This window comes from Amycolatopsis sp. NPDC031561, from assembly GCF_055580625.1.
Map to the genome: position 1 here is coordinate 57672 of NZ_JBVILA010000009.1, position 56819 is coordinate 114490.

The 56819-nt window shown below is 68.5% G+C and carries 51 protein-coding genes, 1 other RNA gene and 1 pseudogene (2 of these 53 cut by a window edge); 18 read left to right on the forward strand and 35 right to left on the reverse strand.

The window, feature by feature from the left end:
- The 10 genes from ACZ5IK_RS20025 to ACZ5IK_RS20070 all read right to left on the reverse strand — a co-directional run.
- Nucleotides 1–1483 carry the 5' portion of a magnesium transporter gene (locus tag ACZ5IK_RS20025; protein ID WP_465489022.1) on the reverse strand. It extends 683 nt beyond the left edge of the window, so only the first 1483 of its 2166 coding nucleotides appear in the window; the start codon lies at nucleotides 1481–1483; its stop codon lies off the left edge, out of view.
- Nucleotides 1480–4437 (reverse strand): ATP-binding protein, encoded by a 2958-nt coding sequence (locus tag ACZ5IK_RS20030; RefSeq protein WP_101612584.1) that lies wholly within the window; start codon nucleotides 4435–4437, stop codon nucleotides 1480–1482. The genes ACZ5IK_RS20025 and ACZ5IK_RS20030 overlap by 4 nt, the downstream gene beginning before the upstream one ends.
- Nucleotides 4438–4440: 3 nt before the next feature.
- On the reverse strand, nucleotides 4441–4917 hold the full coding sequence (locus ACZ5IK_RS20035) for a hypothetical protein (protein WP_101612583.1): 477 nt from the start codon (nucleotides 4915–4917) through the stop codon (nucleotides 4441–4443).
- 13 nt (nucleotides 4918–4930) lie between these two features.
- Nucleotides 4931–5197 (reverse strand): hypothetical protein, encoded by a 267-nt coding sequence (locus tag ACZ5IK_RS20040; protein WP_005166545.1) that lies wholly within the window; start codon nucleotides 5195–5197, stop codon nucleotides 4931–4933.
- Between the two features lie 442 nt (nucleotides 5198–5639).
- Nucleotides 5640–6503, reverse strand: a complete 864-nt coding sequence (locus ACZ5IK_RS20045; RefSeq protein ID WP_465489023.1) for an SCO6745 family protein — start codon at nucleotides 6501–6503, stop codon at nucleotides 5640–5642.
- A gap of 358 nt (nucleotides 6504–6861) precedes the next feature.
- Nucleotides 6862–7251: RNase P RNA component class A (rnpB, locus tag ACZ5IK_RS20050), an RNA gene on the reverse strand.
- Between the two features lie 14 nt (nucleotides 7252–7265).
- Nucleotides 7266–7835, reverse strand: a complete 570-nt coding sequence (locus tag ACZ5IK_RS20055) for a COG4315 family predicted lipoprotein (RefSeq protein WP_465489024.1) — start codon at nucleotides 7833–7835, stop codon at nucleotides 7266–7268.
- Nucleotides 7756–9039, reverse strand: coding sequence for an NAD(P)/FAD-dependent oxidoreductase (locus tag ACZ5IK_RS20060; RefSeq protein WP_465489025.1), 1284 nt, complete (start codon nucleotides 9037–9039; stop codon nucleotides 7756–7758). The genes ACZ5IK_RS20055 and ACZ5IK_RS20060 overlap by 80 nt, the downstream gene beginning before the upstream one ends.
- A complete protein-coding gene (locus ACZ5IK_RS20065) occupies nucleotides 9036–9845 on the reverse strand; it encodes a ferredoxin (protein ID WP_465489026.1) in 810 nt (269 codons plus the stop codon). Before ACZ5IK_RS20065 ends, ACZ5IK_RS20060 begins: the two co-directional genes overlap by 4 nt.
- Nucleotides 9842–10492, reverse strand: a complete 651-nt coding sequence (locus ACZ5IK_RS20070) for a DUF4142 domain-containing protein (RefSeq protein ID WP_465489027.1) — start codon at nucleotides 10490–10492, stop codon at nucleotides 9842–9844. The genes ACZ5IK_RS20065 and ACZ5IK_RS20070 overlap by 4 nt, the downstream gene beginning before the upstream one ends.
- Before the next feature lie 246 nt (nucleotides 10493–10738).
- Here ACZ5IK_RS20070 and ACZ5IK_RS20075 point away from each other — a divergent pair, with 246 nt between their 5' ends.
- From ACZ5IK_RS20075 to sfnG, 4 genes are read left to right on the forward strand one after another with little or no spacing between them, the layout of a single operon-like run.
- The gene (locus ACZ5IK_RS20075) at nucleotides 10739–11305 is read left to right on the forward strand and encodes a sigma-70 family RNA polymerase sigma factor (protein ID WP_465489188.1); all 567 of its coding nucleotides are present in this window, start codon (nucleotides 10739–10741) and stop codon (nucleotides 11303–11305) included.
- Nucleotides 11306–11307: 2 nt separating this feature from the next.
- On the forward strand, nucleotides 11308–11682 hold the full coding sequence (locus ACZ5IK_RS20080; RefSeq protein WP_465489189.1) for a zf-HC2 domain-containing protein: 375 nt from the start codon (nucleotides 11308–11310) through the stop codon (nucleotides 11680–11682).
- Between the two features lie 31 nt (nucleotides 11683–11713).
- Entirely contained in the window at nucleotides 11714–14542 is a 2829-nt protein-coding gene (locus tag ACZ5IK_RS20085) for an AAA family ATPase (protein WP_465489028.1), read from the forward strand.
- Between the two features lie 32 nt (nucleotides 14543–14574).
- Nucleotides 14575–15702, forward strand: coding sequence for a dimethylsulfone monooxygenase SfnG (gene sfnG / locus ACZ5IK_RS20090; protein WP_465489029.1), 1128 nt, complete (start codon nucleotides 14575–14577; stop codon nucleotides 15700–15702).
- A 261-nt stretch (nucleotides 15703–15963) separates the two neighbouring features.
- Here sfnG and ACZ5IK_RS20095 read toward each other — a convergent pair whose 3' ends face one another.
- The 4 genes from ACZ5IK_RS20095 to ACZ5IK_RS20110 form a co-directional block, all read right to left on the reverse strand.
- A complete protein-coding gene (locus tag ACZ5IK_RS20095; protein ID WP_465489030.1) occupies nucleotides 15964–17700 on the reverse strand; it encodes a hypothetical protein in 1737 nt (578 codons plus the stop codon).
- 114 nt (nucleotides 17701–17814) lie between these two features.
- Nucleotides 17815–18927 (reverse strand): bifunctional RNase H/acid phosphatase, encoded by a 1113-nt coding sequence (locus ACZ5IK_RS20100; RefSeq protein WP_465489031.1) that lies wholly within the window; start codon nucleotides 18925–18927, stop codon nucleotides 17815–17817.
- Nucleotides 18924–19661, reverse strand: a complete 738-nt coding sequence (locus ACZ5IK_RS20105; RefSeq protein ID WP_465489032.1) for a zinc ribbon domain-containing protein — start codon at nucleotides 19659–19661, stop codon at nucleotides 18924–18926. Before ACZ5IK_RS20105 ends, ACZ5IK_RS20100 begins: the two co-directional genes overlap by 4 nt.
- Nucleotides 19662–19678: 17 nt before the next feature.
- Nucleotides 19679–20500 carry a Nif3-like dinuclear metal center hexameric protein gene (locus tag ACZ5IK_RS20110; protein WP_465489033.1) on the reverse strand — a complete coding sequence of 274 codons (822 nt, stop codon included), beginning with the start codon at nucleotides 20498–20500 and terminating at the stop codon, nucleotides 19679–19681.
- 31 nt (nucleotides 20501–20531) lie between these two features.
- Between ACZ5IK_RS20110 and ACZ5IK_RS20115 the strand changes: the two genes are divergently transcribed.
- On the forward strand, nucleotides 20532–21089 hold the full coding sequence (locus ACZ5IK_RS20115) for a chorismate mutase (protein WP_465489034.1): 558 nt from the start codon (nucleotides 20532–20534) through the stop codon (nucleotides 21087–21089).
- Nucleotides 21090–21177: 88 nt separating this feature from the next.
- Here the strand turns inward: ACZ5IK_RS20115 and ACZ5IK_RS20120 are convergent, their stop codons facing one another.
- Nucleotides 21178–21498 carry a hypothetical protein gene (locus tag ACZ5IK_RS20120; protein WP_465489035.1) on the reverse strand — a complete coding sequence of 107 codons (321 nt, stop codon included), beginning with the start codon at nucleotides 21496–21498 and terminating at the stop codon, nucleotides 21178–21180.
- A gap of 130 nt (nucleotides 21499–21628) precedes the next feature.
- Here ACZ5IK_RS20120 and ACZ5IK_RS20125 point away from each other — a divergent pair, with 130 nt between their 5' ends.
- From ACZ5IK_RS20125 to ACZ5IK_RS20135, 3 genes and pseudogenes are all read left to right on the forward strand, one after another.
- Entirely contained in the window at nucleotides 21629–22090 is a 462-nt protein-coding gene (locus ACZ5IK_RS20125; protein ID WP_465489036.1) for a low molecular weight protein-tyrosine-phosphatase, read from the forward strand.
- A 23-nt stretch (nucleotides 22091–22113) separates the two neighbouring features.
- Nucleotides 22114–22935: an SURF1 family cytochrome oxidase biogenesis protein gene (locus ACZ5IK_RS20130; protein ID WP_465489037.1), complete on the forward strand. Its 822-nt coding sequence runs from the start codon at nucleotides 22114–22116 to the stop codon at nucleotides 22933–22935.
- 55 nt (nucleotides 22936–22990) lie between these two features.
- A pseudogene (locus ACZ5IK_RS20135) lies at nucleotides 22991–23290 on the forward strand (FMN-binding negative transcriptional regulator); the annotation flags it as partial.
- 128 nt (nucleotides 23291–23418) lie between these two features.
- Here ACZ5IK_RS20135 and ACZ5IK_RS20140 read toward each other — a convergent pair.
- Both ACZ5IK_RS20140 and ACZ5IK_RS20145 read right to left on the reverse strand, forming a co-directional pair.
- Entirely contained in the window at nucleotides 23419–24357 is a 939-nt protein-coding gene (locus ACZ5IK_RS20140; protein ID WP_465489038.1) for a cobalamin biosynthesis protein CobD/CbiB, read from the reverse strand.
- Between the two features lie 52 nt (nucleotides 24358–24409).
- Entirely contained in the window at nucleotides 24410–25081 is a 672-nt protein-coding gene (locus tag ACZ5IK_RS20145) for a FadR/GntR family transcriptional regulator (RefSeq protein ID WP_465489190.1), read from the reverse strand.
- A 127-nt stretch (nucleotides 25082–25208) separates the two neighbouring features.
- Between ACZ5IK_RS20145 and ACZ5IK_RS20150 the strand changes: the two genes are divergently transcribed.
- From ACZ5IK_RS20150 to ACZ5IK_RS20165, 4 genes are read left to right on the forward strand one after another with little or no spacing between them, the layout of a single operon-like run.
- Nucleotides 25209–25700, forward strand: a complete 492-nt coding sequence (locus ACZ5IK_RS20150; RefSeq protein WP_465489039.1) for a gluconokinase — start codon at nucleotides 25209–25211, stop codon at nucleotides 25698–25700.
- Nucleotides 25700–27067 carry a GntT/GntP/DsdX family permease gene (locus tag ACZ5IK_RS20155; RefSeq protein WP_101612564.1) on the forward strand — a complete coding sequence of 456 codons (1368 nt, stop codon included), beginning with the start codon at nucleotides 25700–25702 and terminating at the stop codon, nucleotides 27065–27067. Before ACZ5IK_RS20150 ends, ACZ5IK_RS20155 begins: the two co-directional genes overlap by 1 nt.
- Before the next feature lie 48 nt (nucleotides 27068–27115).
- Nucleotides 27116–27451 carry an ArsR/SmtB family transcription factor gene (locus tag ACZ5IK_RS20160; protein ID WP_410663155.1) on the forward strand — a complete coding sequence of 112 codons (336 nt, stop codon included), beginning with the start codon at nucleotides 27116–27118 and terminating at the stop codon, nucleotides 27449–27451.
- Nucleotides 27448–27957: an SRPBCC family protein gene (locus ACZ5IK_RS20165; RefSeq protein WP_465489040.1), complete on the forward strand. Its 510-nt coding sequence runs from the start codon at nucleotides 27448–27450 to the stop codon at nucleotides 27955–27957. The genes ACZ5IK_RS20160 and ACZ5IK_RS20165 overlap by 4 nt, the downstream gene beginning before the upstream one ends.
- Before the next feature lie 86 nt (nucleotides 27958–28043).
- On the opposite strand, the gene ACZ5IK_RS20170 is transcribed toward ACZ5IK_RS20165, so the two are convergent.
- The 11 genes from ACZ5IK_RS20170 to ACZ5IK_RS20220 all read right to left on the reverse strand — a co-directional run bounded on the left by ACZ5IK_RS20170 (nucleotide 28044) and on the right by ACZ5IK_RS20220 (nucleotide 42453).
- A complete protein-coding gene (locus tag ACZ5IK_RS20170) occupies nucleotides 28044–29048 on the reverse strand; it encodes an N-acetylglucosamine kinase (protein ID WP_465489041.1) in 1005 nt (334 codons plus the stop codon).
- Entirely contained in the window at nucleotides 29033–30298 is a 1266-nt protein-coding gene (locus tag ACZ5IK_RS20175; protein WP_101612562.1) for a 6-phospho-beta-glucosidase, read from the reverse strand. The genes ACZ5IK_RS20170 and ACZ5IK_RS20175 overlap by 16 nt, the downstream gene beginning before the upstream one ends.
- Nucleotides 30295–31188, reverse strand: a complete 894-nt coding sequence (locus ACZ5IK_RS20180) for a carbohydrate ABC transporter permease (RefSeq protein WP_101612561.1) — start codon at nucleotides 31186–31188, stop codon at nucleotides 30295–30297. The genes ACZ5IK_RS20175 and ACZ5IK_RS20180 overlap by 4 nt, the downstream gene beginning before the upstream one ends.
- Nucleotides 31185–32174 (reverse strand): carbohydrate ABC transporter permease, encoded by a 990-nt coding sequence (locus ACZ5IK_RS20185; RefSeq protein WP_410605375.1) that lies wholly within the window; start codon nucleotides 32172–32174, stop codon nucleotides 31185–31187. Before ACZ5IK_RS20185 ends, ACZ5IK_RS20180 begins: the two co-directional genes overlap by 4 nt.
- 4 nt (nucleotides 32175–32178) lie before the next feature.
- Entirely contained in the window at nucleotides 32179–33561 is a 1383-nt protein-coding gene (locus ACZ5IK_RS20190; RefSeq protein ID WP_465489042.1) for an extracellular solute-binding protein, read from the reverse strand.
- Nucleotides 33562–33571: 10 nt separating this feature from the next.
- Nucleotides 33572–34822: an ROK family transcriptional regulator gene (locus tag ACZ5IK_RS20195; protein ID WP_465489043.1), complete on the reverse strand. Its 1251-nt coding sequence runs from the start codon at nucleotides 34820–34822 to the stop codon at nucleotides 33572–33574.
- A gap of 471 nt (nucleotides 34823–35293) precedes the next feature.
- Nucleotides 35294–36307, reverse strand: a complete 1014-nt coding sequence (nudC, locus tag ACZ5IK_RS20200; RefSeq protein ID WP_465489044.1) for an NAD(+) diphosphatase — start codon at nucleotides 36305–36307, stop codon at nucleotides 35294–35296.
- Complete coding sequence (locus ACZ5IK_RS20205; RefSeq protein WP_465489045.1) at nucleotides 36307–37683, reverse strand: M16 family metallopeptidase; 1377 nt, start codon at nucleotides 37681–37683, stop codon at nucleotides 36307–36309. The genes nudC and ACZ5IK_RS20205 overlap by 1 nt, the downstream gene beginning before the upstream one ends.
- Nucleotides 37680–38984 carry a M16 family metallopeptidase gene (locus ACZ5IK_RS20210; protein WP_465489046.1) on the reverse strand — a complete coding sequence of 435 codons (1305 nt, stop codon included), beginning with the start codon at nucleotides 38982–38984 and terminating at the stop codon, nucleotides 37680–37682. The genes ACZ5IK_RS20205 and ACZ5IK_RS20210 overlap by 4 nt, the downstream gene beginning before the upstream one ends.
- 21 nt (nucleotides 38985–39005) lie before the next feature.
- Nucleotides 39006–40598: a DUF2207 family protein gene (locus ACZ5IK_RS20215; RefSeq protein ID WP_465489047.1), complete on the reverse strand. Its 1593-nt coding sequence runs from the start codon at nucleotides 40596–40598 to the stop codon at nucleotides 39006–39008.
- An 85-nt stretch (nucleotides 40599–40683) separates the two neighbouring features.
- A complete protein-coding gene (locus tag ACZ5IK_RS20220) occupies nucleotides 40684–42453 on the reverse strand; it encodes a DUF2207 family protein (RefSeq protein WP_465489191.1) in 1770 nt (589 codons plus the stop codon).
- Nucleotides 42454–42552: 99 nt separating this feature from the next.
- On the opposite strand from ACZ5IK_RS20220, the gene ACZ5IK_RS20225 reads away from it, so the two are divergent.
- The 3 genes from ACZ5IK_RS20225 (at nucleotide 42553) to ACZ5IK_RS20235 (ending at nucleotide 46364) form a co-directional block, all read left to right on the forward strand.
- Complete coding sequence (locus tag ACZ5IK_RS20225; protein ID WP_465489048.1) at nucleotides 42553–43989, forward strand: neutral zinc metallopeptidase; 1437 nt, start codon at nucleotides 42553–42555, stop codon at nucleotides 43987–43989.
- Between the two features lie 674 nt (nucleotides 43990–44663).
- Nucleotides 44664–45857 (forward strand): RNA-directed DNA polymerase, encoded by a 1194-nt coding sequence (locus tag ACZ5IK_RS20230; protein WP_465489049.1) that lies wholly within the window; start codon nucleotides 44664–44666, stop codon nucleotides 45855–45857.
- The gene (locus ACZ5IK_RS20235; protein ID WP_465489050.1) at nucleotides 45858–46364 is read left to right on the forward strand and encodes an SLATT domain-containing protein; all 507 of its coding nucleotides are present in this window, start codon (nucleotides 45858–45860) and stop codon (nucleotides 46362–46364) included. It begins immediately after the preceding gene.
- Between the two features lie 96 nt (nucleotides 46365–46460).
- Here ACZ5IK_RS20235 and ACZ5IK_RS20240 read toward each other — a convergent pair whose 3' ends face one another.
- A complete protein-coding gene (locus tag ACZ5IK_RS20240; RefSeq protein WP_465489051.1) occupies nucleotides 46461–47387 on the reverse strand; it encodes an RDD family protein in 927 nt (308 codons plus the stop codon).
- A gap of 61 nt (nucleotides 47388–47448) precedes the next feature.
- Here ACZ5IK_RS20240 and ACZ5IK_RS20245 point away from each other — a divergent pair, with 61 nt between their 5' ends.
- Both ACZ5IK_RS20245 and ACZ5IK_RS20250 read left to right on the forward strand, forming a co-directional pair.
- Complete coding sequence (locus tag ACZ5IK_RS20245) at nucleotides 47449–48456, forward strand: stage II sporulation protein M (RefSeq protein ID WP_465489052.1); 1008 nt, start codon at nucleotides 47449–47451, stop codon at nucleotides 48454–48456.
- Nucleotides 48457–48473: 17 nt separating this feature from the next.
- Nucleotides 48474–49547: a hypothetical protein gene (locus ACZ5IK_RS20250; protein ID WP_465489053.1), complete on the forward strand. Its 1074-nt coding sequence runs from the start codon at nucleotides 48474–48476 to the stop codon at nucleotides 49545–49547.
- Between the two features lie 81 nt (nucleotides 49548–49628).
- Here ACZ5IK_RS20250 and ACZ5IK_RS20255 read toward each other — a convergent pair whose 3' ends face one another.
- From ACZ5IK_RS20255 to ACZ5IK_RS20275, 5 genes are read right to left on the reverse strand one after another with little or no spacing between them, the layout of a single operon-like run.
- Nucleotides 49629–50915, reverse strand: a complete 1287-nt coding sequence (locus ACZ5IK_RS20255; RefSeq protein ID WP_465489054.1) for a DUF58 domain-containing protein — start codon at nucleotides 50913–50915, stop codon at nucleotides 49629–49631.
- Entirely contained in the window at nucleotides 50915–51904 is a 990-nt protein-coding gene (locus tag ACZ5IK_RS20260; protein WP_233223103.1) for an AAA family ATPase, read from the reverse strand. The genes ACZ5IK_RS20255 and ACZ5IK_RS20260 overlap by 1 nt, the downstream gene beginning before the upstream one ends.
- Nucleotides 51901–53025: a DUF4350 domain-containing protein gene (locus ACZ5IK_RS20265; RefSeq protein WP_465489055.1), complete on the reverse strand. Its 1125-nt coding sequence runs from the start codon at nucleotides 53023–53025 to the stop codon at nucleotides 51901–51903. The genes ACZ5IK_RS20260 and ACZ5IK_RS20265 overlap by 4 nt, the downstream gene beginning before the upstream one ends.
- On the reverse strand, nucleotides 53022–53663 hold the full coding sequence (locus ACZ5IK_RS20270) for a DUF4129 domain-containing protein (RefSeq protein WP_465489056.1): 642 nt from the start codon (nucleotides 53661–53663) through the stop codon (nucleotides 53022–53024). Before ACZ5IK_RS20270 ends, ACZ5IK_RS20265 begins: the two co-directional genes overlap by 4 nt.
- Nucleotides 53657–54757, reverse strand: coding sequence for a DUF7847 domain-containing protein (locus tag ACZ5IK_RS20275; protein ID WP_465489057.1), 1101 nt, complete (start codon nucleotides 54755–54757; stop codon nucleotides 53657–53659). Before ACZ5IK_RS20275 ends, ACZ5IK_RS20270 begins: the two co-directional genes overlap by 7 nt.
- 217 nt (nucleotides 54758–54974) lie before the next feature.
- On the opposite strand from ACZ5IK_RS20275, the gene ACZ5IK_RS20280 reads away from it, so the two are divergent.
- The gene (locus ACZ5IK_RS20280) at nucleotides 54975–56060 is read left to right on the forward strand and encodes a neutral zinc metallopeptidase (protein WP_465489058.1); all 1086 of its coding nucleotides are present in this window, start codon (nucleotides 54975–54977) and stop codon (nucleotides 56058–56060) included.
- A gap of 458 nt (nucleotides 56061–56518) precedes the next feature.
- Here ACZ5IK_RS20280 and ACZ5IK_RS20285 read toward each other — a convergent pair whose 3' ends face one another.
- On the reverse strand, nucleotides 56519–56819 hold the 3' portion of the coding sequence (locus tag ACZ5IK_RS20285; protein ID WP_101612542.1) for a hypothetical protein. The gene runs 107 nt beyond the window's last position; only the last 301 of its 408 coding nucleotides appear in the window; its start codon lies beyond the right edge, outside the window — the gene reads right to left on this strand; the stop codon is at nucleotides 56519–56521.

The window sequence follows — 56819 nt, forward strand, 5'->3', positions numbered from 1 at the left end:
CGCCGCCGACCATGCCGACGGACATCTCGACCATCTGCCACAGTCGTCGTACGGGACGGCCGATCATGAACAGCAATACGGTGATGATGGCCGCGAGCGCCATCTTCGTCAGCAGGGAAAGCGAGTTCCCGGCGGTGAAGATCGCTTCCAGCAGGAGCGTGTGCACCCCGGCCAGCACGGAAAGCACCATGAGGTTGAAGGCGACCGCGCCGACGACCTTGAGGATGCGCTGCATGATCTGCGGCTGGAGCAGCGCGATCAGCCCGATCAGCGGAGCCGTCAGGACGAAGATCCTGATCAGTACCTGCGCTAGCAGGACCGTCGCCTTCGCGAGCAACTGGAACAGCGAGTAGAAGATTCCCTGGCCGAGGGAAAGGAAACCGGCGCCGACGCGGCTGCCGTCCTCACCCGTGAAATAGCCCGTCGCCGGGCCGAGTTTGGTCGAGATGTCCTTGAACGCCGCCTTCTTGGAGTCCACCAGCGCGGTGTCGGCGTCGCCGCCCTGCTGGATCTGGCCCCAGGTGAAGGCACGCGCGTCCAGCAGGAGCGGGCCGTACTGGAGCGCCTGCGGCGAGTCCGGGCTGCCGAACTCCCCGCGCAGCCAGTTGTCGTAGACGACCCGGCAATGCAGTTCGGTCGGGACCCGGTCCCACGGCTGGCGCGCCGCGACCGCCTCCGGGGTCGCCTGGCACGGTTGTGCCGAGGGCGGCGGCGGCTGGGTCGGCGGGGGCGTCTTGGGCTCGTCGATGAACCCGGCCTGGATGTTGGTCGTGGTCTGCACGATCGCGTTGTCGATCGGATCGAGGAATCTCAAGAGCGCCAAGGAGGACGCGGCCAGCCAGACCGCGGCCAGCCCGTACAGCGCCCGTTTGCTGACCGCCGCGAGATCGCCACGCCAGATGTTGCGGAACAACATGATGGACATGATCAGCGCGGCGAGGCCGAACAACTGTGCGTAGATGTTGTTGTAGACCTTCTCGGCCCCGGCCTTGACCGCGTTGTACAACGGGCTGAGCAGGCTCCCCTGCAGCACGGTGTAGTGCAGCGAGTTCGTGGCGCCGACGAGGTTCTTGCCGATGTTGAAGAGCTGGTTACCAGCCCAGGTGTCGATCGTCGAGTTGGGCGAGGTGATGCCGGCCAGCGGGCCGCAGTCGGTTTCGTAGGTGTCCCAGACGTGTCCCGCGTAGCCGTACACGTTGTACGGGCTGCCGCCCTCACCGCGAGCTGTCGCGGGCGGGTCGAGCGCGCCGACCATGCCCGCGCCGGGCCGTTCCGGGTTCGGCGCTTCACCGCAGGCGGCGGCCGACGCCGCCGGAGCGGTCGCCACGGCCTGCAGCCCCAGGATCAGCATGACGACGAACATCGTCGCGCGGCGGCTGGGCCTGCTCTTGCCCGGCCGCGGCCCCTCTTTGAGGCGGCGGCGCAGCGCGTGCCAGCCGGCGGCGAACGCGAGGACGCACGCCAGCGTGATCACCGTGTTCATGCGGCATCCCTGCCGGTGCCACCCTTGCCGGCGCGCGCGTGCTCGCCCTTTTCCCCATTCGTGATGTGTCCATTTTGGACAGCGCCTTGTACTTCGCCCGTCTCGGCCGCCAGCGGATCCGGGGCGCCGAGCATCTGCTCGTCGGTGAGGCCGACCTCGAGTTCGGCCGCGAGCTCGAGATCCTCTTCGAGCTCGAAGTCGTCTTCCTCCGGAGGCGACGCCACGAACTGCTTCTCCTGCGGGACCGCGAGTTCGTTGCCCGGCCTGGACGGCTTGGCGTCGGGCGAGCCCGGCGTGGTGTCCATGACCCGGCGCAGATGCTCCAGATGCGGTCCGGAGAAGTCGACGCGGATCCGCTCCACGCCGCCGGCGCCGTCGCCGAAGATGAACTGGCGGGGCTCGACGTCCCGTTGCAGATCGCGGGACGAGCCGGGACGGCGGCCGAGCGCGGCCACCACCTGCTCGTAGCCGACGCCGACCGGGACCTTGAGCAGGCGCAGCGCGTCGGCCTGGGCGTCGTCGTCGTCGAGACGGCCGACGAACACCGAGTCCAGCAGCGCCACGAAACCCTGGATCTTCAGGAAGTCCGCGGGGATCTGCGAGGACAGCAGCACGCGGACGTTCCACTTTCGCGAGTCACGGGCGAAGCGGTTCATCAGCACGCGACCGGTCGGGACCTCGGAGAGGAAGAACGCCTCGTCGATCCAGACGCCCTTGCGCAGTTCCTTCGGCTTCTCGTACACCGACCGCTGCGTCAGCCACGCGGCGAGGTTCAGCATCTCGACGCCGAGGGATTCCGCGTCCGTCCAGTACTCGCGCGGGACGCCGTCCTTGGGCAGGGTCAGCCCCGCCATGGTCAGCACGGTCATCCGGTCGTCACGGGTCTCGGCGTACGGGTCCGCGTCGGTCTCCGGGATGAGCAGCGCCATCCGCTCGCGCATCTCGTCGAGGAAGTCCGCGACGACGACGGCGTGCTCGTGGTGCTCGCTGGAGTCGCGGCGCAGCGCGTCGATCACCTGGCCGGGGTCGGCCTCGAACCGCCCGCCGACCGCGCGGACGGCGCGCAGCAACACGATCCGGGTCTGCGCCATCCGCGAGACCTCGTACGGCAGGACGCCGGTGAGGACGTCGAGCACGAGACGACGGCGCGTCGCGCCCGCGAGGGCCTTCTCCCGCCGCCACGAGCGCTCGGGGTCTTCCTCGTCCATGAAGTGCTCGATCTGCGGCTCGGCGACCACCCGATACGGGTTGAGGATGCCGGGCTGCGCGTTGAGCAGGTTGATGTTCCGCGCGTACGGCCGCATCTCGGGCAGGTCGCACAGCCGCGAAAGCGGGCCGGACGGGTCCAGGATCGTCCAGTGCGCGCCCGCGCGGAGCGTCTTGTAGACGATGCCGCCGCCGAGGAACGACTTACCGCCACCGAGCCCGGCGACCATCGCGGTCAGACCCGAACCGTCGCGGATCTCCTGCGCCATCCACGGGTCCCACGCCACCGGGCGGCGGGTCGCCGTCACGGTCTCGCCGAGCAGGATGCCGCGGCGGTCGCCCACCTCGGCCGTCGCCGTCGGCACCGACGAGGACGCCCACACGACCGAACCGCGGCGCATGTACGCCGCCGAGGCCAGCGGCTCGCCGGGGATGAACTCCCGGGCCAGCGCGTACTGGGCTTCGGGATGCTCGACGGCGATCTTCGGCTTGTAGAGGTCGAGAAGCTGCTGGGCCAGGCGCAACGCGTCACGCTCCGTCGGCCCGGACACCGCCAGCCGCCACCAGGAGCGGACGCGGGTGGCCAGCGCGGTGAAGCCCGACGTCATCTCGTCGTCGATCTCCAGCACCCGGCCCGCCTGGCGCGCCAGCGACTGCGGCGGTTCCAGTTCGTGCTCGTCGGTGTAGTGCTTGACCTGCGAACGCACCTTGTTCATCTGGCGCTGCAGCTCACCGGCGACCTCTTCGGGCCGCCGGACGTAGATCCGCGCGGACACCTCGACCGCGGCGGGCAGCCGGTCGGCGTGCTGGATCCACGGGTCGTCGACCTCCGGGATCTGCAGGCCGTGCATCTGGCCGACGGTGAGCACGGCGAGATGCCGTGAGACCCCGGCGTTCGAGCCGGTGCGGCCGCGCACGGTGACCGTCGGCGCGTACGGCTCTGCGTGGAAGTCCGCCGCGTCGGTGAAGCTGGCGAGGTCCTCGGGCTCCCAGGCGGCGCCCGGGACCGCGGGCATGTTGCGCGGCGCGGGCAGGCCCAGCGAGCACGAGCGGTGCATCAGCCAGGACATCTCTTCGGCGTGCACGGGGCGGCCTTCGAGCCCGGCCGAGCCGATCACCTGGTCGAGGTGCTCGACCTCGGAGTCGAGCGCGGCCAGTTCGGCGTCGACGGCCTCCGGCAGGATCTTGCGCAGCACCGGGGCGGCGCTCTCGACCGCGCGGTCGATCATCCGCCTGGTCTGCACCTGGACGCCGAGGTAGACCTCTTTTTCGGCCATCGAGCGGCCCATCAGCTGCTGCTGCTCGCCGATGAGGTAGTCGTCGAAGGACAGCGCGCCCGGGACATCCTGGGGACGGCCGACGGCGTTGTGCACGTGGGCCTCGGCCCACATGCGGATCGGGTACGGCCGGTTGGTCACGCGCAGGTGCAGCCAGCGGCCCTGGAGCTCCGCGTACTGCCCCGCGATGGCCGCGATCAGGTCGCGGCGCTGCGAGTCCGACCGGAACGACCAGCGCTGCGGCGCGAGCCGGTACCAGGCGTAGACCTCATAACCGGTGCGTAACAGGTGCCCGTCGATGCTTCGCGCCGCGATGGACGGGGTATAGGTGGGTATGGCCGCCTCGCCGGGCAGCCGCCTCCCCTTGCCGGCCTTCTTGGGCTGCGCGGAGCGGACCTGCTGGGGCGGGTTCCAGGCCCCCTGCTGCAGGTCTCGATCACGTTTTCCTCGGCTTCCGCCGCGACCGAACAACGACTACCTCCCGGCCCGAGCCGCAGGACGGCTCCGACGCGCTCGTGGTGTTCCCTGAGCTCCGGCGCCGCCGCCGTAGCCGTCGTACTGGTACTGCCGTCTCCTGCGGTGCTTCGGCAGCGGGCGGGTCGCCCGCACCCGGACGCGGGAGGCGCTGGCCGCGCCGCCCGTACCCGTGGTCCGTTCTCTAGGTGAGTTGAGCTCTTTCGCCGCCATCCCGGCCACCGCGCCCAGCGGGCGCTCGTGGCTGATCTTGGACGTGATCAATCTGGTGATCACGATTGTGGCGACGAAAGCCCAGGCGGTCGAGAAGAACCCGAAGCTCCAGCCCGCCCACCGTTCGGCGGTGAGCACGAGCAAAAAGACCGGGATACCGACGAGCCACGCGACGTAGCGGGCTCTCCAGGGAAAAGTCGCTTTCGGCGGGCCGAGCCACACGGCATCGACCCGGTAAACCTCGTCATCGGTGCGGATACGCAACGCGGGCCCTGCCTCAGCCCGTGAAGAGGCCGGCGATCCACTGGCCCACGTTGACTCCGGCACCGCTCACCGCGAGGCCGATGATCGCCAGCGCGATCACGACACCGGCGAGACGGCGCATGACACCGGCGTTGTCCCCCTTGCCGCCACCCAGCCACAGCAGCAGAAGTGCGACGGCCAGCAGCACCAGGGGAATGATGTTGTCGATCAGCCAGGTGCGGACGTTGCCGGTGCCGAGCTCGCCGGCGGCCAGCGTGTCGAGGGTGGTCAAGGTCATCATCGCATTACTCCCGGTGCGCGGAGAGGGGGTTCGCGCGGTTCTGGCTCGGTGGTGCTTCGAACATCATGGCGTCACGAGGCGTAGCGGTCAAAGCGCGCTCCGTAGATGTCGTTTTGTCTACTAATCACAGAGCGAGGCACAGCACCACGACCATCCACGGTCTCCATCATCGTTGCAAGGGTCGTCAGGATTAACCCCGGCCACCCGTATTTCGCAGTGCGCCGACGAAATCCCCCGGTTGCGAGGAAGATGCTCACTGTGAGTGCGGGCCGACCGACGAGAATCCGGCCGCGACCAGTGTGACATGACTCGTTCGGTGGCTTCTCGCGAGTCCGCTGGGTGAGCAAGCATTCGACAAAAATCATCGATGCCGATCAAGCGAAAGTCATACTTCCGTTACCCATAGCGAAAACTTAACAGGCATTTTCACTACATAGCGTGATTATCGGCCCGTCGAGAACACATTCGCGGGAAAAGCGCCGGCTTCGACGGCCTGACGGCTCAACGGCCCGCACAGCTCGTGAAGCCGCTGGGTCTTCTCTTCGCCGAGGTGCTCCCAAGGCCCTGTCGACGCCGCGTTGGTGGCGGCCTCGACCCGCTCGCGAAGATCGTTCCCGACCTCGGTCAGGCCGCCCTCGGCGTCGAGGATGCCCCGCTCGCGGAGCTTGGCGGCCGCGCCGTCCCACTGCTCGTCGCTCCAGCCGCGGGAGGCCTTGGCCGCGGCGGCCAGGAAGCCCTTGCCGGTGGCGGTGTGCGTGAGGAGGGCGTCGAGCCCGTCGAGACCGTTGAGGACGAGCGCGGCGATGTGGCCGTCGCCGCGGTGCTCACGCAGCAGGGTGATGGCGTGCCAGAGGGCGAGGTGCGGCTCGCTCGGCCAGTCGAGGTCGGCGTGCCCTGCGTAGAGCGGACGGCCGTCGACCTGGCAGCCCCCGGTCGCCTCGCGGGCGAGCTCGGCGGCCTCGGCGACCGCTTCGGAGCCGAGCGTGTCCTTGCCGAGCAGCCGGGTCAGCGTCGCGTCGACGGCTTCGAACCGGGCCTCGATGATTCGCTCGGGGGTGGCCAGCGTCCAAGCGCGCGGGATGTAGCGGGCGACCAGCTCGGGATTGAAGTTGTAAAAGGTCGCCGCGACCACGCCCGGGCTCACCGCGCCCATGGGTGCCGCGCGGCCCGCGAAGTAGGTCATGCGCCCCGGACGGAGCCCGGCGCCGGTGAGCGCGGCTTCCGTCTCGGGTGCGAAGTAGGTAAGGGAATGCAGTACATCGAACGTCCCGCGGAACCGTCCCGTGACCCGACTCGCTTCGCCCATGGGGGCACCCTACCGGCAAGTAGACAGGGGGCGCAGCGTCCGAAGGGGCCGAGGCGGGGAGCAAGGGACCTTTGCTATCGCTTCCGCAGGTGGGGGGCGGTGGGGGTGGGTCACCGTGGTCGTGAGTGGCGATTCGGGTTCTAACCCGAATCGCCACTCACGACCACCTGGCCCCACGCTCTCCGCCGCCGGAAGTCCGTGAAGGCCCCCTTCCCTACACTCAAGGTAGGTAAGGAGGCCTTCACGGGCTTCCTACCCTCCCGAATGTCATGAAAGGGGCTTTCAGGACGAAATTCGTCCTGAAAGCCCCTTTCATGACACACACACCGCACGCGCACGCGCGTGAAGAGAGAAGGAGCGGACGAGCCGGCGTGTAAGCCGGATCCTGTCCTCGCTTCGCCTTGCGGCTCCGCGAGTGGCGGCCATCCATCTAGGCCCGCCGTCGCCGGCGGGCTCGAGCGGCCTACCCGCAGACTCGGGCGGGCAGCCCTCGATCGCCTGCGCAGGAGCCTCGCGGCTCCCTCTTGGCCTTGCTCCGGGTGGGGTTTACCTAGCCGCCCTGGTCACCCAGGACGCTGGTGGTCTCTTACACCACCGTTTCACCCTTACCTCCGCGAACGGAGGCGGTCTGTTCTCTGTGGCACTGTCCCGCGGGTCGCCCCGGGTTGCCGTTAACAACCACCCTGCCCTGTGGAGTCCGGACTTTCCTCGAACCGGTCTCCCGGCTCGCGGCCGCCCTGCCGACTCGTCCGTCGGCGAATCCTACTGCACGGGCGCGGGCAGGCAGTTCAGGTTGCGCTGCCCGTCGGGTTCGACCACGAACCAGAGGTGGTCGGTGCCCTGTCCGGTCCATTCGCCGGGCCGGGCGTTGGCGAACTTGTAGAGCGGCCACCCGGCGAGCGTGACCTGTTCGGCGCCTTCGGGACGCTTGATGGTGTCGACGATCGCCGGATCGATGCCGGTCACCACCGGCGTGCCCGTGGTCGTGATGGGGATCCACACCTCGGCGCAGTCCCCGAGGCACGCCGAGCGGGCCTTGTGCGGGTTGTCGCGTTCGTACCGGAAGAGGACGGCGCCGGTCTGGTCGAGGACGGCCTGCCCCATCTTCGTCATGTAGACGGCGGTGAGCTGCGTGCCGGACGGAGGCTCCTCGGGGGTGCTGGGACGCGAGGTACCGGACGGCGGGACACGCGGGCTGGGGAGGGTCTCGGTGACCGGGGCCCTCGCCGTCAGCGCCACCTGGTCGTCGGGATCAGCCGCCTGCCACCACATCGCGGCGCCCACGACGAGCGCCGCGATGACGACGAGCATGGTCAACCGCGATCGGCGCATCAGGCGTCTCCGTTTCTCCCTGCGGGCTGACGGGGTTCTGTTCCGCGATCTCGTTGGTCCAGTGGAGGACGGCGGACGGGCTGTCGAGGCCGACGACACCGACGAGGCGGCCCTTGCGGACGAAGCCGGTGACGGGTTTCTCGCCGCCGACGGGCGAGGCGAGCGCGACGGTGTCGGTGCCGAGTTTCGGGATGCCGCCCGCCTGGATCCGCACGCCGTGCTGTTCCGACCAGAACCGCGGCACCGGCGCGAACGGCTGCGACGACTGCGGCCCGGCCAGGAGGCTCTCCGCGGCGGCCCGGCCCATCTCGACGGCGTTGAGCCAGTGTTCGACCCGTCTCGGCGCCTCGTCGAACCGCGGATTCGGCCACTGCGCGACATCGCCGGCGGCGACGATGTTGTTCATCCCGAGCACGTGACAGGTCGGCGCGCAGACGACGCCGTCGTCGAGCGGCAGTTTGGACCCTCGCAGCCACGAGATCGACGGCACGGTCCCGACCGCGATGACGACACAGGAGACGTCCAGGATCCAGCCGTCGGAAGACCGGAGCCGCAGGCCGTTCGCCGTGGTCTGCCAGTCCTCGATGGACGCCCCCAGCGCGAGCCGCACGCCGCGTGCCCGGTGCAGGGCCGAAAGCTTCTGCCCGATGTGCTTGCCGACGACCTCGCCGAGCAGGGTCGCCGACCGGCCGATGATGGTGACCTCCCGGCCGACCTCGCGCAGGCTCGCGGCGACCTCGCAGCCGATGAAACCGCTGCCCAGCACCGCGACCGGACCGTGGTCGGCGGCGAGGTTGTCGCGCAGTTCGGCGGCGTCGGCCAGCGTCCGGACGACGACCACGCGCGGATGTCCGTGCGGGACACCGGAAAGCCGCCGCGGTTCGACGCCGCTGGCGATGACGAGCCCGTCGTAGGGCAGCTCCTCCGCCCCGGGTAGGTGAACCACCTGGCGGCCCGGCTGCAGATGCATGGCCGGGGTGTTGAACCGCCATTCGGCGTCGATCTCGTCGAGCCGGGCGAGCATCATCTCCGCCGGATCCGTGGTGCCGGTCAGCAGTTGCTTCGACAGCGCCGGCCGGTGATACGGCAGGTCCGGCTCGTTGCCGACGATCACCAGTTCGCCGTCGAACCGCAGTTCCCGCAGCCGTTCCGCGCAGCGCAGCCCGGCCAGCCCGCCGCCGACCACGACGATCCGTTCGCTCATTGTCCCGCCCCTTGCAGTTGGATGGCTCGCATCGGACAAGCTCTGGCCGCCGCCTGGACCAGCGGCACCTGTTTGGCGCCGGGTTTTCGGAGATAGCGCAGCTGGCCGTCACCCTGTAACTGGAAGACCTGCGGCGCTTCGGCCTGACAAATGGCGTAGCTGTGGCATTTCTTGTCGTCGACGGAGATCCGGACCGACGCGACCCGGCCGGTCTCGCCGTCGAGCAGGCCGAGGCGGACCAGTGCCCGCGGCGGGAGCACCCGGAGCACGGTGAGCAGGACGGCCGGGGTGAGCACGGTGATCCCGCCGAGCCAGACCGTCGCGAGATTCCCGTTCGCGGACGCGCCGAGCCAGGAGTGGATCGCCAGCAGGCCGACCGAGAAGTAGCTGACCTGATGGAACCGCTGCCGGTTGCGGCCGATCACTCCACGGCTCAACGCGGCGGTGACCGAGACGGCGATGAACAGCTCCAGCCCGACCACGCCCGCCGCGTGCCGCGCGAACCCGCCGCCCGCGAACGGGATCAGCAGCATGACGAAGCTGAACGACTCATCGTCGAGAAAGAGATAGGACAGACCGTGGACAACGCCGGTGGCGAGGGTGAACACCGCGAGCACGACGTGGCCGCCGCGCAGCGCCTCGTGCCCGGCGACGCGCCTGATCCAGCCGGTGGCGCTCAGTACGCCCCATGCCAGCGTCAGGCACATCGTCACGTAGGCGAACCGGGCCGAAAGCGTGGCGATGTCCCGTACTCCGCTGTCGTGCGGCGACGGAGCCTGGATGACCGCGAGAAGCGAGGCCGTCATGCGCGCCTGCCCGGTGAGCCGAGCACCCGCACCAGACCGAAGGTCGCTCCGCCGGCGATACCGGCCATGAGGACACCGAGCGCGATGTCCCCGCCGTCGAGTTCGTTGCCGCCGGTGGGCACGACCATCAACGAGGTCGTTTCGGCGATGCCGGTGCTTTCGAGCAGGGTCATGTGCCGCATGACGGTGTCGACGGCCGTCTGGGCGAAGGACCGCATCGCGTCGTCACGGGTGGCAGCCCGGACTTGGGAAGCGAGACCGAAGATGCTGCCGTGCGCGGCGCGGGCGCGGTTGACGTACGCGCGGTCGAAGTCGGCACCGGCGGCGGCGGTGATTTCGTCCACCCAGGACCGTTGTTCCTCGGTGGGCTCGCCGGGAAGTTCGACGCGGACCTTGGAAGCGAGTTCGCGGACCTGCGCGTCGAGGCGGTCGTGGTCGTCGGCGAGTTTGCGGCCGACCTCCCGCACCCGCTGCCCGCTCCCGCGTTCTTCCGCCTGACGGCTGACCGGGCCTTCCCACAAGCCGACCTGGCGCACCCGCACGAGCAGTTCCCGATCATGGGAGTCGATTTCCGCGAAGGCGGCCGTTGGCGTTCCGGCCCATATCACCAAGCAGGCGATCGCCACTCCGAGCAGTCGATAGATCATTTCACCCGTCCCCGTCCACAAAGTACCTCACTGGGAGTACGGCGAACCGGAGCGACCGGTTCGATCTCTGTCCGGGTACCGGGTGTGACGTGCATCACACGACACATTTAGAACCGTTTATCGCCGCCATACGTACCGGGCAACTAATAGTAAATAGAGCACTACTGCACATGGCCCACGGCGATAGTCTGCGCTACGGTGTACGAACCTGTGAAATCCTCCACCGCTGGGGAGGTTGCAAACCTTATGGAAGCAGTGGGCAGAGGGTGTCAGTTCGGCCGCGATCGCCAGGTCGCCGACCTGTCCGACGATCCGTCTGACGAGCTGATTTCGTTGCTGTACAAGGATTTTCGGGAGACACTGTTCAATCAGGTCCTGTACCTGACCGGCCATGATCAACAATGGACCGAGGACGTCGTCCAAGAGACACTGATTCGCGCATGGCAGCATTCGGGAACCTTGAACCGGGAGCCGGGAATGCTACGCGGCTGGCTGCTCACGGTCGCGAAGCGGATCGTGATCGACGGCTGGCGAAACCGGCGTGCTCGCCCGCAGGAGGTGGAGCTGGACAGTTCCGAAAACGCCGAAATAGCGGACCGGACGGATCAGTCGCTGTCCGCGCTCGTCATTTCCGAAGCGCTACGATATCTGGACGTCAAATACCAGGCTGTCATCTACGAGACGTATCTGACCGGACATACGGTCCGGGAGGCGGCGGTGATATTGGGAATCCCGGAGGGAACGGTCAAATCACGGCTGTACGCGGCTATGAGGACATTGCGACGGTCGTTAGGAGAGCTGGGTTCGCGATGAGGATGCGAAAGGTGAAACACACCGATGTCGCGGCCTATGTGCTCGGTGTGCTCGATCAAGCCGAGGCATACGCCTTCGAAGAACACTTGAAGGGCTGCGGGCGCTGCGGGCGCCAGGTCGCGGAATTCACGTCGGTGGAAGACGCGCTGGCGAGGGCCGATCTGCGCTACCTGTCCCCCGGCGCCACGCGGCGCTGCGGGCGGCTGTCGACGATCAAGGCCAACCTCGTCGTGGTCTTCCTGGCGTGCGTCGTCGCGGCGCTGGTGTCGTCACGGTCTTCCCGCCGGTTCCGGCGGATGCCGTCGGATGCGGACATCTCGACCCCTGCTCCCCTCGACGACCAGCGATTACTCCCGTTACCGCTTACGTTCAAGTAGTCTGCCGCAAGCCGACACGAAGGTCTCTACGGTGCATACCGAAGTAAATCCCGAGAGTCCCTTCGGCGGGCCTTCGGTACCGAAGCGCCGCGCCGCCGGGCTGCTGGGTCGCGAAAGCGAACTCGACACGATCGCCGGGCTGTTCCGGGCCGCCCTCACCGGGCGCGCCACCAGCGCGGTGGTGGTCGGCGAGTTCGGCATGGGCAAGTCGTCGGTGCTCACCCGGAGCGGCGAACTGGCGAAGGCGGCCGGGTTCACCGTCGCGCTCGCCACCGCGTCCCGGCTGGAGACGCATCTGAGCGGCGGTGTCGGCCGTCAGCTGGTCGAAGGGCTCACCCACGCCCCCGCCGAACCGGGATCGCCGCGGCCGCGAGCACCCCACGCCACCGAATCCCTGCCGGACCGCCGTCCCCGGAACGAGCAGGAACAGACCGAAGCGCTCGACGCCTTCTTCCACACCGTCCGCCACGCCGCCGAACAGGGGCCGGTCTTCCTCGGCATCGACAACATCCATCTCGCCGACCCGTGGTCGATGCGCTGTCTCGCCTACATCCGGCACCGGGTGGAGAACCTGCCGGTGATGGTCGTGCTGACCTCGTTGATCGGGCATTTGCAGACCGGCGAGGTCGCCCTGCTGGAGATGTCCGGCTGCACCCCGGCGACGATCAGGCTGCGCGGGCTGGGAACGCGGCACGTCGCGGAGTTCCTCGGTGTCTCCCTCGGACGGTTCGCCGAAGAATGCCGTGAGGTGACCGGCGGCAACCCGTACCTGCTCGGCGCCCTGCGCCGGCGGCTCGTCCCCGGGATGGACCTGGACACCGCGGGGTCGGCGATGATCGGCGAGGTGCTGCGGGTCCGCATGCACGAGTACACCGCGGCGCCGAAGATGCTCGAAGCCGTCGCGATCCTGGGCGAGGACGCGAGCTTCGACCTGCTGGCGCAACTCGCCGGGGTCGACGAGATCACCGCGCTGGAGGCCATCGACACGATGGTGCGCGTGCACCTGCTGACCAACAGCCATCAGCCCTCGCTGACCTACCGGTTCGTCCGCAATTCGGTGCTCGCCGACATGCCGCTCACCACCAGGGCGGTCACCCAGTCGCGAGCGGCACGGCTCCTGCACGAGGCGGGCGCCGCGCCGGAGCGGGTCGGCGCACACCTCTTGGAGGCGACCGCGATCAGGATCCCCTGGGCGGTGAACGTGCTGCGACTGGCCGCCCGGCACTCGGTGGTCAAGGGCGATCCGGAACTCTCCGTCCGGTTCCTGGTGCGAGCACTGGAAGAACGGCTCAGCGAACGCAAACGGATGGCGATCCTGCTCCAGCTCGCGCACGCGGAGTTCCACTGCGACCCGGATTCGGCGCCCGCGAGGGTGCGCGAGGCCGTCGATCACATCGACGACCGCGAAACCGCGGCCTTCGTCGCGACGGCCATGATCCTTTCGCTGTGCTGTGGCCCGGACGCGCGCTTGGCGATCAATTCCGCCGGCCAGTTCGCCGCCAGGCTCGACGCGGGCGGGCCCGACGCCGTCTGGCCGCTGCTGTGCATGACGTATCTCGCAGAAGCGGGCAGCAGGCTCGGCCCGCCACCGGACTTCCGCGATTTCGAGCAGCAGTGGGCACCGCTGAACGACCCCGCCGCGCAGCAGAGCCGCTCGGGCCTGCTCGCGCTCGACACCGTCCGGAGCGGAAGCTCTTCGGCGAACGCGGTCCGCCATTTCGGGGAGGCGTTGTCGGGCGAGCAGCCGGAACTGTTCGAGCAGCCGTACTTCTTCACCCTCGCGACGGCCGTGCTCGCCGACGAGTCCGCGCTCACCGACAAGCTCTGCCAGGTGCTCGACACCAAACGCCTGCCATGGGATTTCCACGTGCCGAAGGGCGCGCTCGCCACTCTCGTCCGCGGGATCGCCCTGCAGGCGGGCGGTGACCTGGTGCGGGCGAGTGTCCACTACGAATCCCTGGTGCGGCAGTTCGACGAACGCGGCGCCACCAGCCAGTGCCCGATCGCGGTGCTGTGCGTGGCGAGGCTGATCGAGACCTCGGTCGACCTCGGCCGGTTCGACGTCGCGAACACGCTGCTGGACAAAATAGATTTCGCGGCCACCCAAGCACTTTTCACGCACAACTACCTGCTTTACGCCCGCGGCAGGCTCCGGGCGGCCACCGGCGAGCCGGAACTCGGCTACGAAGACCTGCGAGGCTGCGGACGCCGTCTGGAGCATCACGGCATGCGCTTCCCCGGGTTCGCTCCCTGGCGGGCGCATGCCGCTCGCACCGCGCTGGCGCTCGGGCGCACCGACGCGGCGGCCCGGCTCGCCGAAGAGGATCTCGAAGCCGCGGAACGCTGGGGAGCGCCGAGAATCCTCGGCGGAGCGCTGACCACGGCGGGCCTCGCCCGCGACGACAACGAGGAGGCCGAACGCCTGCTCACCAAGGCCGTCGACGTCCTCGGCGGATCGACAGCGAAACTGGCGCTGGCCGAGGCGCTGACCGAACTCGGCACGGTGCAGGCCCGGCACGGACAGGGCGAGAAGGCGATCGCCACGCTGCGGGAGGCCGCGCAGTCGAGCAGGCACTGCGGGGCGCGGCCGCTCGCGAGGCGGGCCGCCGAGGCGCTGCGGGACGCGCGGGCGAGCCTGGCGACGGCGAAGGACAACGAACACGGCCTCACCAAGCAGGAGTACCGCGTCGCGGTGATGGCGTCGCAAGGTCTCACCAACCGGGAGATCGCCGAAGCGCTGCACCTGACCCGCCGCACCGTCGAACTGCATTTGTCCGGGGCCTACCGCAAACTCGGCATCACCGGGCGGACCGAATTGAGCACCGCGCTCGGCCGTTCCCAGCGCGTGGACGGTGATTGACGGTTTCCGGGGGCGGCGGTTCACTCCGCCACATGCCGGGAATCGAATCCGAACCACTCAAATTCGCCTATTGGGTCCCCAATGTGAGCGGCGGGCTGGTCACCAGCGACATCGAGCAGCGCACCGACTGGGGATACGAGTACAACCGGGATCTCGCCGTCCTCGCGGAGAACAGCGGGTTCGAGTACGCGCTGAGCCAGGTCCGCTACACGGCCAGCTACGGTGCCGCCTACCAGCACGAATCGACCGGCTTCAGCCTCGCGCTGCTGCTCGCGACGCAACGGCTGAAGGTGATCGCGGCGATCCATCCCGGGCTGTGGCATCCCGGGGTGCTCGCGAAGTTCATCGCCAGCGCGGACGTGATCTCCGGCGGGCGCGCGGCGGTCAACGTGGTCAGTGGCTGGTTCAAGGACGAATTCACCAATCTGGGTGAAGCCTGGCTCGAACACGATGAACGGTACCGGCGATCGGAAGAGTTCATTCGCGTACTGAAGGAACTCTGGACGAGCGACCACGCCGAATTCAACGGCGATTTCTACCGGATTCACGATTTCGACATCAAGCCCAAACCGGTGGGACGGCCGCATCCGGAGATCTTCCAGGGCGGCAACTCCACCGCGGCGCGGAAGCTCGCGGGCCGGGTCTCCGACTGGTACTTCAGCAACGGCAAGGACTTCGACGGCTTCAGCGAACAGGTCTCGGAGGTTCGTGGTTACGCGGCCGAGAACGACCACGCCGTCCGCTTCGGGCTCAACGGCTTCCTGATCGCGCGGGAAACCGAGAGCGAGGCGAAGGCCGTGCTGCGAGAGATCGTCGAGAAGGCGAATACCGACGCCGTCGAGGGGTTCCGCAACGCCGTCAAGCAGGCGGGAGGCTCCACATCGGACAAGAAGGGGATGTGGGCCGACTCGGAGTTCAAGGATCTGGTGCAGTACAACGACGGCTTCCGCACCGGACTGATCGGCACGCCGGAGCAGATCGCGGACCGGGCCATCGAGTACAAGAAGCGCGGGGCGAACCTGCTGCTGCTCGGCTTCCTGCACTACCTGGAGGACGTCGAGCACTTCGGGAAGCACGTGCTGCCGGTGATCCGGGCCAAGGAGGCGGACCTCGAGCGAGGCGCCGCCACCCCGGAACCCCTGGTCACCTCCGCCCCCTGACGCAATTCGTCCTCTAGTTGCGGTCCTTGCACGTGCAACTACCGCAACTAGAGGACGAAACGCGGGCGGGGTCGCTCACGAGGGCGACGCGGGTCTCCAGGCTGCGATCGGTGCGGCGGGTCGTGAAGGCATCCTTGCCTACCTTGAGCGTAGGGAAGGATGCCTTCACGGACGGCCACCAACGCAAGTAGTCCTCTAGTTGCGGTAGTTGCGGCGCGCAAGGACCGCAACTAGAGGACGAAACGCGGGCGGGGTCGGGGGTCAGGGCAGGTAGACGGTCTGGCCCGGGTGCATGGTGGGGCCGCAGTCCTTGAGCGGGCCGCCGAAGCGCGCCTTCTCGACGTCCGGCAGGGTCTTCGCGGCGTAGTCCTGGGCGGCCTTCAGCTTCTCGGGGCTGGAGACGGCGTCCTTGCGCACGAAGTCACCATTGCGCAGCCCGCCGCCCGGGTACACGAAGATCGGCTCGTAGTCGCGGTCGATCCGCGGGTCGACGGTGATGCCGTTGCCCGCGGCCCACGGGCCCCACGAGTGGATGAAGGTCGGCTTGACCTTGTCGAACACGTAGTCGCGCAGCCCCGGCATGTCGCCGTTCTTGACGAAGTCCGCGACGTCCGCCTCGACCAGCCCGGCCATGTCCACCAGGTGCAGGCGACTGGTCATCGACGAGCCGCCGAGGTCGGGCAGCAGCAACGACGCCTGCTGGAGGCCGAGGATGTCGGCGATGGTGTTGAAACCGCGGCCGAACCGGTCGGCGATGAGGCACGCGGGCACCGTCGGGACCTCTTGGAACTTCTCCGACGACGACGCGAAGCCCATCCCGGACGGGATCGCGGCCGCGACCAGCACGAGCACCACGACGGTCCGCAGAACCGCCCGCGAACGGCGCAGCAGTTCGCCCGCGGCCAGCGTTCCCGCCAGCGCGGCGAGGATCCAGATCGGGGTGGCGAAGCGGTGCTGGCCCATCCAGTCCGGGACCATCACGCCGTAGGCGATGATGCCCAGCGCCAGCGGCGTCATGAGCGCGACCAGCGCGCGCCGCCATTCCGCGCGGACCAGCGCGTAACCGATGGTCAGCGCGAGCAGGATCGTCCCGGCGACACCGGCGTAGCCGACCAGCTCGAACGGCTGCTTGAACGCCGAAAGCCCGGGGAGGCCCTGTCCCTTCGCGATGGACGGGTTCGCCAGCAGCCTGCCGAATTCCGCGATCCGCCAGGCGAGGTACGCGCCGAACGGGATCGCGAACGCGACCACGGAGACCACGATGAGCTTGACGCTCTGCCCCAGCAGCGGCTTCCGCAGCTGGAACAGGACGACGAGCGGGTACGCGCCGCCGTAGATCAGGCCTTCGGGGCGGGTCAGCGCGGCGAACGCGACCAGCACGCCGGACCAGATGGCGACCTTCGCGGTGAGCACGGTGTCCTTGCGGACGGCCACGAACAGCAGCACTGCCAGCCAGGCGACGGCCATCCCGAACAGGGAGTTCTCCAGACCGGAGACCGTCCAGATGACGAACGACGGGATCGCGGCCAGCGTCAGCCCGACGACCAGCGTCGCCAGCCAGGCGAAGCGCTTGAAGATCTGCTTCGCCGCGACGTGGCAGGCCGCCAGTGTCCCGGCGGTGAACAGGAGCCCCAGCAGCTTCGGGAAGAGGACGTAGTCGGGGAGGCCGAACAGCGTGCCGCTGTCGAAGATGCCGACGAGCTTGCCGAGCGCCAGCAGCACCAGCCAGGTCGAGTTCGACCAGCCCTCGACCGACGGCTGCCCCGGCTGCAGCACCGGGCCGATCCCGTCGGCGAAGCTGCGCGCGTAGGAGAAGGTGATGGCCGCGTCGTCGACGATCCAGTGGCCGTAGAGGGTCGCGTGCCAGGCCAGCGCGGCGACGCCGGCGAGCACCGCCAGGTAGGGCGCGATCCGGGCGGCCGGGCCACGACGGGCCGGCGTCTCCGCCGGGTCGGGCACATCTTTTTCGGAAGCTTCGCTGAGTGCGCTCGCCGTCATGTCCCCGTCTTTGCCTTCTCGCTCACGTACCCCGTCGCCGAAACTGTAGCCAATACCCCATCGGTCGCCCGCGACACGTCATATCCAGGCGTGATCCGCGCCACATTCATCGGGTCAGGACAGATGCGAGATGTCGTTCACCAACCGGACCGAGGCGTTGCCGTCCGGATAGAACTCGACGATCGACAGCGAGGCCAGGTCCAGGTGCAGGCGGAACAGCAGCGACGGCCCGGCGTCCAGGCCCATCCGCAGCAGCGACTTGATCGGCGTGACATGGCTGACCAGCACGAGCGTCCGCCCGCCGTACTGCGCGATCAGTTCGTCGCGCGCCTTGCGGACCCGCCGGTGGACGCCGTCGAAGCTCTCGCCGCCCGGCGCCGCGATGGAGGTGTCCGAGAGCCAGTCGGTCTGGAATTCCGGGTCGCGGTCCATGGCCTCTTTGAAGGTGAGGCCTTCCCAGTCGCCGAAGTCGGTCTCGATCAGCCCCGGGTGGGTCTCGACCCGGCCGCCGAGCGCGTCCGCGATCGCCTGCGCTGTCTGCTGGGTGCGGATCAGCGGTGAGGCGATGATCGGGGCGACCTCGCCGTCGACGACCAGGCCCTCCATCGAGCCGAGGCGTTTCGCGGCGGCGGCCGCCTGCTGCTTGCCGTGGTCGGTGAGCGGCACGTCGCCGCGACCGGAATAGCGCTTGTCGACCGACATCGCCGTCTGGCCGTGCCGCACGAGGAGCAGTTTGGTCGGCGTGCCGGTGGCGCCGGTCCAGCCGACCGGGCTGATCCTGTCCTGCTTCACGGTCTTCGGCGCTTCTGGCTTCTTCTCGGTCCCGGCGTCCATCGCCTCGTTCGCGAGCCCGTCCGCGTGGGAGTTCTCCGCGCGCGGGATCCACTCGTAACGCACGCGGGAAAAGCGCGCCGCCAGCTCCTTGGCTTCGGCGTTCAGCGGCTGCATCGACGGGTGCTTGACCTTCCAGCGCCCGGACATCTGTTCCACCACGAGCTTCGAGTCCATCCGGACGTCCACTGTGGACGCTCCGAGCTCGGCGGCCGCGGCGAGCCCGGCGATCAGGCCGGAGTACTCGGCGACGTTGTTGGTCGCGATGCCGACGTAGGCCTTGCGCTCGGCGAGCACCTCACCGGTGACCGCGTCCTTGACGACCGCGCCGTAGCCGGCGGGCCCGGGGTTGCCCCGCGACCCGCCGTCGGCCTCGATCAGCACGTGGTCGGTCACAGGCCGGACTCCAGCGTGCGCACCAGGATGGCGCCGCAGTTCTCGCACTGGATGACGTTGTCCTCGGGAGCGGCCTTGATCTCGGCGATCTCGCGGCGGTCGATGTCGAGCTGGCAGGCGCCGCAACGGCGGGCCCGCAGCAGCGCCGCGCCGATGCCCTTGTGCGCCCGGACGCGCTCGTAGAGCTTCAGGAGGTCTTCCGGGAAACGGGGCAGGAGCTTGGCGCGGTCTTCGTCGCGGCGTGCCTTCGTGGTGTCGAAGTCGGTGAAGTTCTCGTCGCGGCGGCGGACGGCCTCGGCGACCTCGTTCTCGGCCTTCGCGACCTCGGCGCTGGTGCGCTGGGCGTCGAGGTCGAGCGCCTCGCGGCGTTCCATCAATTCGAGCAGGTCGTCCTCGAGCGCGGACTGACGCCGGTTGAGGCTGTTCAGCTCGTGCTCGATGTCGGTCATCTGCTTCGCCGCGACGGAACCGGATTCGAGGAGCTTGCGGTCGCGGTCGCCGCGGGCGCGCACCGACTCGATCTCCTTCTCCTGGCGGGCGATCTCGCGGTCGAGGTCGGACGCCGCGGTCTGGACCGAGACCAGTGCGTCACGCCGATCGCGGACCATCTTCTCGCCCGCGTCGATCTCGGCGATCTCCGGCAGGGTGCGGCGGCGGTGGGCGGTACGCGAAAGTTCGGCGTCCACCTTCGCGAGTTCGAGCAGCTGGCGCTGGACGGCGGGGTCGGCCTTCACGGTGCTCCTTGTGATTCTTAGTGCTCGGTTCGGGTGGCCCGTAGCGTCCACGGGTCGGTGCACCGCGTGGAGACGTGAACGTCGACGTTACCCGCAAACGCGGCGCGGACGACGGCCGAGGCTTGCTCGCACCACGGCCATTCGCTCGCCCAGTGTGTGACGCCGACCAGGGCGGGGACTTCGGCGATCTCGGCGAGGTGTTCGCCGGCGGGATGATGCCGGAGATCGGCGGTGACGTACGCGTCGACCCCGGCGGCGGTGGCCCGCTTGAGATAGCTGTCGCCGGAACCGCCGGAAACGGCGACGCGGCGGATCGGGCGGGCCGGGTCGCCCGCGCCGTAGACGCCGGGTTCCGTGCGGGGCAAGGCGTTCGCGACGCGTTCGACGAAAACGGAGAACGGTTCGGGCGCGGGCAATTCGCCGATGCGGCCGATGCCGGTGACGCCGTCCTCGCGGGGGTCGAGCGGGCCGAGGACGGTCAGGCCGATGGCGTCGGCGAGCGCGTCGGAGACTCCGGGCGACGCGGAATCGGCGTTGGTGTGCGCGCAGTAGAGGGCGACGCCCGCGCGGATCAGGCGGTGCACGAGACGGCCCTTGGTGCTGTCGGCCGGGACGCCGTGGACGCCACGCAGCAACAGCGGATGGTGCGCGACGATCAGCTGCGCGCCGTCTGCGATCGCCTCGTCGACGGTCTCGTCGACCGGGTCGACGCAGAACAGGACCTTGTCCACGTTCTCGGCCGGGTCGCCGCAGACGAGTCCGACGGCGTCCCACGATTCGGCGAGTTCGGGCGGGTACGCCTGCTCCAGGGCGGCGGTGACTTCGGCTAGCGCGGGCACCCGGGGATTTTCGCATGTAGCGTTTCCGGGCATGCGACTTCGGGTGCTCTGCGCGCTGCTCGTGGCCGGACTGCTGACGGTGCCCGCGCCGGCTTCGGCGTCCTCGGGTTTCTGGACGCTGACCGATCTGGCCGCTCAGCGCGTGCAGATCGCCGACAAGGTCGCGGCCGCGAAGTTCGGTACGCCGTCGCCGATCGACGACCCGGTGCGCGAACAGCAGATCCTCGACTCGGTGGCGGCGAAGGCGCCCGGTCTCGGTCTCGACGCGGCCGGCGTGGTGCGGTTCTTCCGCGACCAGATCGAGGCGAACAAGGTCGTGCAGCACGGCCTGTACGCGCGATGGACCGAGCACCCCGGCTCGCGGCCGCCCGGACGACCCGATCTGGCGACCGAGGTCCGGCCGGTGATCGACCGGCTCAACGCGGGCCTGCTCTCCGAACTCGCCGCGACCCGATCCGCGCGGGCGCGGCCGTCGTGCGACGCGCGGCTGGCGGTCACGGTGCGGCTGGTCGACGCGCGGCGAGACCTGGACCGGCTGCACGCGGGCGCGCTCGGGGAAGCCGTCCGGTCGGCCTGCACTCGGCCCTGACCGCGGAGCGGGAGCAAGGGACCTTTGCTCTCACCTGGGTCGCTGACCTGCGAAAAGAGAGCAAGGGACCTTTGCTATCGCGCCCGGGTCAGTCCAGCGCCTTCGCGTCCTTGTTGATCGCCCAGCGGCCGGCCGCGCGCATGACTCGGCCCGTCCACAGCATCGCCCGGTAGGCCTTCGTCGAGTGATCGGGGACGTCGGCGTGGTCGACCTGGTACGGCGCGACGGACGCGCTCGACCGGAGGTGCAACGGCATCCTGGTCATCGCCTCTTTCGGCGATCTCGCCTGGACGAAGTGGTGCTCCGACAGGATCCGCCCGACCTCGTAGGGGTGCGGATGCTTGACGGTGATGCGATACCAGCGGAGCCCGGTTGCCGGGGACTCGACGATGGGTGTTGGTGCGCTCATACGCGACCTTCCTGCGTGTTTCTCTCCAGGAGGTCTACTCCCGCTTCGTCCCGGCTTGCCAGCTTCGCGCGCCCGGTAGCCGTTCAGAGCCGGTGAACGGTCGATCTCCGGCGGCCTTCACACTGATCGGGTGCTGCACATCGTCTTCGTCTGTTCCGGCAACATCTGCCGCTCGCCGATGGCCGAGCTCGTCTTCCGCGCGAAGGTCGAGGAGGCCGGTCTCGACCACCTCGTCCAGGTGTCCAGCGCGGGCACCGGCGGCTGGCACGTCGGCGAGGCCGCCGACAAGCGTGCCCGCGCGAAGCTTGCCGAACACGGTTACCCGACCGGACACGTCGCGGCCGAGGTCGACCGCGGGCATCTGGCCGCCGACCTGCTGCTCGCGGCGGACGACAGTCATCTGTCCTTCCTCCGGCGCAAGGTGTCGGACCCGTCCAAGGTCCGGCTACTTCGTGAGTTCGATCCCTCCGCGCCCGAAGGCGCCGAGGTGCCCGACCCGTACTACGGCGAGGACGACGGTTTCGAGGACGTCCTCGGCATGATCGAGCGGTCCGTTCCCGGCCTGCTCGGCTGGGTGCGCGCACACGCCTGAGGCGGACCGCTTACCGTGGTGGGGTGCGGTTGAAGTTCCTGCTGAAGCCCGGGTGGCTGGCATTGACGTTGGTGGTGTTCACCTTCGCCGTGTGCTGCTTCACCCTGCTGGCGCCGTGGCAGTTCTCCCGCGACAGCGAGCGCGAACACCAGAACGCGGCGCTGCGGGAGTCGTTCGCCGGTCAGCCGCGGTCGCTGGACCAGCTGCTTCCCGGCGGAGCCGCCCCTGACCAGCGCACCGAGTGGCATCTGGTCGCGATGAAGGGCACGTACCTGCCCGAGGGCGAGGTCGTGGCCCGTCTGCGCTCTGTACAGGGCGAAGCGGCCTACGAGGTGCTGACGCCGTTCCGGACTGTCGAAGGCACGGTCGTGCTGGTGGACCGCGGGTATGTCCGGCTCGACGACAAGTCGCGGGCCCTCCCCTTCGCCGCGCCTCCCACGGGGACGGTCGACATCGTCACGCGGGCGCGTCACGACGAGAAGGACGGGAAGAACCGCGACGCCTTCGCCGACGAGTCGACAGGCGGCCAGCTGCAGAGCTACGTCGTCGATTCCCAGGTCGTCGCGCGGGCCGCGAAGCTGGACATCCGGCCCGGCTACTTCCAGCTCGACGTCGAGCAGCCCGGCGTGCTGGGCGCGCTGCCGCTGCCGCAGACCGACGCGGGACCGTTCTTCTCCTACGCGCTCCAGTGGATCGCGTTCGGGGCCATGGCGTTGATGGGCTGGCTGTACTTCACCGTCCGCGAGCTGAAGCCGGGCGGCGCACTGACGACGGAGCGCCCGCAGCGGCGCAAGAGCGTCGCGGAGATGCTGGCCGAGGACGAACGCTCCGAAGTGGCTACCTGATCCGACGAGAAACTGGACCCTTTATGGGTCCATATCCGCGTGCTCATACTCGATCATGCTGATTCACCCGTGGGACGCCGCCCACGACGACGACGAATGGCGGGCCTGGCTCTCCGCACACGACTTCGGCCAGCTGATCGCCGGTGGCGCGGGCCGTGACCTGCCGGTCGTCAACCCGGTGCACTCCGTCTACGACGGCGACCGGACGGTCCTGCTGCACCTCGCGCGCCCCAACCCGGTCTGGCCGCTGCTGGAGGAACATCCGCGGGCGCTGCTCGCGGTGACCGACGACCACACCTACATCCGATCCGCCTGGAACACTTCCGCCGACCCGCTTTTTGCAGTTCAGAGCACCGGGCGATAGCAAAGGTCCCTTGCTCCCCACCCCACCCACCTGAAGTCCGTGAAGGCCTCCTTGAGGGACCCAGAGTCCCTCAAGGAGGCCTTCACGGACTAGCGAGCCAGACTAGCGAGCCAGCCAGGTCAGCGCCGTCGCCGCAGCCCGACCAGGACGGCCAGCACCACCGAGCTGATCGCGCCCAGCCAGCCGACCACCCGCGAAAGCTCAACGGCCCGCGTCACGTGACCGGCGTCCGGGTTCCGGCCGATGCCGAGCACCGGCAGTTCCTCGACCCCGTGCGGGTACACCGTCCGCCCGCCGACCCGGATCTCCAGCGCCCCGGCGAACGCGGCCTCGACGCGGCCCGCGTTCGGGCTCGGGTGCGCGGTCGTGTCCCGCCGCCACGCCCGCCAAGCACCGCCCGCCGAACCACCGACGACCGGTGCGGCGAGCACGGTCAGCCCGGCCGCGACCCGCGTCGGCACGAGATGGACGATTTCGTCCAGCCGCGCGACGAACCAGCGGTACCGCTCCGAGCGTCCCCGGCCGAGGCCGCGCAGCAGGCTGATCGCGCGCGAGCCGAGCAGGCCGGGCGCGCCCGCCAGGGCTCCCCACACCAGCGGCGCGATGACGACGTCCGCGGTGTTCTCGGCGAGCGTCTCCACCGAAGCGCGCGAGAGGCCGATGACGCCGAGGTCGTCGGCGACGCGGGGGTCCAGTGTGGACAGTGTGCCGCGCGCGGTCTCGAGGTCGCCTTCTTCGAGATCCCGCGCCAGCGAAGTACCGTGCGCGGCCAGACCGGCGGCACCGAGCACGGCCCAGGTGGTCACCGCGGTCGTGGCCGCCTGCAGGACGGGACTGCGCCGTCCGGCGCGTTCGGCGAGGACGCCCGCCAGCACGGCGGAACCCGCGAGACCGCCGGTCCACAACAGACCGGCAGCCGGATGCTTCGAACGGACCTTCGCGTCCACCGCCGAAGCCGCCCTGGCGAACGCCGTCACCGGAGGCCGTGACCGGGGATCCCCGATCGCGCCGTCCGCGGCCACCCCCAACACCAAGCCGATCGCGCGCGCCGCGCTCACCGTCGCCCCCCGCATGCAGTTCCCTCGAAGACCTGCAGAGGTTACTCGAACATCATCCGTCCAGAAGGGCGGCCATCTCGTCACGCGCCTGGATGACGATGTCCCGCATCGCGCGTTCGGCCCGGTCAGGGTCACCGGCGTCGACCGCGGCCGCGACCTCGACGTGCAGCGCGACGGCCTCGGGCTGCGGTTCCTCGGGCATCAGCCCGTGCCCCGTGCGCCCGGCGAGCACTTCGGCGACGACGGCGGAAAGCTGCGCGAACATCGGATTCCGCGACGCGGTCAGCAGCAGCTCATGAAAAGCGACGTCGTGCCCGAGAAAGGTCGCGAGATCACGCTGGTGCGCCGTCTCTTCCAATCGCTTCGCCAAAGCCCGGAGACGGCCGCCTTCTTCCGGCGTCGCGCGCAGCGCCGCGAACCGTGCCGCACACGGTTCGACGCCGGAGCGCAACTCGGTCAGCGTGCGCAGCGCGGTCTTCCGCTCGGATCCGTCGAGTTGCCAGCGGAGCAGTCTCGGGTCGTAATGGTTCCAGTCACGCGGCTCGCGCACGGTCATCCCGACCCGGCGTTTGCTGCTGGTCAGGCACATCGTTTCGAGAACGCGCACCACCTCGCGCGCCACCGTGCGCGACGCGCCGAACCGCTCTTGGAGCTCCTCCGAGCGCAGCACGGAACCCGGTGGCAGCTGCCCGTTCGCGATCGCGGAGCCGAGCGCGTCGAGCATTTCGGCATGCCTGTCATTGCCCACCAGGCGACCTTAACGTTCTGATTCGATTAAGTAGTACTTGATGTTGCTTAAGTAGTACTTTTGAGCTGTACTCGTCCCGGCTACAACGACGTGGGAGGTACGGATGACCGTCATCGTGGTGATGGGTGTTTCCGGCTCGGGCAAGACGACGGTGGGCACCGAACTGGCCGCCCGGCTCGGCGTCGACTACGCCGAAGCGGACACGTTCCATCCTCAGGCGAACATCGACAAGATGAGCTCCGGCCACCCGCTGAACGACGAGGACCGGCAGCCGTGGCTCGAGGCCATCGCCGGCTGGATCCGGGACCACCAGGACTCGGGCGGCGTCGTCACCTCCTCCGCGCTCAAGTACCGCTACCGCGACGTCCTGCGCGGCGGCGGCGACGTCTGGTTCCTGCACCTGCACGGCGATCGCGCCCTGCTCGCCGACCGGATGAAGACGCGCTCCGGCCACTTCATGCCGGTGTCCCTTTTGGACTCCCAGCTCGCCGACCTCGAACCGTTGCAGCCGGACGAGTTCGGGTTCGTCGCCGACATCGCGAAGAAGCCGGAAGAGATCGTCGACACCACTCTCGCCGCCTTCAAGGACCGCTGATGACCACCACTCTCGCCGCCTCCTGGACCGGGCACGACACACGCCTCATCGGCGCGACGGTGCTCGCCATCGCCGTGATCGTCGTCCTGATCACCAAGGCGAAGCAGCATCCGTTCCTGGCCCTCATCCTCGGTTCCGGCGTGCTCGGGCTCGTCGGGGGCATGCCGGTGGACAAGCTGATCAAGAGCTTCAGTTCCGGCGTCGGCTCCACCGTCGCGTCGGTCGGCGTGCTGATCGCGCTCGGCGCGATGCTCGGCAAACTGCTCGCTGACTCCGGCGGCGCGGACCAGATCGTCGACACCATCCTGCGCCGCGCGGGCAATCGCACGCTGCCGTGGGCGATGGCGCTGGTCGCCGCGCTGATCGGGCTGCCGATGTTCTTCGAGATCGGCCTGGTCATGCTGATCCCGGTGATCCTGCTGGTCGCCAAGCGCACCGGGAAACCGTTGCTGCTGCTGGGCATCCCGGCGCTCGCGGGGCTTTCGGTGCTGCACGGCCTCGTCCCGCCGCATCCCGGACCGCTCGCCGCCGCGGGCGCGCTGAACGCGAACATCGGCCTCACCCTGGCCTTCGGCCTGCTCGTCGCGATCCCGACGGTGATCATCGCCGGACCGCTGTTCGGCAGGCTGGCCGCGAAGATGGTCCCGGACGCCGTCGCGCCGGAACGGCTCGTCCCGGAGTCGTCGAACGACGAAGGACGGCGCCCCGGCTTCCTCGCGACGCTGTCCACCGTGCTGCTGCCGGTCGTGCTGATGATGGGCAAGGCGCTCGCGGACATCCTGCTGGACAAGGAGAACCACGTCCGCCGCGTGCTCGACTTCATCGGCGACCCGCTGGTGGCGCTGCTCGCCGCGGTCCTGGTCGGCATGCTCACGCTGGGCAAATCCGCGGGCTTCACGCGCGACAAGCTGTCGTCCACGGTGGCCGATTCGCTCCCGCCGATCGCCGGCATCCTGCTCATCGTCGGCGCGGGCGGCGGGTTCAAGCAGACCCTGGTCGACGCCGGGGTCGGCAACGTCATCACCGGCCTGGCGACCGGCGCGAACCTGTCGCCGCTGCTGCTCGGCTGGCTGGTCGCCGTCGCGATCCGGCTCGCCACCGGCTCCGCGACGGTCGCGACCGTGTCCGCCGCAGGCATCGTGGCGCCGCTCGCGGCGACCATGGACCCGTCGCACAGTGCGCTGCTGGTGCTGGCGATCGGTGCTGGTTCATTGTTCTTCTCCCACGTCAACGACGCCGGGTTCTGGCTGGTCAAGGAGTACTTCGGGCTTTCGGTCGGGCAGACCTTGAAGAGCTGGTCGATCATGGAGACGCTCATCTCCGTGACCGCGATCGCGCTGATCCTGCCGCTGGGCGCCCTCCTGTAGCGAAGTCACCGGTTGACACGTGACCTTTTGGTCACCTATTCTTCCCTCATGCCCGACGACGACCTGGTTTTCAAGGCCCTGGCGGATCCGACTCGCCGGTTCCTGCTCGACCAGCTGTTCGCGCGTGACGGCAGCACGCTGACCGAACTCGAGTCCGAAGTGGACATGAGCCGGTTCGGCGTGATGAAGCATTTGAAACTGCTGGAAGAAGCCGGACTTGTCGTCACGCGCAAGGAGGGCCGCGAGAAGCGGCATTTCCTCAACCCGGTCCCGATCCGGCAGATCCACGACCGGTGGATCGACAAGTTCACGGAGCGCACCGTGACCGCGTTGCTCGACCTCAAAGCCGAACTCGAAACCCCAGAATCCGAGGAGCCCTCATGACCGACACCCAGGTTTACCGCGTCTACATCAAGGCGACCCCGGAGAAGATCTGGGACGCCATCACGAAGCCCGAGTGGTCGCAGAAGTACGGGTACACCGGCCTGGTCGACTACGACCTGCGGCCGGGTGGCAAGCACGCCACCCACCCCACGCAGGACTACGTCGACGCCGGGTTCAAGAACGACCTCGTCGACGGTGAGGTCCTGGAAGTCGACCCACCGCGCAAGCTGGTCATCACCTGGAAGCTGCGGATGGACCCGGCCTTCGACAAGGAGCCGCACACCAAGCTCACCTACGAGATCGAAGAGACGAAGACCGCGGGCACCCGGCTGACCGTCACCCACGACGTCACCGGCGCGCCGACGACGGCCGCGCTGATCAACGGCTCGCAGGAGGACGTCAACGCCGGACCGGGCGAGAACGCCGGTGGTGGCTGGGCCTGGATCCTGTCCGACCTCAAGTCGCTGCTGGAGACCGACGAGCCGCTGGTCCCGGCCGCCTCCTGAGCTGACGCCCCGGAAGTGTCATGAAAGGGGCTTTCAGGACGAAATTTGTCCTGAAAGCCCCTTTCATGACACGCGCGCCGCTCTCCCTAGACCCGCTTGGTCGCAGCCTTGAGAGCGACCTTGGCGGTGTCGGGAGCACCGATGGTGTCCAGGGCGAACAACGCCGCGCCGACCACGGGGGCGACGTCGACGACGCTGATCGAAGCGCGCGGGGCCACCTTCAGGCATCGCCGCTCGATCTCCGCGATCACCTGCGCGCCGACCCCGGTCAGCACTCCCCCGCCGAGGATGACTTCGGGCGTCTCCTCGGTCAGTTCGAGCCGCCGCAGGATGACCGCGACCAGCACGGCGACCTCCTCGACGAACCGGCCGACCACGTCCTGCGCCACCTCGTCACCGCCCGCCGCGACGGCGAACAGCAGCGGGCACAGACCGTGGATCGCGTCGGAGTGCAGATCCTCGAAGTGCAGGCGCCGCACCACTTCCAGCACCGTCGACGCCTTGAAGTGCGCGGCGACGGCCGTCTGCAAAGCCGTACCGGGACCCCGGCCGTCCTCGGCGCGGACGGCCCACCACAAGGCCTCCTCGCCGAGCCGGTAGCCGCCGCCCCAGTCGCCGGAGATCTTGCCCAGCGCCGGAAAACGGTGCTCACGGCCGTCGGCGCTGATGCCGGCGCCGTTGATCCCAGCCCCGCACACCACCGCCACACCGCTCCCGTCGGAACTGCCCGCCCGCAGCAGCGCGAGCGTGTCGTTGCCGACGATCAGCGTGTCGCTCCAGCCGCGCGCGGCCAGCGCCGCGTGCAGGACCTCTTCCTCCTCCGGGAAATCCAGTCCCGCGAGATAGGCCGACGTATGCGTCGCGAACGGGCGTTCGTCGGGAAGCCCCGCCCCGCGAAGGGCTTCCAAGACCAGCTTCTCCAACGCGGTCACGCTGCCGTCGACCCCGATGTTCTGCGGCGACGCGCCCGGCCCCCGCGACTGCCCGAGCACCCGTCCGTCGCGGGAGACGATCAGGACGTCGGTCTTGCTGTTGCCGCCGTCGATCGCGACGACGACGTCCCGTGAGCCCGCCGTCATGCCCCGGCCCACGGCAGGAACTGGCGATTGACCTGCACCAGTGTGTCCGCGAGCTGGTCGGCCTTGGTGTACTGGCCGATCAGCGGATGCGCCAGCAGCGCGTCCGCCACCCGGTCACGGCCGCCCTTGATCGCCGCTTCCAGCGCGAGGTGCTCGTACGAGGTCACTCCGGCGATGAGCCCGGCGAACCGCTGCTCCACCGGCGGCTGCGGGATCGGGCGGGGGCCGTTACCGTCCACAAGGGACGGAACCTCGATGACGGCGTCGTCCGGCAGGAAGTCGAACGTACCTTCGTTGCGGACGTTGACGACGTGCTCCTCCGCCGGACCGCCGGAGGTGAGCGCGTGCACGAGCTGTACCGCGGCCTCGGAATAGTAGGCGCCGCCCCGCTTTTCCAGCTGCTCCGGCTTGGTCACCACCGCCGGGTCGAGGTACACCTTGAGCAGTTCCTCCTCGACGTCGCTGACGACGTCCGCGCGCGGCCGCTCGGTGCGCTGCTTGGTGACCTGCTCGTCGTGCCCGTAGTAATACTTCAGGTAGTACGACGGCACGACGTTCATCCGCCGCATCCACTCGACCGGCGCGGTGACGTGCTCACCGAGGAATTCCGCGTGTTCCGCCAGGAGTTCCGGCAGGCGGTCCTCGCCGTTGACGAGCACTTTCCGTTCCCAGCTCAGGTGATTGAGCCCGGTGTGCACGAGCTTGACGTCGTCGACACCCGCGCCGAGCAGATGCGCGAACGTGCGCTGGAGGTGGATGGCGACGTTGCACAGCCCGACGGCGCGGTGGCCTTCGTTCAGCAGCGCGCGCGTGACGATGCCGACCGGGTTGGTGAAGTTGACGATCCAGGTATCGTCACCGGCGATTTTCCGGACCCTGTCGGCGATGTCGAGCACCACCGGCACCGTGCGCAGCGCTTTCGCGAGGCCGCCGGCGCCCGTGGTCTCCTGCCCGACGCAGCCGCAGGCGTGCGGGAACGTCTCGTCCCCGCGCCGCGCGCGCTGGCCGCCGACCCGCAACTGGATCAGCACCGCCGACGCGCCCTCGACGCCTTCTTCGAGATTGGCGGTGGTGCGGACCCGCGCCGGATGCCCGGCGTGGCTCAGCAACCGGTTGCTGAAGTCCCCGACCGCTTCCACCCGGTACGCGTCCGGATCGATCAGCACGATCTCGTCGACGTCCAAAGTGGACCGCCGTCCGGCGATCCCGTCGATCAGCTCGGGTGTGTAAGTGGACCCACCACCGACGACTGCCAGTTTCATCCCTTGACCCCTGTGAATGTGACGCCCTTGACGAAGGACTTCTGCGCGAACACGAACAGCACGATCACCGGCAGCATGATCAGCGCGGTGGCCGCCATGGTGAGGTTCCATTCCACGTGGTGCATCCCGCGGAACGACGCGATCGCCAGCGAAAGCGGCCAGCTGTCGCGGGTCTCACCGGTGTAGAGCAGCGGACCGAAGTAGTCGTTCCAGGTGAACAGGAAGCAGAACATCGCGGTGGCCGCGATCCCCGGCTTCGCCATCGGGATCAGCACCTTGATCATCGTCTGGAACTCGTTGCAGCCGTCGATCTTCGCCGCTTCGAGATAGTCCTTCGGAATGGTGAGGAAGAACTGCCGCAGCAGGAAGATCGAGAACGCGTCGAAGAAGAAGTACGGCACGATCAGCGGGACCAGCGTCCCGGTGAACCCGAGCCGCACCCACAGGTCGTACAGCGGCACGACGGTGACCTGCGGCGGCAGCATCATCGCGGCCACGGTGAGCATGAAGAACAGGTTCTGCCCGCGGAACTTCAGCTTGGAAAGCGCGTACGCCGCCGGGATCGCCGAAACGAGCGCCCCGAGGGTGGCCAGCGACGAATAGAGCATGCTGTTGCCGAAGTACTGCAACAGCGGCGCCTTTTCGAACACCTCGATGAAGTTCTCGAAGTGCCATTCCTTCGGCCAGAAGTTCGACGAAAGCGCCTGGTCGCTGGACATCACCGCGGTGAGGAACACGAACAGGATGGGCAGCATGAAGATCACGCCCATCGCGATCCCCAGGCTGTGCGTGGCGATCCAGTACAGCTTCTTGTCCCATTGGCGCCGCACCCGCACCTTCGGCGGTTCGGACGCCGGGGCGGTGTGCCGGGGCTCGGCCAGTGTGGTCATCCGCCCTCCTCCTGGTGCTGGGACTTACGCAGCTGCCGGACCAGAATCCAGGTGAACCCGGCCGAAACGATGAACAGCAGGACCGCCATCGCCGCCGCGTAACCCATGTTGAAGTACCGGAAACCCTGGACGTACAGCCAGACCGGATAGGTCAGCGTCGAATTCTGTGGTGCGCCGATGAATCTCGTGTTGCCCGCGACGTCCGCCGCTCCGGCGGCCGCCGAACCCGCGACGATCGCCTGGGTGAAGAACTGCAGCGCGAAGATCATCGAGTTGACGACGCCGAACAACAGCACCGGCGAGATCGACGGGAGCGTGACGTGCCAGAACCGGCGGACCGGACCGGCGCCGTCGAGCTCGGCGGCCTCGTACTGCTCCTGCGGCACGTCGAGCAGCGCCGCCAGGATGATGATCATCAGCTCGCCCGAACCCCACATCACGAGCAGGGTCAGCGCGGGCTTCGACATCGCCGGGTCGTTGAACCACAGGCCGCCGTCGATGCCGACCGCGCTCAGGAACGCGTTGACCGGGCCGTATTCCGGGTTGAACAGGAACACGAACGCCAGGGTCGCCGCGGCGGGCGGGGCCAGCGAGGGCAGGTAGCAGAGCGTCCGGACCAGGCCGACGCCCGACTTGAGCCGGGAGATGATCGACGCCGTGCCGAGGGCGAACACCACGCGGCAGAACGTCAGGACGATCACCAGCCACAGCGTGTTGTACGCGGCGGTGCCGACCAGCGGTTCGCTGGTGAACATCCGGATGTAGTTGTCGAAGCCGACGAATTCCGGCGCGTTGATCAGGTCGTAACGGGTGAACGAGTAGTACACCGTGGCGATCAACGGGTAGCCGAAGAAGATCAGGAACCCGAGCATCGCCGGTGCGATGAAGTAGAAGACCGTCCGACGGCGGCGCGCCGCGTTCCCCTTCCGCGTCCGGGTGGACGCGGAAGGGGAACCGACCGCCCTGGACTCCAGGGTCGATGTCATGCGATCAGCCGCCGGCGCGTTTCTGGGCCAGCTCGTCGTTGATCTGAGCGTCGACCTGCTTGAGACCCGCGGTCATGTCGGGGATGTTGCCCGCCTGCCACTTCTCCGCGAAGTCGTTGACGGCCTTGAGGTGCGCGTCGCCGATCGGGGTCGACGGGTTGGGAAGCAGCTTCCCGCCGTTGTACAGATCGAGGAACGTCTTGAACTCGGGCGTGACCTCGAGCTTCGGGTCGGTCAGCGCGGCCTTGGTGCTCGGCACGTTCTTGAGCCCGTTCGACAGCTCGACGAGCGTCGACGTGTCGAGGGTGACCTGCTTGATCAGTTCCCAAGCGGCACCGGGGTTCTTGGCGCCCTTGGGGATCGCGATGATCGTGCCCGTGGTGAACGCGCCGCCGTAACGGTCCGGCTTGCTGTCGAGCACCGGCGGGGCCGCGGTACCGAACTTCAGTTCCGGTGCCTGGTCCTTGATGAACGCGGTGCGGTACTCGCCGTCGATCATCATCGCGAGCTTGCCACGCTGGAAACCGTGGTCCGCCGAGTATTCCTCGCCGAGACCGGCCTTGAACTGCTCGACCTTGGCGTGGCCGCCGTAGAAGTCGACGAGCTGCTTCTGGAAGTCGAACATCGACTTCCACTCGGGGCTGTCGGCCAGGTGGGACTGACCGTCGGGGCCGAGGTAGGTGGCGCCGAAGTTCGGGGCCCAGTACTGCGCGTAGTTCGCGTAGAACGGCATCGACGGCAGGAAGCCCGCGGTCTTGATCGAGCCGTCCGGGTTGAACTCGGTCAGCTTCTTGGTGGCCTCGAACAGTTCCGAGGTCGTCTTCGGCGGCGAAGTGATGCCCTTCGCCGCGAACATGTCCTTGTTGTAGTAGAAGCCGTAGACGTCGGCGAGCAGCGGCATGGCGCAGCGCTTGCCCTGGTACTCGGTGTAGCTGCGGACCGCGTCCGGAATCTGGTTCAGGTCGATCTTGTCGCGGTCGATATAGGGCTTGAGATCCTGGAAACTGCCCGTGGAACACCAGGCGCCGAGGTTGTCGGTGAAGAACGAGATCGCCACGTCCGGCGGGTTGCCACCGCGGATGGACTGGGTGATCTTGTCGTCGTCCTGCTGGCCTTCGTGCTTGATCTCGATGTTCGGGAACTTCGCCTTGAGCTTGTTGAGCCCGGCGGTGACCACGTTGTACTCGCGGTCGGTGAACTTGCTGTAGACGGTCAGCGTGAGCTTCGCGTCCGAGGCGGGGGCGGCCGCCGGGTCACCCGACCCACTGTTCGGGCCGCTTGCGGCGCCCGAACAAGCGGACACCAGTGCGGCGACGGTGACCGCGCCGAGCACTATCGAGCCGCGCCAACGGCGGCCACTTCTCCGAACCTGGGTCGTGGAACTCATGACCCTCCTCCTAATTGGTTGGGGCGGGAGACGGTGGTTCTGTTCGTGATTCGGGGATCGCCGCGAGCTGACCGGGCTCTCCCGCCCCGGACCTGCGGGGCCCGAGGAGCGAAGGGGTGTTGACGCCGAAGACGTCCCTGCGGACGGTGGCGAGGGCGGATTGAAGGGCGCCCTCGCGCACCGCGTTGCCCTGCACCGAAGCGACCCCGACGGGGGTGCGGGGCAGGACGAGCTCGTGCAGCCTTTTCGCCACCAGTGCGGCGAATTCGTCGCCACCGGCCCGGCTGGTGTCACCGGAAAGAAGCACGAGTTCGGGGTCGACGACCGCGATCAGCCCGGCCGCGCCACTCGCGACGCGGCGGGCGAGGTCGTCGAGGAAGGCTTGGTTGTCGTCTTGTCGTGCCTTGGCGACGGCGTCCGCGCCGTCCTCGGCCTCGATGCCGTGCGCGGCGGCCAGCTCGACGACGGCGGGTGACGCGACGAGGTCGCCGAAACGATCTCCGGCGCGAGGTTTGGTGCCCGGGGTGGCGACGGAAACCGGGTCGGGAACACGCATCCAGTCGATCTCGCCGCCACCGCCGGTCGCGCCGCGCAGCAGCCGCCGCCCGACCACCACCGCGCCGCCGACGCCGTCGCTGAGCCAGATCATCACGAAGTCGTCGAGACCGACGGCCTGGCCGACGGTCATTTCGACGATCGCGACGAGGTTGACGTCGTTTTCGATGGTGACGCCGACGCCGAGTTCCTCGCTGAGCCTGGTCGGCACGTCGAAGCCGAGCCAGCCGGGGATGTGCGGCGCCGACGAGAGCAGACCGGTGCGCGGGTCGAACGCGCCCTGCGCGCCGATGACCACGTGACGGAGGTCGGTGGCGGCGAGCCCGGCCTCACCGGCGACATGGGTGAGCGCCGCGCCGAAGGTGCCGACGACGTCCGCGCCCGCGTGGACCGGCAGCGGGACCTGGTACTCCGCGAGCACCGCGCCCGTGACGTCGGCGACGACGAAATCGGCTTTCTGGGGTGTCAGGTCCACGGCCGCGACGTAGGCGACGCCGCCGTTGACCTGCCAGAGCTGCGCCCTCGGCCCACGGCCCCCACCGCGCACGCCCGCCTTGGCGACGACGTCGTCCTGTTCGAGGCGGGTGAGCAGCTGCGCCGTCGCGGGCTTCGACAGGCCGATCGCGACCTCGAGCTCGGAGCGCGTCAGCGGGCCGTCCCTGAGGAGGACCTCGATGGCCGCGCGATCGTTGATCTCGCGCAGCATTCGCGGACTACCGGCTCGCACTGGGGCTCGCTCCCGACTTCGTTAGGAAACTTTACAGACGGTTTCCGGGGACTGTAGTGAGCCGAACCACAGCCGTCAACGGGCCTGGAAAACGGGGAGGTAACGCTTGGCGCGTTCCGCACAGCGGGTATGCGTACCGGTGCGGAGGGTGGCCGCGGGTGGACCTGCTTCTTGAGTGGTAATGGCGGCTGGAGGGGGAACGGCGAGGTGGGCGGTGGCGCGAACCGCTGCCTCGAGTGCCGGGGCCCGATGCAATGAAAGGCCCGTTACTCGCAAATTTTGCAAGTAACGGGCCTTTCATTGCACTCGCGTACCGGGGGCAGCCCGCTCACAAGGCGCCGCCCGCCCAGATGTCATGAAAGGGGCTTTCAGGACGAAAAACGTCTTGAAAGCCCCTTTCATGACATCTCTGGACCGAGCACCGAACGTGCCGGGCACTCGCGTACGGGGTCAGACGCCTGCCCAAGCCGCCAACATGACGCGTGCGATCGACGAGTTCCCCGGCAGCACCAGCTGCCGCGCGCCACCGGCGATCGGGGTCGGCACGGCGCCCGCGTTCCGCAGCTGACTGTTCGCGAAAGCGGCCCGCACCTCCGAGCGCGAAACCCAGAACGCCTCTTCGATTTCGCCCTCCGCGGGCACGATCGTCGAAGAGATGTCGGCCCGCGCGGTGAAACCGAGCATGATCGACCGCGGGAACGGCCACGGCTGGCTGCCGAGATAGCGCACGTCGCGCACGTCGACGCCGACCTCTTCGCGGATCTCCCGCTCGACACAGCCTTCGAGCGACTCCCCCGCCTCGACGAACCCGGCGAGGATCGAGTACCGGTTTTCCGGCCAGATCGGCTGCCGTGCCAGCAGGACGTGCTCGCCGTTGACGCCGGCGTCGTCGTGCACGAGGCAGATGACGGCGGGGTCGGTGCGCGGGTATTCCTCCCGGCCGCAGCCGGTGCACTTGCTCGCCCAGCCCAGCTGGACCACCTCGACCGGGCTCCCGCAGCGCGTGCAGAACTTCGCCTGCCGACGCCAGTTCAGCAGCGCCTGCGCGGTGGTGAACAGCCCCGCCGACGTGTCGTCGAGCAGGTCACCGTAGCCGCGCAGGTCGACCCAGATCTCGCCTTCGTGCCGCGGGACCTCTTCGATGACGCCCCAACTGCCCGCCATTTCGACGGTCTCGGTCTCCCCCGCGGGGCGGCCGGGCAGCGACCAGTAGTCGGTGCCCTGCCACTCCCCCAGGAAGACCGCGTCGGCGGGCGGCTCGGCGCCGAAGTCCTGCGTCTTGCGGGTCGCGAGCGAGCCGGAACCCTCGACCACCGGGGTGCGCGCGTGCTCGTCGAGCAGCACGACGCGCGCGTCCGGCCAGCGCTCGGCGAGCCTGTCCGGGTTGGTGCGCAAGGATTCCTGACGGTCCGCCGTGGAGCGCGAAAGCGTCGGGAGCGCCCCTAACCCGAACGGTGTCTCCATCAGGCTGGTTCCCCGACGGTCACGTCGCCCAGTGCCTTCAGCTTCGGCGCGAGGACGTCGGCGTCGCCGACGACGACCCCGGTGAACCGCTGGGGCGCGAAGAACTCCAGCGCGGCGTTCGCCACGTCCTCGGCGGTGACCGCGGCGAGCCGGGCCGGATGCTCGGCGAGCCATTCGGCGCCCAGTCCGGTCGCGGCGAGCGCGGCCAGCTGCGCGGCGAGGCCCGCCTGCGACGACGCCGACGTGACCAGCGAGCCGATCGCGTACTGCCGCACCGACTCGACCTCGTCGGCGGTCGGCGGCACGAGACCGAGCCTGGCCAGTTCGTAGCGCGTCTCCAGGAGCGCGGCGGCGGTCGCGTCGGTCGCGGTGTCCGCGTCGACGTTCACCACGGCGGTCTGGTCCGTGAACTCGAAGCCGGAGTGCGCGCTGTAGGTGTAACCCTTGTCCTCACGGATGTTCTCGACCAGCCGCGACGAGAAGTATCCGCCGTACGCGAGGTTCGCCAGCTGCAAAGCGGCGTACCTCGGGTCCGTGCGCGGCACGGTCTGCGCCGACAGCCGGATCTGCGACTGCACGGCACCCGCGCGCGGCACCAGCAGGACGTTGCCGCCGGTGAGGTCGGGCAGCGCGGGCAGGCGGACGGCGGAGCGGTCCGAAGCCCAGCCGCCGAGTGCCTTCTCCAGGTCGCCGATGACGGTCTGCGGGTCGATGTCGCCGACGAGCACCAGCACGGATCCGCGCGGCAGCACCGAGGCCTGGTGCAGAGCGCGCACCTGCTCCGGCGTGACGACGGCGACGTCTTCGGCCTGCGGGACCTCGCGCACCGCGGGGTGGTTCCCGTAGCGGTGCTTCTGCAGCGCCTCGCGGGCGATCGTCCTCGGCTGGGTGCGGGAGACGGCGATCCGCTCGATCAGTCGTTCGCGTTCCCGCGCGACCTCGGCGTCGGCGTACGACGCGCCGGTGAGCGCGTCGGCGAGGACGTCGAGCATCGTCGGCAGGCCCTCGGCCAGCGAGGTGCCGGAGATGGACAGCCGCTCCGGGTCGACGCCGGATCCCAGGTCACCACCGATCAGCGCCAGATCGGCGTCGATCTCGATGCGGTCGCGGCGGGCGGTGCCGGTCAGCAGGGTCTCGGCCAGCACTTCGGCGGTCGCCGGGTGCAGCGCGTCCTCGCCGGCGAACGGGATCCACACCCGCAGCTCGACCAGCGGCACGGTGGCCTTGCGGACGGCGAGCACCCGCAGGCCGTTGCTCAGCGTGGTGTCCACATGGGACAGATCGGCGGCGGCGCGCTGCGTCCCCAGCGACGGGACCGGACGCGGCCCGGCGGCCGTGCGGCCGATCTCCTCGGCGGTGCGGTGCGGTGCGCTCACTGCTCGGTACCTTCCTGGTCTGAAGATCCATTACCCGGGCGGACGACGAGGACGGCGCGCGAGTCCGGCCGCAGCGCCTTCGCCGCCGCCGAGACTGCTTCACCGGTGACCGCCGACATCTTCTCGGCGAGCCGGTACACCAGCGACGCGTCGCCGTAGAGCAGCTCGAACGAGCCGAGGGCGAGCGTGCGGGACACCAGCTTGTCGTGCTCGGAGTGCAGGCTCGCGGCCCAGCGCGCGGTGACCTTCTTCAGTTCCTGGTCCTCCGGCGGCGTGGCCGCCAGCTTCTCCAGTTCGTCGTCCAGCGCGGCGAGCACCTGCTCGGTGCTCACCTCGGGCGGGTGGATCGCGGTGATGGTGAACGTGTCCGGGTCGCGGGCCTCGAACGGGCCGAACAGCCCGGCGCCCGCGCCGATGTCGACGACCAGCGGCTCGCGGTGCACCATGCGCTGCTGCAGCCGGGAGCCGTCGCCGTCGGACAGCACGCCGGCGAGCACGAGGTTCGCCAGGTAACCGTCGAGGTCGTTGATCGGATCCGGCATGCGGTAGCCGATGCCGATCGCGGGCAGCGGGGCGTGCTGGTCGATCTGCTCGCCGCGCAGCTCACCCTCGGGGGCGGGCTCGGCGAACGAGGGACGCTCGGGCGCGGGCCGGTGCGGCACGTCACCGAAGTGCTTCTCGATCAGCTCGCGGGCCTGCTCGACGGTGAAGTCACCGGCGACGGTCAGCACCGCGTTCGCGGGCGAGTAGTAGGTGTCGAAGAAGGCCGCGCAGTCGTCGATGGTGGCCTGTTCGAGGTCCTCGAAACCGCCGTAACCGTTGTGCGCGTTGGGGAACGTCGAGTACAGCACCGGCGGGAGCGTGATCCACGGGAACCCGCCGTACGGCCGGTTCAGCACGTTGAGGCGGATCTCCTCCTTGACCACGTCGATCTGGTTGGCCAGGTTCTCCTGCGTCAGCTTCGGCGCCCGCATCCTGTCCGCTTCGAGGAACAGGGCGCGCTCGAGAGCCGCGGCGGGGAGCACCTCGAAGTAGTCCGTGTAGTCCGGATGGGTGGAACCGTTGAAGCTCCCACCACTCGACTGGACGTATCGGAAGTGCGCGAGCTTCTCCAGGCTCTCGCTCCCCTGGAACATCAAATGCTCGAAGAGGTGCGCGAAACCGGTGCGCCCTTCGGGCTCGGAACGGAAGCCCACGTCGTAGTGGACGCTGACACCCACCACCGGAGCGGTCGCGTCGGGCGCGAGCACCACGCGCAGACCGTTGTCGAGGGTGAATCGGACAAGCTCGGGATCGGCCATGCGCACCACCCTACGGGCTACTCAGGCCTCCAGGCGACGACCCTGGCGGGTCGCGGCGAAGGTGCCCACCACCGCGGCCGTGAAGTCGCTCACCCGCGCGATCTCCCCCTCCTCGGCGGCTTCCCTGCCGTACCAGTAGATCTTGGGCCCGCCCTTGAGCGCGGCGAATCCGGCGACCCACTGTTCTTGTTCGCCGAGAGCGAGCGCGTAGGGCAGCGCGCGGGAAAGAAGAACCTCGCGTTCGAGCTTCGGGACGGCCGCCGGTTTGGTCGTCAGCAGCGCGTCCCGGACGCCGAGCAGCCGTCTGTGCAGCGTGACTCCGGCGCCGGTGCGCGTCGGCAGCCATCGGGCCCCGACGGCGAGGACGGCGCCCGCGGCGACGACGATCAACCCGAGTTGGGCGTATCCGACCGTCAGCGCCAGCAGGATGGTGAGGAACAAACCGTAGAAACAGACACGCAGGCCGACGCGGGTGAGCTTGGCGGGAAGGCGCGAGTACCAGCGGCGTTCGACGACGCTGTCGTCCAAGGCGCCCCGCACCGTTTCGATCCCGATCCGGGCGGCTTGGATCTCCGACAGCAGCACCGACTCCCGCCCGTCCGGGAGCAGGACGTCGAACACCGCGCGTTCGAAGGCGGTCAGCTGCTCGTCCGGCGGATTGCGGCGGACGAGCCGCCAGCCGGTCAGTTCGCCGGGCTCCTCGCTCACCCACAGGTAGTTGCGGACCGCGAGGTCGACGACCGTCGCGGCGAGGTCGACGGCGTCGGCACGACCCGAAAGGACGAGCCCGGCCTGTCCCGGCAACACCCCGTCGGGTGACGCGAACGCGGCCTGGCCGTCCTTCCCGGTGAGCAGCCGGACCGGGAGCGCGTCGCCCGGATGCTTGTCCCGCCTCCGCAGCAACGCCAGCGCCACGGCGGCCGCGACCAGGGCGAGCGCGAAGCCGCCCCAGGCCCAGCCGACCGGAGCGGTGAGCACGAACGCCCCCGCGAAGGTCTTCGACGGCTCCAGCCGCGCGTTCGCCGGGACGGTGCCCGCGGGCAGCTCGACCGAGATCTCCATCCGCTGCCCGGCCGCGAGGTTCTGCTGGTTGAACCGGGTCAGCCCGGAATGCGAGATCTGGGCGCCGCCGCAGTGCGCCCGCGAGCCCTCGGGCCCGGCGAAACAGGTGACCGCGTTCGGGATGGACGGCGCGGCGAAGCTCGCGCGCACGAGTTCGAGCCGTCCGTCCCAGCCGCCCGCGACCTGCCAGCCGACCCGTACCAGGCCGTCGGCTTCGGCGACCGCACCGTCCACTGTGTACCGGACGATCGAGGTGCCGCCCTTGAGCCGGATGGTGAACTCGTCGTCGGTCAGCTCGGAGTTGCCCGCGCCTTCGATGACGACGTCACGGATGCCGATGATCCGGTCGCGGTCGCGCGGGGCGGCCGTGCGGAGCGGGATGCGACGGGTCATCGTCGCCTCGCTCGGCACGGACACCGCCTCGACGACCGAGAGGGCGCCGTCACGTTCGACCTTGAGCGAGATTTCCGCGCTGTTGGGGAGCGCGGGCAGCGACGGTTCGCCCTGCGCTCCCGCCGGTGCCGCACCCAGCACCAGCGAGAGCACCAGCACCGCCAGGAGGGCGCAAGTAGTCCTCTTGTTGCGGTAGTTGCGCGTGCAAGGACCGCAACAAGAGGACGAATCGCGGGAGTTCACGTCAGGCGGGGACCGGTTCCGGGCGGATCGAGCGCAGGTGCCCGGATTCGGCGAGGAGTCCGTCCAAAGCGGACAGGAACGACGGCAGATGCGCGGCGAACCGCCGCAGGTCCCGATCGCCTTCGAGGCCGCCGAACCAGTACAGCCCGGCCGAACCGTCCGCCGACGGGTCGAGCGCCTCGAACGTCCGGAGCCAGTGTTCGGCGTCGCCGAGCACGATGGCGTACGGCAGCGACCGGGAGAACACCATTTCCCGGTCCGCCAAGGGAATGCCCTCGACCTTGACCGTGTGCAGGTATTCGAGCAGCCCGCGCACCTGGCCGACCAGGCGCCTGCCGCGTGAGGTCCTCGGCGGCACCCACGACGCGCCGAGCAGCGCGGCGACCCCGGCGAGCGCGACCGCGACGCCGAGCAGCGCGTGGCCCGCCGTGAACGTCAGGACCGCGGTGCCCACGAGGCCGAGCGCGACCAGGCCGATGCCCGCCCAGGTGAGTTTGCTCTTGCCCTTGTCGGGGCGGCGCGAGAACCAGCCCTTGCGCACGACGTCGGCGTACATCGCCTCGCCCGCGACGCGGAGATCGACGGTGCCGCGGCCGCGGAGTTCCGACAGCAGCACGGAATCGGTGCCCTCGGGCAGGAGCGCGGCGTAGATTTCGCGCTCGAAGGCGACGAGGTGCTCGTCCGGCGCGTTACGGCGGGCGATCTGCCAATCGACGGTGCCCGCGCCGCGGACCTCGGCGATCCACAGGTAGTTGCGGACCGCGAGGTCGACCACCGTGCCGCTGACGTCCACGACGTCGACGGTCTCGTCGACGACCGTGCCGACCTGGCCGGGCAGGACGCCGTCGGGAGAGGCGAAGGAGACCCTGTCGCCGTCTCGCATGAGGACGTCGACAGGGCCGGTGCCCGCGGTGAGCGCGCCCTTGTCGCGGCGGCGCAGCAGCAGGATCGCCAGCGCGCCGAGCAGGAGGAACAGCGCCAGCGCCCCGAAACCGATGCCGGTGAGCGTGGTGAGGGCGAACGCGCCGCCGACCGACGAGAGCTGCTCGAACCGCGCGTTCGCGGGCACGGTGCCCGCCGGGAGCTGGACGGCGAGATCGACCCGTTCGCCCGCCGCGAGCTTGTCCTGCTCGATACGGACGACACCGCTGTGGTCGGTCTCCGCGAGCGAACACTGCCTGTCCGAACCGAGCGGCCCGGCGAAACAGTCCACTGTGGGCATTTCGCGCGTCGGCGCGCTGAACGAGGCGGACACGCGGGACAGCTCGCCGTCCCAGCCGCTCGCGACCTGCCAGCGCACCTGCTGCGCGCCGTTGACGTCGGCGACCGCTCCGTCCACTTTGTACTTGAGGGTGGCGGCGCCGCCGTCGAAGGTGGCGACCAGCTGCTCGCCGTTCGACTCGGCCTTGCCCGCGCCCTCCACCGAGACGTCGCGGACCCCGTAGACGCGGTCCTGCTCTTCACCAGCGGGAACCCTCAGCGGGATCCGCCGGACGAGATGCTGTCCACCCGGGACGGTCACCTGCTCGGTGATCGACACGGAACCGTCGCGTTCCACCTTCACCGCGACGTTCGCGGCCGCGCCGCTCGGCGGCTGGAGCAGCCCGAGCTGGCCGCGCGCGCCCAGTGGCGGCGGCTTCGGCAATTGTGGCGCGTTCGTCAGCGAAGGGCCCGCTTCGGGCGCCTCCGGAACATTCGAATCCGACGGCGGGGCCATCAAGGCCGAGCTCGCCGCGACGGCCACGACCGCCGTCCCCCATTTCGTCAACACAGCCACACACTCTAGGGCAGCCGATCTATGCTGACCGCCGAATCGCCGAATCCGCCACCTGGGCGAACGGCGTTGCAGACCGCATGGGGGATCCACTCGATGAACCACCAGCCGCCCGGCCCGCCTGACCCGCGGCGCCGGCCGACTCCACCGCCACGGCCACCGCAGGGCGGCCGTCCGCTGCCGCCGCCGGGTGCGCGCCCGCTGCCGCCGCGCGGTGGCCCGCCGCTGCCGCCGCCGAACCGGCCGGGCCCCGTTCCGCCGGGTCGCCCCGTCCCACCCGGGCAGCCGGGCCCGGGTCAGCGGCCGCCGATATCGCGGCCGATGCCGGTCCCGCCGCCGTTCCGGCCGGGTCCGCCGAGCGGTGGGATGCCGCTGCCCCCACCGGGCGCGGCCCCGCTGCCGCCGCCGCGGATCGGGGCGCCGGTCCCGTTCCAGCCCGGCGCCGTCGGCCCGCCGCAACTTCCCTACGGCCCGCGTTTCGCCCAGCCCGCTTTCGCGCCCTACGGGGGATACCGGCCCAAGAAGTCGAACGGCGGGGTCATCGCGGCCGTCGCGATCGTGGCCGTGATGGCGGTGATGGGCGGGCTGATCATGGTGATCGCCATCGCGAACGGCGGCTCACGCCACGTCGCGGACGCCGGGTACTCGAGCTATCCGACGAGCCCGACGACGTCCTCTTCGGACTACACGACGACGACGACCTCCAGTGAGACGTCGACGACCGCCACCCGCTCGCGCGATTCGACGGCGTCGCGCGAGACGTCGACCGGATCGAGCCGCGAGACCTCGGCCAGCCGGGCGCCGTCCGGTCCGCAACCGCATCACAAGCTGGCGGACAACCCGCTGTGGCTCAGCTCCGACGTCGGACTGCCGAACCAGGCGTGCAACCTCTCGCGCTGGGCGAGCAACCCGAACGCGTCGTCGGCGTTCTTCGAAAGCGCGCGGCCCTGCCTGGACAGTGTTTGGCAGCAGGTCATGAGCTACACGAAGCTGCCGTTCCGGGTGCCGACCGTGAAGTACCCATCCGGCAAGAACTGGTCGAGCCCGTGCGGTGACGCCAGCGGCGGCACGGTGGCGGCGTTCTACTGCTCGCAGAACGAGACGCTGTACATGCCGTACGAAGGCCTTCAGCCCGCCCAGTACGGCAACCGGCCCGGGGTCTACCTCGCGGTCTTCGCCCATGAGTACGCGCACCACATCCAGGCGCTTTCCGGTATCTCGGAGGCCTATTGGGACGCACGGTACGACGCGGGCACCGACTCGGCGGCGGGCCTGGAGATGTCGCGGCGGAACGAACTTTCGGCGCAATGTCTGTCCGGGACGTTCCTGGGCTCGACGGTGGGCCGCGGCGGCTCGGTCGATCAGGCGATGTACCGGGACGCGTGGGGATCTCAGGACCGCGGCGACCACAACGGCGGTCCGCGCGACCACGGCTCCGACGCGCACGCGATCTCGTGGTGGCAGCACGGCGCGCAGAAGAACCGGATAGCGCAGTGCAACACGTGGGCGGCGAACTCGTCCGACGTGTCCTGACGCGTTCGGTCCTCATTGCGTGTGAAGGCCCCCTTCCCTCGGCTGAGCCGAGGGAAGGGGGCCTTCACACGCTTTCAAAGGGTCAGCTCGGCGGGGTGAGGCAACAGACCGTTGCTATCACCCACCAATACAGAAGCCTCGATTGCGATAGGCGAATAACCAGAAGCACAGCAATAGAACATTTCTGACTGCCAGCCAGACAAAGGCTGACTGGCAGTCAGCCTGTCCAACCGCACTTTACACCCACACCTCACATTACCCCAAATGGAGCAATGATGTAACGAATGCCCCAGTGGGGCGATTGGACCTGTTCAAGGTCTTCACAGGGAGGCAAGGGCGTCTGAATGCACGACTACTATAGGCCGCAAACAAAACCACCATATATGCGCATTGAAGACAGCGCCCGTGCGGCATGGTCATGTTTTCTAAAGGAAACCAAGACCGGATCACTAAATGACGTCATAGAATGGCGAGACTTACTTTCAGCCAAGGAAAGCATAATTCATGACGTGCTACTTCGAATTAAAAGCGAAAACGTACGGCCCACCAGAATTCAAATTGTCGACCACCCCAAAGATCAAATTAACGTTCGCCCACTAGTAAGATTTAACATCGAGGATCGTATCGCGTACAGCGCACTAGCGCTACAGGTCGGGCGAGCTATCGATAACACCATGAACGGCGCTGTTCATAGCTACCGATGGCGCCTAGATGGATCTAGATTTTGGAATCCAATCCCATCGTGGATTCGGATGCAGCAGCGTGGACGTCAGGCGCTGAAATCCAATAATCACCTCAGACTCGCAAAAACAGATATCGTATCCTTCTACGAGAATATCGACATAGACATCCTAGTCGACGATATCAACGCGCTTGACATCGAAGGATACTCACCTCGACTGCTAAACGAATTCCTAGCCGGTTTTCAGCAGGTCAACCACGCCTGGGGACTACCCCAAGGCCCCGACGTATCCGGACTCCTATCAAACCTATATCTATCGCCCATCGACCACTATCTGCAGAGAAATAATCTTCGATACCTAAGATATTCCGACGATATGGATATATTCGACACCAACTGGGACAACCTTAGATTTGCACTGCTAGATATCAATAAAATGATGCGGTCTCGCCGCTTGGCAATGGCGTCAGGAAAGACGAGGATATTCGAACCCGATGAAGCACTTGGCAGATTCGAGGAAAATGAGAAGGATGCAATCCAATACGGGATCTCAATCGAAACGAGGCGTTCTTCAGCAGAGTTGCGCGCCTACTTCGATAAGACAATCCAGGAACAACCTTTATTTCGCAGAGACCTAAAATGGGTAACCTGGCGACTCGGAAAGCTGAAAGACGACTATGCAGTCAACTGGTCATTGCGAAATCTTGAGCGTAATCCTCATCTTGCGGAGCCACTGTTTGACTACCTACACTTCTTTGTGGATATATCTCCTCAAATCAGCAATCATCTGAACCTGATGATTAGACGCGCCGGAAGACAGAAGAACCCCTACCTAGAGCAGGAGATAATTAGATATTTTCTATCTCGCGACTTGTACAGTTACGACGTGTGGCAACTCGCTTGGAACTTAGTTGACGACCGAAACAAGGAAGGATTTGTGCGTGAGCACGCAGCTCGATACATAGGTCGCCATGCCAGATATGGAGACGGGCAGAGACTAAAACACTACTACGAAAGCGAGGCCGAAGTTCGAATGCGGCGAGCACTTCTTATTGCAATGTACGAAGCCAACTACTGTTCAAACCGCCTTCTTCAAGGATTGAGACTTGAACCTACCGAGATCAGATGGACCGCAGAATATCTTCTTCTGCAGCCAAAAATACCCCTCCCTAAGCAGGTCATCTAGATGCCATTAACGAGCCAGGAGTCAGCTCCCTATGTCAGGGTACTCGATTCACTGTACGAAGACTCAACATATAGCGCTCAAGCTTACTTTGAAGCCGCAAAGAGAGCAGAATTATGGGGAAAAGTTGTAGTATTCATACCCGCAATAGTTGCGGCATTCGCAGGAATTCTAGTCGCACTAGACTGGAACAAGGCTTGGGGAGTAGCGTCAGCGACAGCCGGCCTAGTAGCAGCAACGGGATCGTTCCTAGGTGCAGAACGGAAGACGCCAGCCTATAAGGATTCGGCCCGCAGATACACACAATTGCGCCATGATATCCGACTCGCACGCAGTCTTGCTGGAGAATGCGAGTCAAAGGATGAACTTCAAGAAACAACCAGGGCGCTAGTAGCCAGCTACCAATCTATTGTTTCACGAGACGAGCCCCTGTCAAACAGATCTTTTACCACCGCAGACAAGCGAATAAAAAAGGGAATCATGAATACCAGCACAAAGAAAGACGACTAGAGGGTCGCAATGTAGCAATTTACTTGCGCCACCCACTGAGCGACAGTCCTATACTCTGCCGGGCAAGGCTACAGATCAACGACTGTCTGTGCAGAATCAGCCCGGCGGGGCGAAGGGGTTTTCCGGTTCTGGCGTGGTCTCCGACTGCGGCGGGGTGACCGGCGCGGGAGCGACCGCCTGCGGATACGGCTGGCCAGGTTGCCCCTGCGGCAGGTACTGCCCAGGCGGTGCGTACTGCGCACCAGGGGCAGGGGGCGCGTACTGCGGCTGCAGCTTCGCCTGATCCCGCCGCCGACGCTCGGCCAGCACCGCCGACAGGTACGCCCAAGCGGGTACCCCCGGCGGCACCGGTGCCCCGATCGTCGCCGCGACCTGCTGCGCGAGCCCGTGCCCGAGGGCTTCGACGGCTTCGGGGCGAAGCTCGCTCGTGCGGCTCAAGTACTGGCGGACGGCCAGCGCGAGCTCGTTCGGGAGCCGGGTCAGGTCCAGTTGGGAAGCCCAGTACGCCAGCTGCGGCGGCATCCCGACATACGGCGTCCGGGCGGCGGGCATGCGTTCCCGGATCACCAGGGTGCCGGCGAGGTAGTCGCCGACGCGGCGCCCGTTGGGCGACAGCAGTGACGTGACCACCGCCACGGCGCCGAGCAGGCCGAGCGCCCAGAAGTCGATGAAGAACCCGGCGAGCCCGCGGACCAGCGCGTGCCGGAACCGGACCGGGCCGCCGTCGGTGCGGACCACCCGCAGGCCGAGCGCCATCTTCCCGAGGGTGCGGCCGCGGCTCAGCGTCTCGAAGATCACCGGGTAACCGACCATGATCAGCACGAGCGTCACCAGGAACAGGGTGAGCGCAAGCGCCTCGTCGCCGAACGCGGCGACCTGGCTCAGCACCAGCATCGCGACGAACAGCGCGATCAGCTGGATGGTGACGTCGACGATCATGGCGAGCCCGCGGCTGGCCAGCTTCGCGGCTCGCACGTCCAGGACGACGGCCTCGCCGGTGACTAGTTCGGACTCTTGTTCCACCCGGCAAGCGTAGTGACGAATAGGCTGGGCGACCAAAGACGATCGCCGGGAGGGCTCCGAGTTGGACGTGGACGTGTTCGTCGCCGCGCACCAGGCCGAATGGAACCGGCTGCGTGACCTCGTCGGCCGCGCCGGGAAACTCAGCGGCCCGGACGCCGACGAGCTGGTGACGCTGTACCAGCGCGTCGCGACGCATCTTTCGATCATCCGCTCCGTCGCGCCCGATCCCGTGCTCGTCGCGCATCTGTCCGGCCTGGTCGCGAAGGCCCGGTCGGCCGTCACCGGTTCGCACAGCCCCGCGTGGCGCGAGGTCGGGCTGTTCTTCACCCATCGGTTCCCCGCCGCGCTGTACCTGAGCAGGCGCTGGTGGCTGGCGTCGGCCGCGGCGTCGATCGCCGTGATGGCGATCGCGGCGGTGTGGATCGCCGGTGACCCGCAGGTGCTCGCGTCGCTGGCCTCGCCCGAGGAGTTCAAGGACCTGACCGCGCCGGGCGGCAAGTACGAGACGTACTACTCGTCCGACCCGGCGGGTTCCTTCGCCGCGCGAGTCTGGACCAACAACGCGTGGGTGGCCGCGACCTGCCTGTTCCTCGGCGTCGTGCTGGGTGTCCCGGTGATCTACGCGCTCTGGGTGAACTCGCTGAATCTCGCGATCGGCGCCGCGCTGATGTCGTCGGCCGGACGGCTCGACGTGTTCTTCGGCCTGATCCTGCCGCACGGCCTGCTGGAGCTGACCGCGGTGTTCGTCGCGGCCGGGACGGGGCTGAAGCTCGGCTGGACGGTCATCGACCCGGGACGGCGCTCCCGGACGGCGGCGCTCGGCGAACAGGGCCGATCGGTCGTGGTGATGGCGCTGGGGCTGACAGCGGTGCTGCTGGTCTCCGGCGTGATCGAGGGTTTCGTGACGCCTTCGGGGCTGCCGACCTGGGCGAGGATCGGCATTGGAGTAATCGCCGAGGTCGCGTTTCTACTCTACGTGTTCGTCGTGGGGCGCCGGGCCGCGAAAGCGGGCGAAGTGGGTGATGTCGACTGGCGATACGCTGGAGATTCTCGACCGGAAGCGGGCTGACCTGGTTAGCTCCTCCCATGGGGAGAAAACGTTTACGCGTATTCGCGATAGTCGTCCTGTCCATCCTCGCCTCGACGCTCCTCGTCGGCGCGTCCCAGGCCAAGACCGCGGCCGCGCCCGCGGGCAAGGCGAACTGGGTGGTGAGCGTCGGCGGATTCCGCACCGACGCCGACCGCAACTACGTCCGGCTCGGCTATCTCGTCTTCAACCCGGCCGACAACACCGTCGCGCACAACTTCTGGACCTGGAACCAGGCGGACTTCCCCGCCCCGGTCAACAGCGGCGACGTCTACTACTGCGGCGAATGGACAGGGGGGACCAATCCCCGCAACAACTGTCCGATCAAGACGGCGCCGGGCTTCACCGGTGAGCCGAACGGCCACTTCACCGGCACCTACACCGAGAACTCGGGGCAGGTGGGCATCACCTGGACCAGCAGCACCGTCAACGGCACCACCTCCCCGGTGAACCTCAAGGAGACCTGGGCGGCTTCGGAGACGCGGCCGGGCCTCGGCCGGATGCAACTGGTCAGCGACAGCTACTCGATCACCAGCGGTATCGCGTACGGCAGCAACGCCTCCCTGGCGCAGACCAGCAAGGCGCCGATGAGCACGGTCCGCGCGACCCAGCGGTCGTACCTGCTCGAAGGGCAGGCGGTGAACCGCCGGGCGATCACCAACTGGACCCGCGGTGGCAGCGGCGCACTCGGCGTCGGTCCGGCGTGGAACAAATGCGACGACGGCTCGTGCCTCGGCTACGTGCAGTACGACTCGGGCTGTGACCCGTCCTCCTGCTGCCCCGCCGGTCCCGGCCACGCGGCTTGCGCGCAGAAGATCATCGACACCGGCGACAGGCGGTTCTACTACCTGAGCGACGCCTTCGGCGGACGGCGCAACAGCTACGAGTTCTGGTGCGAATGCCTGTCCTACAACGGTTGCTACCTCGGCAACAGCCACGTCCGCCCGCTGCTGCAGGTGATCGACGACGCGGGCGCGTTCCAGGGCTGGGTCGGCGCCGAGGTCAGCCCCGACCGGAGCGGCACGCGGGATCCTGCGGGCGAGTACTACTCCAGTTTCGCTTTGGTCGCGTAGAGCTGAAGGGGCCTTTCCCCGCATGCGATGCGGGGAAAGCGCCCTTCGCCGCGTGAGATGCGGGGAAGGGCCCCTTCAGCGTCACAGCCGTCCGGCCGCCTTGAGCGCGAGATACCGATCGGCCAGCCGCGGCGGCAGGTCCTCGGGCACGGCGTCGACGACCTCGACCCCGTGCCGCGCCAGCCGCGCGGTGACCTGGCGCCGTTCGGCCAGCACCCGCTCGGCCGCGGCCGCGTCGTAGACGGCTTCCGCGTCGCCGCGGCCCGCCGCCATCTCGGCGACCCGGGGGTCGGCCACCGAAGCGATCATCAGCTGATGCCGCGAGGTCAGCTTCGACAGGATCGGGAACAGGCCTTCTTCCAGCGGCGCCGCGTCCAGCCCGGTCAGCAGGACGACCAGCGCACGACGCCGGGTCCGCCGCAGCACCTCCGCGACCATCCCTCGCGCGTCGGTCTCGATCAGCGACGGTTCGAGCGGCGCCATCGCGTTCACCAAGGCGGGCAACAGATCCGTCGATCCCTGGACCGCGGCGCGGACCTGACGATCGTAGGCGAGGAGGTCGACGCGGTCGCCCGCCCGCGCGGCGAGCACGGCCAGCAGCAGGGCCGCGTCCATCGCCGCGTCGAGCCGCGGCGCGTCGCCGACCCGGCCCGCCGAAACGCGGCCGGTGTCGAGGACCAGCACCACGTGCCGATCGCGTTCGGGGCGCCAGGTCCGCACCATCACGTCGGACGCGCGGGCCGAGGCCCGCCAGTCGATCGACCGGACGTCGTCGCCGATCACGTACTCGCGCAGGGAGTCGAATTCCGTGCCCTGGCCCCGGATCAGCACCGCGTTGCGGCCGTCGAGCTGCTGCAGCCGCGCCAGCCGCGACGGCAGATGCTTGCGGCTGTGGAACGGCGGCAGCACCCGCACGGTCCATGGCACCTCGTGCGAACCCTGCCGCGCCGCGAGGCCCAGCGGCCCGGTCGACCGGACGGTGACCCTGGCCGCCCGGCGGTCGCCGCGCCGGGTCGGCAGGAGCGGCGTGGTCACGACGCGGCGTTCGCCCGCGGGCAAGGAAAAGCGGTGCCGGTCGTCCGCGCCCGCGCTGGGCGGCCAGGCGTCCCGGAGGCGGGCGCGCACCGCACGGCCGCCGGGATTGGCCACGGTCAGCGTGACCTCGCAGGCCTCCCCCAGCCGCACGGACGTCGCGCCGGACCGCGCGAACTGCAGCTTCCGCACACTCCCGGCGAGCAGTAGATCCAGCACCACCAGCAGGAACAGCACCGCCGCGGCCAGCCCGATCCCGGCCCACGAGGGCAGCAGGAGACCGACCACCGGCGCCGCGAGGAGTGCCAGGAGCCCGAGCCGCCCGGTGACGGCCATCAGCGTGGAACGGGCACGGACGCGAGGACGCGGTCCAGCACACCGTCCGCGGTCGCGCCTTCGAGTTCGGCTTCGGGCCGCAGATCGAGCCGGTGCCGCAAAGACGGCCGTGCCAAGGCTTTGACGTCGTCCGGGGTGGCGTAGTCGCGGCCCGCGAGCCACGCCCACGCCCGCGTCGCGGCCAGCAGGGCCGTCGCTCCACGCGGGGAAACGCCGAGGCGCACGGACGGCAGCGACCGCGTCGCCCGGCAGACGTCGACGATGTAGGCGAGCACCTCGGGGCGCACGGTGACCCCGGCGACCGCACGCCTCGCCGCGTCGAGTTCGGTGGCCCCGGCGACCGGTTTGATCCCGGCCGCGGCCAGGTTGCGCGGGTCGAAACCCTGCGCGTGCCGGGAAAGGATGCCGAATTCGTCCTCACGGGACGGTGTCGGCATGGTCAGCTTGAGCAGGAACCGGTCCAGCTGCGCCTCGGGCAACGGGTACGTGCCTTCGTATTCGACCGGGTTCTGCGTCGCGATGACGATGAACGGATCGGGCAGCGGCCGCGTCTTGCCGTCGCTGGAGACCTGGCGCTCCTCCATCGCTTCGAGCAGCGACGACTGCGTCTTCGGCGGGGTCCGGTTGATCTCGTCCGCCAGCAACAGGTTCGTGAAGACCGGGCCCTCGCGGAAGGAGAACTCGCCGCTGTGCGCGTCGTAGACGATGGAGCCGGTGATGTCGCCCGGCATGAGGTCCGGCGTGAACTGCACCCGGGTCGTCTCCAGGTCCAGCGCCGCGGCCAGTGCCCGCACCAGCAACGTCTTCGCCACGCCCGGAACGCCTTCGAGCAGCACGTGTCCCCGGCACAGCAACGCGATGATGAGCCCGGTGACGGCCGCGTCGTTGCCCACCACGGCCTTTCCGACCTCGGCACGCAGGGCGATCAGCGCCGCCCGCGCTTCGGCCGCGGCGTCCCCTGTGTCCACATCGGACTGTTCGGTACTCAAGACCGCTCCACCTCTCGTTCCACGACATCGAGTCCGTCCGCCAGCCGCACCAGCGCGGCGTCGTCGGCGGGCGGGTCCCCGTACAGCAGCGCGCCGATCTCGGCCGGTGCCCGGCCGGTCCGCACGGCGACGGATTCCACCAGTGCCGCGGGTTCGGCGTCGCGGGTGAGCCCCAGCAACGGCCGAAGCCGCGCGCGGGCCGCCTCACGCAGGGTTTCCCCGGCGTGCGAGGCGGCCTTCGCCTTGCGATACAACCGCGCCCGTCCCTCGGTGGCCTCGGCCGCGCGCACCACGACCGGGATCGGCTCGGTCACCACCGGCCCCAGCCGCCTGGAGCGCCACAACGCCAGCAGCACCACCGCGACCCCGGCCTGCAGCGCCGCGTACGACCAGCCCGACGGGATCAGTTCGGACAGCGGCTTCTTCTCGGTCTCCAGGAAGGGATCGGCCGGTGTCGGCAGGTACCAGACGAGCCGATCGTGCTTCCCGAGCAGCCGCATCGCCAAGGCCGCGTTGCCCTCTTCGGCCAGCCACTCGTTGGTCAGCGGCGCGGGGGCGCCGAGAACGGTCACCGTCCCTTGTGGACCGGGCACTTCCAGGTACGAACCGCCATAGCATTCCAGCGCCCTCGGCTGCGTGGCCGAATACTTCAGGCCGCCCATCGTCGCGCTCCCCGCCGCGACGGGGTCCTTCCCCTGGCAGTCGGGCTGGCGAGTCTCGGTTTCGAGCTCGCCCGCCACCCGCACACCGGGAAGGACTTCGTCGACCGTGCCGGGACTCGGCTGCACCAGGACGACGTCCGAAGCGATGCGCCGGAGTTCGGTGAACGTGCGCTTGGGGACGTAGGCGGGCTGGGTGATCAGGACGGTCGCTTTCCCCGCGACGTCGTCGGCCTCGGCCGCCGTACGCACCGTGATGATCTCGACGCCTTCGCGTTCCAGCAGGGTCGCCAGCGCGCGGCTGCCGCCGGGCTCGTACGAATCCGGCTCGAGCGCGCCGGTGGTCTGCTCGCCTTGGAAGAGGACGAGCAACGTCCCGGTGAGCACGAGCAGGAGGACGACCGCGAGCGGGAGCCGCACCCCGTGCCAGATCCGGCGGGCGTCGGGCGAAACCGAGGTCATCCGGCCACCAGCGCGACGGGCCGGGCACGGCGGCAGCGTTCGTCCAATTCGGACAGTGAGCGGTAGCCGGCCTCGGTGGCCGGGATCCCTCCATAGTGGACGTCGTCGAACAACCGGGCGCCGGCGCGCAGCGGGACGGCGACGTCCGGCAGCATCCGTCCGGCTTCGTCGGCGGCCTCGTCGGCCGTCCGGCCCGACTTCTCGTCCAGCAGCGCCCGTTCCTCCAAGGACCGCACCACGGCACGGAACATCTCACGAACGGCGTCGTCGAAGTCGCCCCTCGACGCGGCCTCCGCCGCCGCCCGGCGATGTTCACCGGACGCCTTGCGCTGCCCGGCGAACACGGCCCGGCCGCCCTTGGCCGACGTCGCCAGCGGGCCGGACCGCAGCCGGATCACCACGACCAGCACGATCAGGACGACGACGAGCAGCACCACGGCGAAGATCCCACCGGGCACGGCGGTGTTGACGGCGTCGAGGAAGCCCAGCAACTTTTCGAGCACCCAGCTGAACGCCTCGGACAGCCAGCTCGGTTTCGCGTTCTGATACGCCTGACCCGAGAGCTCCTCGGCCGCGCGCAGCCGGGCGGTGTCCCGGTCGATGTCGACCGGGACGTCGGTGAGGAAGCGCGTCACCATGCCTGAGGCGGGGGCGGCGGCGTGATCCCGGCGGCGCGGGCCAGTTCGATGTCCATGCCCTCGCGGCGCATCCGCTGATCGATGTAGAGGATCACGGTCACCAGCGCGGTGAACGGCCCGACGATCGTCTGCGAGATCACCGTGCCCACCGACTGCAGGATCAGGTCACCGGTCGACGGGATGTACATCTCGTTCACGTTGCCGAAGATCGACATGAAGGCGCTGAAGCTGAACGGCAGCGTGATGATCGACGCCAGGAACGACGCGATCACCGTGGCCAGCAGCAGGATCCCGAAGACCCGCCAGAACATGCCCGAGACCAGCTTCACCGACCGGCGGAACGACTCCATCACCGTGCCGCGTTCGAGGATGAACGCCGGGCTGGCCAGCGCCCAGAAGGTGTAGGGGATGATCGCAGGCAGAAGGCAGAAGATCGCGGCGACCATGATCGCCAGCCCGTAGAGCACGGTCAGCCCGAGCAGCGGCAGCAGCCGGGGCGTCGCCTCTTTCAGCGCCTCTTTGAAGGTGACCGGCTTGCCCAGCACGGCCTTGCCCATCAGCACGGTCAGGAAGCCGGTGAGCAGCGTCGTCCCGAGCAGGGTCGCGATGAGGCCGATGAACGACGTCGCCAGTGTCCCGCCGAGCAGACCGAGCATCTGGTTCAGCAGTTCCTGATCGGTGGCCGCCGGGCCGAGGTCGCGGACCTGCTCGAGGTCGCTGGTGGTGTCGATCAGCAGCAGCCCGACCAGGTTGATGGCCGCCGTGAGCACGGCGGTGATCGCCGCGGCGCCGAAGACCATCCGCCAGTACCTGCGCATGGCCGTGACCGCGCCGTCGAGGATGTCGGTCAGGTTCAGCGGGCGCAGCGGGATGACCCCGGGCCTGCCGAGGCCGACCTTCCAGTCCGGAACCTGCTGCGGCGGCGGCTGATAGGACGGCAGCGGAGGCGGCGGCGTCACCCCGGACGGGGACTGCCATTGCTGCTCCGGCGCCGATGGTGGCCGCACTTCACCCTGCGGCGGCGTCGGTGCGTCCGCCTGCGGCTTCGGCGTCTCGGTACCTTCCAGCCCGGACGGTCCGCCGGTCTCCGTCATGCGACAGCCCCTTACCCGTTTCACGTTGCTTACGCACACTCTTCCAGAGGGTCCGACACCCAGCCAGAGCTGGGGTGACGACACTGATGGGTGACCACTCGCCTCACGCTGGATACCCTCTGCAGCCGAGCTGTGGGAGGAGAAGCCGTTAGCTCGTTATGCTGAACATCGGGCCGGGCACCCCCGGTCCGCCCCTAGAACCACCGGGACCGACTTGATGACGCAACCGCCCCACGGCCAGTGGCCGCCACGCGGCGCCGTCCAGCCACCGCCGGTGCACGGCCCACCCCCAGCCCAGTGGCACGGTGCGCCGCACCAGTTCCCGCCGCCGCCTCCGCGCCGGTCGACGGGTGCGATCGTCGGTATCTGCCTCGGCGCGGTCGCCGTGCTGGTCCTCGGCCTGGTCGCGATCGTTTCACTCAATCGTGACGACAAGGATCCCGTGGCTAACGCGGGCTATTCGACCCTCCCGAACCCGACTTCCCCGGCGGCCCTGCCGCCGAGCGGGTCGTCGTCCCCCTCGTCCTCATCGAACCCGTTCCCGACGTCGCCGACCAGGGCGCCGTCGTCGTCGAGCGGGCCGCAGAAGATCCTCAAGCTCGGCGACCACCCGATCCTCCTGGATCCCAACGCCGGCCTGCAGAACCGCGTCTGCGCGCTGCCGCAGTGGCAGAGCAGCCAACAGGCCGCCGAGGCGTTCTTCACCGCCGCGGGCAAATGCCTCGACAACGCGTGGGGCCCGTTCCTCGAGGCCTACCGCCTGCCGTTCACCCCGCCCGCCCTGCACTTCCCGACCGGCGCCAGCTTCGAAACCGAATGCGGCACGATCCAGGTGGGCATCGCGACGGCGGCGTACTACTGCGAAAACAACCTCTACGTGCCGTTCCGGGGTCTGCAGACCGACCAGTACGGCAACAACCCCGGCGTCTACCTGGCCCTTTTCGCGCACGAGTACGGGCACCACGTGCAGGAGGTCGCCGGGCTGATGGACGCGGCCTGGCAGAAGATCTACGAAGCAGGCCAGAACAGCCCCTCCGGGCTGGAGATGTCACGGCGCAAGGAACTGCAGGCGCAGTGCTTCTCCGGGATGTTCCTCGGCGCGCACGTCGACCAGGGCGGCACGGTCAGCCGGGACATGTACAACAAGGCCTGGAACGACCAGGAGACCCGGGGCGACAACACCTCGCGCAGCCAGGACCACGGGACGAACGCGCATTACGCGTCCTGGTGGCGGGCGGGCGCGAGCAACAACCGGGTCGCCGACTGCAACACCTTCTCGGCCCCGGCGAGCGCCGTTTCCTGACCTACTCAAGTACGTGAAGGCCCCCTTCATTGCGTTAGACGCAGTGAAGGGGGCCTTCACGTACTTGGGCGCTGTGGGCGCCGCTCGCCGACGGATTCGGGGCCGTGGGCGATTCCGGCTTGCCCGGTCCGGCTGGTCACCGCCCTCGTGAGCGGTAAGGGCGGTTAGAACCGCCCTTACCGCTCACGAGCAGGGCGAAGGTGAGGTGCGGTAGTCGAGGGTCGCTCCGGTCTCGGAGCTCGATGACACCGGAATCTCACCGCGACAGGGTTCGAGTGTGGAGGATTTGGGACGTTGAGTGTCCCGATTCCTTCATCGTCGATGGGCAGCAGAGTGGGGAAGATTCCGGACGTTCAACGTCCCAAATCTTCCCCACTCACCCACATCGGACATGAGGATCCCGTGGGTAGGCAAATATCGGTCCACCAGAACCGTCCCTACCACTCACGAGGTCCGTGTCAGGCCGTCGCCAGCCGACGCGGCCCGCGCAGGACCAGGAAGACGTACATCCCGCCGGCGAAGCAGCTGAACACCAGCAGGGCCAGCCCGAGCGGCCGCCGCGCGTCGCTGGCTCCCGCCGCCGCGTCGGCCGCGTGCACCGAGACCGCGTCCCCCGAAGCACCGGCGGGGACGACGACCTCGAGCCGCTCCCCCTTGCCGTGCCCGCAGCCGTTGAGCGAAGCCTCCATCGGCTTGCCGCCGAATTCGAACTTGACGGTCTCGGTCGCGCCGCCGCCCGCACAGGGCGCGGGCTGGACG

Excerpts from the sequence above, each read along its gene's own strand:
- sfnG (WP_465489029.1), top strand. The coding sequence starts at position 14,575 with ATGCCGGGAATCGAATCCGAACCACTCAAATTCGCCTATTGGGTCCCC.
- ACZ5IK_RS20145 (WP_465489190.1), bottom strand. The coding sequence starts at position 25,081 with ATGCTCGACGCGCTCGGCTCCGCGATCGCGAACGGGCAGCTGCCACCG.
- ACZ5IK_RS20210 (WP_465489046.1), bottom strand. The coding sequence starts at position 38,984 with ATGGCCGATCCCGAGCTTGTCCGATTCACCCTCGACAACGGTCTGCGC.
- ACZ5IK_RS20045 (WP_465489023.1), bottom strand. The coding sequence starts at position 6,503 with ATGGGCGAAGCGAGTCGGGTCACGGGACGGTTCCGCGGGACGTTCGAT.
- ACZ5IK_RS20225 (WP_465489048.1), top strand. The coding sequence starts at position 42,553 with ATGAACCACCAGCCGCCCGGCCCGCCTGACCCGCGGCGCCGGCCGACT.
- ACZ5IK_RS20280 (WP_465489058.1), top strand. The coding sequence starts at position 54,975 with ATGACGCAACCGCCCCACGGCCAGTGGCCGCCACGCGGCGCCGTCCAG.
- ACZ5IK_RS20070 (WP_465489027.1), bottom strand. The coding sequence starts at position 10,492 with ATGATCTATCGACTGCTCGGAGTGGCGATCGCCTGCTTGGTGATATGG.
- ACZ5IK_RS20270 (WP_465489056.1), bottom strand. The coding sequence starts at position 53,663 with ATGGTGACGCGCTTCCTCACCGACGTCCCGGTCGACATCGACCGGGAC.
- ACZ5IK_RS20095 (WP_465489030.1), bottom strand. The coding sequence starts at position 17,700 with ATGACGGCGAGCGCACTCAGCGAAGCTTCCGAAAAAGATGTGCCCGAC.
- ACZ5IK_RS20180 (WP_101612561.1), bottom strand. The coding sequence starts at position 31,188 with ATGACCACACTGGCCGAGCCCCGGCACACCGCCCCGGCGTCCGAACCG.
- ACZ5IK_RS20150 (WP_465489039.1), top strand. The coding sequence starts at position 25,209 with ATGACCGTCATCGTGGTGATGGGTGTTTCCGGCTCGGGCAAGACGACG.
- ACZ5IK_RS20165 (WP_465489040.1), top strand. The coding sequence starts at position 27,448 with ATGACCGACACCCAGGTTTACCGCGTCTACATCAAGGCGACCCCGGAG.
- ACZ5IK_RS20060 (WP_465489025.1), bottom strand. The coding sequence starts at position 9,039 with ATGAGCGAACGGATCGTCGTGGTCGGCGGCGGGCTGGCCGGGCTGCGC.
- ACZ5IK_RS20160 (WP_410663155.1), top strand. The coding sequence starts at position 27,116 with ATGCCCGACGACGACCTGGTTTTCAAGGCCCTGGCGGATCCGACTCGC.
- ACZ5IK_RS20275 (WP_465489057.1), bottom strand. The coding sequence starts at position 54,757 with ATGACGGAGACCGGCGGACCGTCCGGGCTGGAAGGTACCGAGACGCCG.
- nudC (WP_465489044.1), bottom strand. The coding sequence starts at position 36,307 with ATGGAGACACCGTTCGGGTTAGGGGCGCTCCCGACGCTTTCGCGCTCC.
- ACZ5IK_RS20235 (WP_465489050.1), top strand. The coding sequence starts at position 45,858 with ATGCCATTAACGAGCCAGGAGTCAGCTCCCTATGTCAGGGTACTCGAT.
- ACZ5IK_RS20155 (WP_101612564.1), top strand. The coding sequence starts at position 25,700 with ATGACCACCACTCTCGCCGCCTCCTGGACCGGGCACGACACACGCCTC.
- ACZ5IK_RS20115 (WP_465489034.1), top strand. The coding sequence starts at position 20,532 with ATGCGACTTCGGGTGCTCTGCGCGCTGCTCGTGGCCGGACTGCTGACG.
- ACZ5IK_RS20265 (WP_465489055.1), bottom strand. The coding sequence starts at position 53,025 with ATGACCTCGGTTTCGCCCGACGCCCGCCGGATCTGGCACGGGGTGCGG.
- ACZ5IK_RS20190 (WP_465489042.1), bottom strand. The coding sequence starts at position 33,561 with ATGAGTTCCACGACCCAGGTTCGGAGAAGTGGCCGCCGTTGGCGCGGC.
- ACZ5IK_RS20080 (WP_465489189.1), top strand. The coding sequence starts at position 11,308 with ATGCGAAAGGTGAAACACACCGATGTCGCGGCCTATGTGCTCGGTGTG.
- ACZ5IK_RS20120 (WP_465489035.1), bottom strand. The coding sequence starts at position 21,498 with ATGAGCGCACCAACACCCATCGTCGAGTCCCCGGCAACCGGGCTCCGC.
- ACZ5IK_RS20230 (WP_465489049.1), top strand. The coding sequence starts at position 44,664 with ATGAACGGCGCTGTTCATAGCTACCGATGGCGCCTAGATGGATCTAGA.
- ACZ5IK_RS20175 (WP_101612562.1), bottom strand. The coding sequence starts at position 30,298 with ATGAAACTGGCAGTCGTCGGTGGTGGGTCCACTTACACACCCGAGCTG.
- ACZ5IK_RS20040 (WP_005166545.1), bottom strand. The coding sequence starts at position 5,197 with ATGATGACCTTGACCACCCTCGACACGCTGGCCGCCGGCGAGCTCGGC.
- ACZ5IK_RS20195 (WP_465489043.1), bottom strand. The coding sequence starts at position 34,822 with ATGCTGCGCGAGATCAACGATCGCGCGGCCATCGAGGTCCTCCTCAGG.
- ACZ5IK_RS20185 (WP_410605375.1), bottom strand. The coding sequence starts at position 32,174 with ATGACATCGACCCTGGAGTCCAGGGCGGTCGGTTCCCCTTCCGCGTCC.
- ACZ5IK_RS20065 (WP_465489026.1), bottom strand. The coding sequence starts at position 9,845 with ATGACGGCCTCGCTTCTCGCGGTCATCCAGGCTCCGTCGCCGCACGAC.
- ACZ5IK_RS20075 (WP_465489188.1), top strand. The coding sequence starts at position 10,739 with ATGGAAGCAGTGGGCAGAGGGTGTCAGTTCGGCCGCGATCGCCAGGTC.
- ACZ5IK_RS20055 (WP_465489024.1), bottom strand. The coding sequence starts at position 7,835 with ATGCGCCGATCGCGGTTGACCATGCTCGTCGTCATCGCGGCGCTCGTC.
- ACZ5IK_RS20255 (WP_465489054.1), bottom strand. The coding sequence starts at position 50,915 with ATGGCCGTCACCGGGCGGCTCGGGCTCCTGGCACTCCTCGCGGCGCCG.
- ACZ5IK_RS20250 (WP_465489053.1), top strand. The coding sequence starts at position 48,474 with ATGGGGAGAAAACGTTTACGCGTATTCGCGATAGTCGTCCTGTCCATC.